Below are 51546 nucleotides of genomic sequence, written 5' to 3' on the forward strand. Positions count from 1 at the left end.
TGGCAGAACTGGTTGCACTCTGTCATCTGGAGGCGGGCAAAACCATTCAGGACAGCATCGACGAAGTCCGTGAAGCCGTGGACTTCTGCCGCTACTACGCCGTGCAGGCCCGCAACGGCCTGGGCCAGCCGCTGCTGGGTACCGCCTTTAACGGCAAAGAACGCCAGTACCGCCTTGATGGGCGCGGGGTTTTCGTCTGCATCAGCCCATGGAATTTCCCGCTGGCCATCTTCCTGGGCCAGGTCAGCGCCGCTTTGGTGGCCGGCAACAGCGTTATCGCCAAACCCGCCGAGCAGACCAGTCTGATCGCATGCCGTGCCGTAGAACTGGCCTTGCAGGCCGGCATTCCGGCTGACGCCATCGCGCTGCTGCCGGGCGATGGCGCCAGCGTCGGTGCCCCCCTGACCCGTGATCCGCGCATTGCCGGTGTCGCTTTCACCGGCTCCACCGAAACCGCGCAGCTGATCAACCGGTCCCTGGCGCAGCGCGACGCCGAAATCGTGCCGCTGATCGCCGAAACCGGTGGTCAGAACGCCATGATTATCGATTCCACCTCCCTGCCCGAACAGGTGGTACGCGACGTGGTGCACTCCGCATTCGCTTCCGCCGGACAGCGCTGCTCGGCGCTGCGTGTACTCTATGTGCAGGAAGATGTGGCAGATCGCATTATCGACATGCTGCGCGGCGCCATGGCACAGCAGGTCCTTGGCGACCCCAGCCTGCACAGCACCGATATCGGCCCGGTTATCGATCGCAAGGCGCAGCAGGGCCTGCAGGCCCACATCGAGAAGCTCAAGGCCAGCGCCCAGCTGATTGGCCAGACGCCGCTGCCTGAGAACGCGGCCAAGGGCACCTTTGTCGCCCCGACAGCTTTCGAGATCAGCGATATTGCGGTACTGGAACGTGAACAGTTCGGCCCCATATTGCACGTCGTGCGATACAAGGCCGCTGAACTGGACAAGGTGATCGACGCCATCAACGCCACCGGCTACGGCCTGACACTGGGCGTCCACAGCCGCAACGAAGAAACCACCCGGCACATTGCCCGTCGCGTTCGCGTTGGCAACATCTACATTAACCGCGACCAGATTGGTGCCGTTGTGGGTGTACAGCCCTTTGGCGGCCAGGGCCTGTCAGGTACCGGTCCCAAAGCCGGCGGTCCGCGCTACCTGCCGCGCTTCACGCGCGAAGTTGCGCTCTGAGCCCTCGATTCGCGATAGGAGTAATCCGCATGATCAAACAGACTCAACTCGCCCAGGCCGCCCAATCCGCACTGAGCGCCTGGGAAGGCTGGAACGGGCTCGGCGTTGCCGGACGCGCACAATTGCTGCAGCACTTCATCGCCCAGCTTGACCACGAAACAGCCGCAATGGCCCAGTGGCAGATCAGCCAGGCACTGCAGCGGCTCGATGCCCCGCTCGAAATGCAGGGCCCCACCGGCGAATCCAACCTGCTGTCGACCAGCGGACGCGGACTCTTCATCATTGCCGGCGACCAGCAGGCCAGCAAGATAGCCATGGTCGGCCAGCTGGTTGCCGCGCTGATCAGTGGTAACGTCGTCCTGCTGGCACCCCATGCCAGCCAGACCGGCTTCTGCCGTGACCTGCTGCGCCAGCTGGTTGCCGGCAGCTGCCCGGCCGCCGCGGCACAGCTACTGGAAGGCGCGGACTCGGTGCTGGAATTGAGCCAGTGTCCCTCCCTCGCGGGCATCGCCTGCGTGTGTGATGACGTCACCGCCCGGGAACTGAACCGCCAGCTCTGCAGCCGTGATGGTGTGCTGGTACAGCTGATCGCCGAGACCGATAGCCACCGGTTACCGCTCATTGGCAGTGAACAATACCTGTACCGCTTTATTACCGAGCAGGTCTGCACCACCAACACCACCGCGGTGGGCGGCAACGCTACCCTGCTGGAACTGGGCGGCCTGAACGAATAATCGCAGAGACGCTCTGCACCCTTGACCCATCTTCGACCCAACGAAGGCTACAAGAACAACGCTGCCTGTTTAAGGCGACCTATCACAGAGGCGCAACCTTATGATTGCAAACAATGCCGCGATTATCGGCACTTTTATTGTTTACCTGATAATGATGCTGGCGATCGGGCTGTACGCCTATAAACGCACATCCAACTCGGCTGACTACTTCCTCGGCGGGCGCTCTCTGGGGCCCTGGCCTGCTGCGCTCTCGGCCGGCGCCTCCGACATGAGCGGCTGGCTGCTGCTGGGCCTGCCCGGCTACGCCTTCGCCTCCGGCCTGGAAGCCGTTTGGCTCGGCGGCGGCCTGCTGCTGGGCACGTATCTGAACTGGCTACTGGTGGCAAAGCGCCTGCGTACCTACAGCTTTGAAGCCAACGACGCGCTGACCCTGCCGGAATTCTTCTCCAACCGGTTTGAAGATAACAGCAACATGATCCAGGTGATCTCGGCCTTCTTCATCCTGCTGTTTTTCCTGTTCTACACCAGCTCCGGCCTCGTGGCCGGTGGCAAACTGTTCGAAACCGTGTTCGGGCTGGATTACAGCATCGCGGTTATTGTCGGCACCGTGGCCGTCGTTTCCTATACGCTTTTCGGAGGCTACCTCGCCGTTTGCTGGACCGACCTGGTTCAGGGTCTGCTGATGGCCGCCGCATTGGTGGTCGTCCCGGTTGTCGCCATGCAGGCTGATGGCGGCATCACCGAACTGTTTACCGTACTGGAAACCAAGAACCCCGAACTGCTCACCATCTGGAACGACTCCACTGGCACGCCGCTGACCTGGATTGCCATAGTGTCACTGGCAGCCTGGGGCCTGGGCTACTTCGGCCAGCCGCACATACTGGCCCGCTTTGCAGGTATTCGTGACAATGCCGCAGTCCCGGCGGCACGGCGCATTGCAGTCATCTGGTCAGGTCTGGCCATGGCCGGTGCCTTCCTGGTCGGGCTGGCCGGTATCGTCCATGTCGACAGCAGCATGGGCGGCAGCCTCGGTGATGGCGAAACCATCTTCATGGTACTGGTCAATGCGATGTTCCACCCCATTGTCGCCGGCATTCTGCTGGCAGCTATCCTCGCAGCTATCATGAGTACTGCCGACTCCCAGCTGCTGGTGTCGTCCTCTGCCCTGGCGGAAGATTTTTACCGCAACCTGCTGCGCAAGAATGCCAGCCAGCAGGAAATCGTCATGGTCGGTCGCGTGGCCGTTATTGCCTTGTCGATTGTCGCTCTGATGCTCGCGATGAATCCGGACAGCACGGTGCTGGGGCTGGTGTCCTATGCCTGGGCGGGCTTTGGCGCCGCTTTTGGCCCGACCCTGATTCTGGCACTGTACTGGAAGCGCATGAACCGCGCGGGCGCCCTGGCCGGCATTCTGGTGGGTGGTATTACCGTGGTGATCTGGAAACAGATGTCCGGCGGAATCTACGACCTGTATGAAATCGTCCCGGGCATCATATTTGCCACCCTGGCGATCATCATCGCATCACTGGTTACCAGCGCTCCGTCTGCGTCGGTCCAGACCCGCTTCGACGCTTACAGCAGCAAGCTGTAACTTTGAGGACCGCCGCGCGCTCAGGCGTGCGGCACTCGGCACGACGGGATCGCACAATCCCGGTCAATGCCGGTTAATCTCACTCTTTTTGCAAGCAGCCTTCGGGCTGCTTTTTTTGTCCGCCGGTTTGCGCAAGCCCAGTTCGGCGACACGCATCGACCTGCCATCAATCAAGCATGCGCGATTCCTATGCGGCGACAACGTCGGCGCCAGCCCCGCCTCGCCGGCGATTCCAGAATTTCTCGTGAAAAAAGAACGCCACACTGTTTACCGCCGGCTCTACAAGCGCAAGGGTGCCGCCGATTAACATATCCCCCGTCAGCAACCAGGCCACCACGAAGGCAATGCTGAAATGCATCATCGCAAAACTCAGTGTTTTTAACATGCTCACCTCCATCCGCTCGGGTCATTCGACACAGGGCGAATAATAGGCGCCATCATTCAATTTATTAAATCAATTGATCGAATGAACATGTTAGTCAAATACTATTTAAGCAGAAGGCAACAATGCAGGCACCGGACGGGGCAGTGTCCAGAGCACAAAAAAACCGCCCGAAGGCGGCTTTTCTTTAGCGCGGTATCACATCAGACTTCGAGGTAGTCCAGGATGCCCTCGGCCGCGTCGCGACCTTCAGCGATGGCCGTAACGACCAGGTCGGAGCCACGTACCATATCACCACCGGCAAACACTTTTACATTGCTGGTCTGGAACGGGAAACGACCCTCGATCTTCGGCTTCTGATCGGCCTGTACACGGCCGTCTTCATGCAGCTCGATACCGAAGTCAGCCAGCCAGGGTGCCGGGCTAGGACGGAAACCAAAGGCAACCTGCACCGCATCGGCTTCAAGCACTTCTTCGGAACCCGGTACCACTTCGGCACGACGGCGACCATTCTGGTCCGGCTCACCCATACGGGTTGTCACCAGCTTGACGCCCACAACCCGACCCTCTTCACCGACGATCTCCACCGGCTGACGGTTGAACAGGAACTGCACGCCTTCTTCCTTGGCATTTTCAACTTCGCGACGCGAACCCGGCATGTTGGCTTCGTCACGGCGATAGGCACAGGTGACGCTCCGGGCGCCCTGGCGAATCGAGGTCCGGTTGCAGTCCATGGCCGTGTCACCACCGCCGAGTACCACAACGCGCTTGCCGGCCATGTCGATGTATTCCGACGGATCCTTCTCAAATCCCAGACAGTGATTCACGTTGGAGATCAGGAACGGCAGCGCATCGAATACACCCTCAAGTTCCTCACCCGGGAACCCACCTTTCATATAGGTGTAGGTACCCATGCCAAGGAAGACAGCATCGTATTCCTCGATCAACTGCTGCATCGTGATGTCGGTGCCGACATTGGTATTGAGGCGGAACTCGACACCCATTTCCTTGAACATGCGACGACGACGCTTCATCACGTCTTTCTCGAGCTTGAACTCGGGAATACCGAAGGTCAGCAAACCGCCAATTTCAGGATTGCGGTCGAATACCACCGGCGTTACGCCGTTGCGCACCAGGATATCGGCACAGCCCAGACCCGCTGGGCCGGCCCCGATAATGGCAACTTTCTTGTCGGTGCGAACGACCTTGGACATATCCGGTTTCCAGCCCATCGCGAAAGCCGTATCGGTGATGTACTTCTCGACCGACCCGATCGTCACGGCACCAAAGCCATCGTTAAGGGTACAGGCTCCCTCGCACAGACGGTCCTGCGGGCAAACGCGGCCGCAGACTTCAGGCAGCGAGTTGGTCTGATGACTCAGCTCGGCCGCTTCCAGAATGTTGCCTTCCGAGATTAGCTTGAGCCAGTTCGGAATATGGTTGTGTACCGGGCATTTCCAGGAACAATAAGGATTGCCGCAATCCAGGCAGCGATGTGACTGGTCTGCCACGTCTTCTGCCTTGAACGGTTCATAGATTTCGGCAAATTCGCCCTTGCGGACCTCAGCACTGATTTTACCCGGCCCTTCACGGGACACATCGAGGAACTGGAAATCGTTACTCAGACGGTTAGACATAGTCCCCACCTCTTCTTGGGCACCCGCCAGCGGCAGGTACTCGTTAATCTGTCATCAAAGAATCGCGCAGACTCAGCACAGAAGCGCTGTGCAGGGCCTGCCTGACCCGAGGGATAAATTGGCGCTTATTCCGGACGCTTGCGCATGTTGTCCAGCAAAGCGTTCAGGCTTGCCGCCTTGGGCTTAACGAGCCAGAAACGGGGAATGTAATCGAAGAAGTTATCCACAATCTCCTGACCCCACTGGCTGCCCGTTTCCCGGACAAATTCGATGATTACCGAACGCAGGTGGTTCTTGTACGCTTCCATCTGCTCAGTGTGAATACGGTGAATCTCGACCAGTTCGTGGTTGTACTTGTCCACGAAGTTATTTTCCAGATCCAGTACGTAGGCAAAACCACCGGTCATGCCGGCACCGAAATTGTAACCGGTAGAGCCCAGCACGGTCACCAGACCGCCGGTCATGTATTCACAGCAATGATCGCCGGCACCTTCCACCACAGCATGCACACCGGAGTTGCGCACGGCAAACCGCTCTCCGGCGCTGCCGGCCGCGAACAGCTTGCCAGCCGTGGCGCCATAGAGGCAGGTATTGCCCATAATTGCGGTCTCATTGGACTTGAAGGTGACTTCCTTGAACGGATAGAGCACCAGCTTGCCGCCCGCCATGCCCTTGCCGACATAGTCGTTGGCATCGCCTTCGAGGATCAGGTTCTGACCGCCAGCGTTCCAGACACCAAACGACTGACCTGCATGACCGCGGAACCGGAAGGTCACCGGCTCATCCGCCATGCCATTGTTACCGTACCGCTTGGCAATGGCACCCGAGGTGCGTGCACCGACTGAACGGTCGCAGTTGCAGATCGCCAGCTCCCAGTCACCGCCACGCTTGGCGTCAATCGCCTCTTCGGACAGCTCGAGCATCGCGGTGTTCAGCTCACCCTTGTCAAAGGGCTCATTGCGGCTCTGCTGTACCGTATGCGGGTACTCGCTCGGTACGCCGCCATCGCTGATGATGGGGCTCAGATCCAGCGATTTCTGGCGTGAAGTTTCACCTTCAAGCAGCGTCAGCAGGTCAACCCGGCCAACCAGCTCTTCCAGCGAACGCACACCCAGCTGGGCCATCCACTGACGGGTTTCTTCGGCCACGAAACGGAAGTAGTTCTTGACCATTTCCACGGTGCCGCGGAAATGGTCCTTGCGCAGGCCGTCGTTCTGGGTAGCAACACCGGTTGCACAGTTGTTCAGGTGGCAGATGCGCAGGTACTTGCAGCCCAGCGCTACCATCGGCATGGTGCCGAAACCGAAGCTCTCGGCGCCCAGAATCGCCGCCTTGACAACATCGAGACCCGTTTTCAGGCCGCCGTCTGTCTGCAGGCGAATCTTGCCACGCAGCTGGTTGCCGCGCAGCGACTGATGCGCGTCCGCCAGCCCCAGTTCCCAGGGCGAACCGGCGTAGTGGATGGAAGTCAGCGGAGATGCCGCCGTACCGCCATCGTAGCCGGAAATGGTAATCAGGTCGGCATAGGCCTTGGCCACGCCGCAGGCGATGGTGCCAACACCCGGTCGGGATACCAGCTTGACCGAGACCAGACCTTCAGGATTGACCTGCTTGAGGTCAAAGATCAGCTGTGCCAGATCCTCGATCGAGTAGATATCGTGGTGCGGCGGCGGTGAAATCAGTGTCACGCCCGGCACAGAGAAGCGCAGACGGGCGATCAGCTCATTGACCTTGCCACCCGGCAGCTGGCCGCCTTCACCGGGTTTGGCGCCCTGGGCGACCTTGATCTGCATGACATCGGCGCTCATCAGGTATTCCGGCGTAACACCGAAACGGCCCGATGCGACCTGCTTGATCTTGGAGCGCTTCATGGTGCCATGGCGCAGCGGATCTTCACCGCCTTCACCCGAGTTGGAACGACCGCCCAACTCGTTCATGGCCACGGCCAGAGACTCATGTGCTTCCGGTGACAGGGCGCCAAGAGACATCGCGGCGGAGTCGAAGCGCGGGAAGATGTTCTCCACCGGCTCAACCTGGTCCAGCGCAACCGGCTTGGTATCGCTGCGCAAAGACAGCATGTCGCGCAGCGTCGCGATACCGCGCTTGTTGACCAGATCGGCATAACGCTGATACTTCGCCGGATCACCGCTGGATACCGCTTCATGGATCGCCAGCACAACATCCGGGTTGTAGGCATGGTATTCGCCATCGTGCTTGTACTTCAGCAGGCCACCGGGCTGAATGGGCTTGCGTGCCGTCCAGGCTTCCTTGGCAAGCTGGGTCTGCTCAAATTCGAAGTCGCTGAAACGCGCACCTTCGATCCGGCTAACCACACCCTTGAAGCACAGATCCACAATCTCGGAACTCAGGCCAATCGCTTCAAACAACTGGGCCCCACGGTAAGACGAAATGGTGGAGATACCCATCTTGGACAGGATCTTCAGCAGGCCCTTGTTGATGCCCTTGCGGTAGCTCTCGTGGGCATCCAGCGGCGCCATCTGCAACTCGTTGCTGGCGCAGAGGTCATTGAGTACACGGTAGGACAGGTACGGGAAGACTGCAGTGGCACCAAAACCGAACAATACGGCAAAATGATGCGGATCACGCGCCGTACCGGTTTCGACAATCAGGTTAGCATCACTGCGCAGGCCTTTTTCAACCAGACGGTGGTGCACAGCGCCGGTTGCAAAAGCCGCGTGAATAGGGAGCTTGCCCTGCTCGATATTAGCGTCGGACAGCACCAGCAGCACCTTGCCGTCACGTACAGACTGCTCGGCCTGGTCACACAGTGCCTGAACCGCCTGTTCAAGCCCGACACCCGCCGTCGGATCGTAATTAAGATCCAGGCGTGCCACTTCAAAGCCGGACTCATTGTTATCACGAATACGATAGAACTTGCTCGCCGACAGCACAGGCGTGGTCAGAATCACGCGGCGCGCATGTTCGGGCGTATCTTCAAACACGTTGCGCTCGGCACCGAGGCAGGTTTCGAGCGACATGACGATGGCTTCGCGCAGCGGGTCGATGGGCGGGTTGGTAACCTGCGCAAACTGCTGACGGAAGTAGTCATAGGGTGAACGAATGCGGCTGGACAACACGGCCATCGGCTTGTCATCACCCATCGAACCCACTGCTTCCATCGCGGTTTCGGCGAGCGGACGCAGAATCTGATCACGCTCTTCAAACGTGACCTGGAACATTTTCATGTGGGTTTTAACTTCATCGGCCGACATTTCGCTGAACGAACGCGACTCTTCGGTGAAGTTCATCGTGGTTTCGAGACGCAGAGAGTTCTCTTTCAGCCACTTTTTATAGGGGTGGCGCCGCTTGAGGTCGTTATCCACATCGGCCGTATGCAGCACATCGCCGGTCTGGGTATCGATAGCCAGAATCTGCCCCGGCCCGACGCGCCCCTGAGCCACGATGTCTTGCGGCTTGTAGTCAAATACACCAATCTCGGACGCGGTGCAGATATAGCCATCACGCGTCATAACCCAGCGAGACGGCCGCAGGCCGTTACGATCCAGCATGCAAACCGCATAACGCCCATCGGTCATGACCATGCCGGCCGGGCCATCCCAGGCCTCCATGTGCATAGAGTTGAATTCGTAGAAAGCACGCAACTCGGTGTCCATGGTTTCAACATTCTGCCAGGCCGGCGGCACGATCATGCGCACGGCGCGGTAGATGTCCATGCCACCCACCATCAGGAACTCGAGCATGTTATCCATGCTGGAGGAATCCGAACCACTGGTATTGACGATCGGCTGCAGCTCTTCGAGGTTGGGCAGCAGGTCGGTGGTAAACTTCGGCGCCCGGGCGCGAGCCCAGTTGCGGTTACCTTCAATGGTGTTAATTTCGCCGTTGTGGGCCAGGAACCGGAACGGCTGGGCCAGCTTCCAGCGCGGTGCCGTATTGGTAGAGAAGCGCTGATGATAGGTACAGACCGCGGTTTCAAGCCGCGGGTCTGCCAGGTCCTTGTAAAATACCGGCAAGTCCACCGGCATGGTCAGACCCTTGTAGGACAGCACCTTGTCGGACAGGCTGCAGATGTAAAAATCTTCATCATCGCTCAGGGCAATTTCGGCCTTGCGACGGGCAGTAAACAGGCTGATCGCCAGCTCACGTTCGGTTTTGCCGTCGCTATTGATCAGCACCTGCTCGATTAACGGCAGCGTATCCCGGGCAATGGGCCCCAGGCAGCTCTCATCCGTCGGAACCACACGCCAGCCGGCAACGTCCAGGCCCTGAGCCTGCAGTTCAGTATTAAGAATGTTGCGCGCGGCATCTGCCTGCGCTGACGCCCGGGACAGAAACACCATGCCCACCGCGTATTGTTCATGTAGTTCAATGCCGAGTTCCTGTTGCACGACGGCACGCAGAAAAGAGTCAGGCTTCTGCATAAGCAGACCGCAACCATCGCCAGTCTTGCCATCTGCAGCGATACCACCACGATGGGTCATACACGCCAACGCTTCTATGGCCTTCTCAAGCAGGTCATGACTTGGATTGCCCTGCATGTGAGCCATTAGCCCAAAACCGCAGTTATCCTTGAACTCACCGGGGCGATACAGACCTTTGCTCATAGCCAATCTCACTTAAAAGTTCTTTTGTATCAATACGTTATCACCAACCTAGTCACCGCAGCCGCACAACTCAGGCAAAAAGGGACGATCATTCTACACAGGCGTGAGCTTCGGTACAAATTTTGCTCAGTAACACCACGATCAGCAACCTGTTCCAGATGGGATGAACCACGGATTCACCGCCCACCCGCGGGCTCTGCACTGGCTGGTAAGCGCCAGCAGTATAACGCAACGGCGGTACAGTAACGCAGCCGTCACAATTAACGCGATACACTGTCACGTAGATAATTAGAATTTCAGAATTAAAGGGTGAAGCTCCGCCTACCCTTAGAAATACCGCAATGCAGCATCACTAGCAAGGAAACGGGCCTCGGCAGTGCCCCTAAGTTGGATATGCAGAACACGCGGCGGCCCCGCCAGCAAGCCTGATTTCTGACTGCCAGTCCTACAGGCTGCTAACCCGATACCTTGCGGATATCCGCCTTTACACCCTGTATGCTACGCGCCCAGGGTTTGAGCTTTTGCAGCGATGACGGCAACTTTTGCGCAGCAGCACTGGCCTCCTTGCGACTACCAAAGCGGCCAGTAACAACCACGTGCCACGGCTTACCTTTATAGAGCGTCGAAAAATAATGGAAGGCCCCGGGGTCCTGCTGATCAGCAATAAACCCCTTCGCTGTTTCCAGCTGACGCGCTCCCAGCAGTTGCAGCGTATAGCCTCGATCCGGCCAGCTCAGCAAGCCATCGCCGTCCTGCACGACGGGTGCCACTGGCGCAGGGGGAGCATCATTGCCAGTCACGAGACGTTCATGCTCAGCCGTCGTAACCGGCAGCACGTTCACAGCGGCACTCTGCTCCAATATTGGCATAAGCTCGGGTTCGACGGGCACTTCAACCAGGCGAGCTTCTGGCCGCTGCGCTACGGGACCGGACTCGACGACCACCTCTGCCAAGCCGGCATCAGGCTCAAGCTCAGCATCTACAGGCAACACGTTCGACGCATCAGGCAAGAAATCCTGTGCGCTCAACACGGGTGGTACCGATACCGCTGCCGGGGAAACGACAAGCGCAACCGGCGGCTCGACATCGACAGAATCGGTTTGCGGCCGCGAAGCAAGCGGCTGAGGAGCTTCAACAATATCGATCTGCGGTACGGTCTGCTCCACAGATGCGGCAATGACGGGAACAGCCAGCGGCACGGAAACCCGTTCACTGTTCTCCGACACAGCCGACTCCGGCTGCCAGTAGATCCAGCCGGCCATTGCGACAATCACAACCAGCATCAGGGATGCACCACCGAATACCAGTGTGGATCGGTCCCGCCGAATCACCGGCGCCGGCGACTTCAAACGCAGGGCCTGTGATGCCAGCCGATCCAGCGAGCCAGGCATTCGATCACTGTCGCCTACCAACTGCTGCAGTTTACGACTGTCCAGCACTTCCAAAGCCGGATAGCGTAGCCGAATAAAATCACCGGCTTCGGCAATGTCAAAAGGCTGCAAAAACTCCTGATGCAACCGCCCCTCCAGCTCCTGAGACAACCCCATCGCCATGAGGCGCTGTGAAATACTCCGCCCAGCGAGCACCGTACGTACGGAAGCGAAACCTGCATTCTGAAGATTGACCAACAGCTCCAGCGCATCATCGTCCAGCAGGTCAGCGTCGTCCACCAGAACAAGCCACTGCAGCCCGGCCTCCTGAGCCTGGCGCGCCTCAACATGAATGCACTCCAGCAATTGGGCCTGCGTGGTGCAGTCGGCAATATCCAGACCACAGCCTTCGCCCAACTGGCGCAGCAGCATCGCAGTACCCGCCCCCTGCTGCAGCGACAGGTAACACAAGCGCCCTTCGGCGGACTGGAGTTTCAGCTGCCGCAACAGGCTGGTTTTGCCGCTACCGGACGCCCCCTGAACAACCAGCAGGAAATCCGAGAAACGTACAAGATGGTGCAATTTATCCAGCAGCTGCAGGCGCGAGGGTGGCTCGTAATACTCCACACGACTGTCACCCACATAGGGCGAAGCTGACACAGCCGCCTGCTGGCGCATTCGCCCGCTCACTGCCGGGCCAGAGCCAATCGGGAAGACAGGGTTTCACGCAGCAATTCAGGTGCGAAATCAGATGTCACGACCCCCTTCCCCACAGCCTCAAGCAATATGAGGCGCAACTGACCGTCGAGCACTTTTTTATCGACCGCCATCAACGATAGAAAGTCATCCTCATCCATCGTTGCTGGCGGCAATACCGGCAGACCCGCCGCAACATGAATAGCACTTATACGTGCCACATCCGCATCACTCAACCAGCCAAGACGACGGGACAGATCTGCCGCCATCAGCGTTCCCGCCGCAACCGCTTCACCGTGCAGCCAGTTGCCATACCCCTGGTTTGCCTCGATCGCATGACCAAAGGTATGACCGAGATTCAACAAGGCACGAATGCCGGACTCTTTTTCGTCCTGAGCAACCACCTCTGCCTTTATCTCGCAGGAGCGGTATATGGCTTTAGCCAGGCACTCGGTATCTCCCGCCACCAGTTTCGGCATCGTTGATTCGAGCCAGCTGAAGAACTCACTGTCATAGATAAGGCCGTACTTGATGACCTCTGCAAGCCCGGCTGATAACTCCCGTGCCGGCAGGGTTCCCAGCACCGATGTATCGATCAGCACGCACTGTGGCTGATAGAAAGCACCGATCATGTTCTTGCCTAGCGGATGGTTGACACCGGTCTTGCCGCCAACCGAGGAATCCACCTGGGACAGCAACGTGGTCGGCATCTGGATAAAGTTGACCCCTCGCTGATAACAGGCGGCCGCAAAACCGGTCATGTCACCCACAACCCCGCCACCCAGAGCAATCAGTGTCGTGGTGCGGTTATGTCGTTTCGTCAGCAGATGATCAAAGATCGTATTGAGGTGTTCCAGTGTCTTGTACTGCTCACCATCCGGCAGAATCAGAGAGTCAACCTGATAGCCATCCAGGGCCTGTTCCAGCCTGGAAAGATACAGTGGTGCGACGGTTTCATTGGTCACGATACAGACCTGCCGACCGCGAATATAAGGCCCTATCAGTTTCTGCTGCAGCAGCCCCTCGCCAATGTAAATTGGGTAACTACGCTCACCCAGATCGACGCTCAAATTCTGCACGCGCGAATCACTCCTGTTTGCGAAGAGTCACTTGACCAGGCCAAGTTTGGCCAATTGACGATAAATTTCGGATACGACGGCCTTGGGATGACGCCGGTCGGTATGCAGGGTTATATCACAGGTCTGCCGATAGAGGGGATCACGCTGACGCAGCAGCTGCTTCAACGTCTCGGCGGGGTTCTCGGTCTGCAGCAACGGACGGTTTTTATCCCGCGCCGTGCGCTCGAGTTGCTGCTCCACGGTTGTATGCAGGTAGATGACTACGCCATGGGATTGCAGGGCAGCGCGGTTGGCTTCACGCAGGACCGCCCCGCCACCGGTTGCCAGTACGATGTTGTCGCGCTCACAGAGGTCGCGAATAACTGACTCCTCGCGTTCACGGAAGCCAGACTCCCCCTCCACATCGAAAATCCAGGGAATATTCGCACCCGCACGGGCTTCGATTTCCCTGTCACTGTCGATAAACTCCAGGTTCAGCTCATGAGAAAGAAGACGCCCTATGGTGCTTTTTCCAGCTCCCATAGGGCCTATAAGAAAGATGTTCAAATTGTACCAAACCCCGATTACTGAACTGCCAGAGACTCCCTGATCAGCTTCGGCGTAATAAAGATCAACAGTTCCGTTTTGGTGTTGGACTGTTCACGCTTGCGAAACAGGCTACCTATCACCGGAAGATCTCCCAGCAGCGGCGTCTTGGAGACGTTATTAACCGATTCGTTGCGAAAGACCCCGCCGAGCACCACTGTATCACCGTCTGCCACATTCACCGTAGTGGTCAGCTGGTTTTTATTGATGCTCACTTCGCCGTTGGGCAGAACTGCACCGACCGAATCCTGAGTAATATCCAGATCAAGCGAGATGCGGTCTCCCGGATTCAGCTGCGGTGTCACCTGCAGCTTCAGGGTGGCATCCTTGAACTCGATGCTGACCTCTCCATCTTCCACTGTCTGGAACGGAATCTGCACCCCGGACTCGATCAGCCCCGGCTTGCCGTTGGTGGTGATCACCTTGGGCTGTGAGACGATTTCCGCCTTGCCTTCGGTCTGCAGTGCAGACAGTTCGGCCGACAACAGGAAATTGTCGCGAATATAGCTGAACACAATGGACGATTGCGGCGTTACACCGAGATCGACCATCAGATTCGAGTTGTTATCATCCGGTAAACCGTCAACAAACTGCGGCGTGTTGCTTGGAGAACCGCCATCAATAATAAAAGTGCTGTTCTTGCGATTTTCCACCGCAGCCGCTCCCCAGCGAATCCCCAGATCTTTCTGGAAATCATTGGAGGCTGAAACGATACGTGCCTCGATCAGTACCTGGGCGACTTCGACGTCAAAGCGGCGCAGTGTATCACGAATTTCTTCGATTTGAGCGGCGGTTTCACGCACCATCAGCACATTGGTCTCGTCATCCGACATGATGAAACCACGCTCCGAAATCAGCTTGGCCTGCTCGACGCGGGATTTCATTTCCGACGACTTGCGAAAATCCACCTGAATGAATTCGGTCACCAGCGGAGCCAGTTCCTTAACCTGTTTCTGCGCCTCAAGTTCAGCGCGCTCGCGCTCGGCGATGACTTCGGACGGACCAATCAGCATCACGTTGCCGACCACGCGCTGCGCCAGACCCTTTGTTCTCAACACCAGGTCCAGCGCCTGATCCCAAGGCACGTTTTTGAGCCGCAGGGTAATATTGCCACTCACATTGTCGTCGACCACCAGGTTCATCTCCGCCACTTCAGCGATAATTTGCAGGATTGAGCGGATATCGACATCCTGGAAGTTCAGGTCAATTTTCTCACCGGTGAACGGGAATCGCTCTTGCTTGCGCTTCTCATCTTCGGCAAAGCTGATGGGGCGAAAATCGAGCACCAGCTGATTGCCGGTCTGGTAAGCCATGTAGTCATAGGGGGCCGCGCCCGGCTTGATCAGGATCGTTGTATTGGAGCCGCTGGTCATGGAATCGATAAACATGACCGGTGTCGCAAAGTCTTGTACATCAACGCGCTGTTCAAGCGAGCCGGACAATGAAGCGCCCAGCAAATTGACAACAACATTGCTACCCTCTTCTATGATATCGAGGCCCGCCTTGTCATCGGACATCGAGATCAGTACTCGACCCAGACCTCCATCCATGCGCTCAAAATCGATGCCCTGCACGCGCGTGCCCATCGGGGCGGACTCAGTTCGAGTACCTGCTACTGATTTTGCCGAGCGATCACGCAATGTCCCCGCGGCCAGCGCACCGGCGGAGCCACCAAACACCAAAAACAACGAATTGCCTTGCGTGTAGGTTTGATAATCCACCATTTCATTCAGGTTCGCGACGACCCGCAAACGCCCTTCCGTTTCAGCCATGCTCAGGCTGTCGACCTGCCCGGTCTTGATATCAAGCTGGCGCCGCCCCAGGTCATTGCTCGCCCCGGCCAGATCCAGCACCAGGCGCGGCGGACTGTCGATCACATAAGCCCGGGGCGATGGCGGTGGCATATTGAAATCCAGCCGCACCTCAAGCTTGTGTCCTGGCAAGGCGACGAAGGATGAATCCTTCAACATCACGCTTTCTGCCCGCGCCTGCACCACCATAAGACAACATGCCAGTATCAGCATTAACTGCCACCCAAGACCCCGTGCAACGGAGTTGTCCTTGCATATGCTGTATGTCTTCATAACCCTAGCTGTCCTTTGATCATTCTTTTTCAGGCAAGGCAATCACGCGCGGGCGCTTCATCCAGCCCCCCCGACCATTTTCAATAATTTCCACAAGTTCAACACCCAGCTCAGACACCTCCTGCACCTGGCCGTAATCCAGACCAAGATAATCCCCGTTGCTGACACGGTGAATTTCGCCTTTCGGATCCCTTAACAACGCCCAAAGATTACCGCCGTCAAGACTGGTGATAGTGCCGACCATATTCAGGCCGTCGATCGAAAATGATTCAAGATACGTTTTGACGCGCTCAGTATCCGGCTTCAGGTCTGATACCGGCCCCCGATCCTCTTCTTCAACCACCAGTTCAACCAGCGGCTGAAATGGATCGCGCAAACTGGCGCCCTGATAAATAAAGGCCTCGTAGGACTTGAACTCGGGCAGAGGCTTTATTTTCCCCGGGGGCTTGGCCTGAGTTTGCTGCACATAAGTGCGCAGATCGGCCGTATCTTGCACCCAGATGCAACCGCTGGCAGTCGCTGCGAGCAGAAGCACTATTCCCACGCGGGCTGGGCTGCTGAATATAGCTGTGCGCTTATTTGGTGTCATCATAACGATACGTCTTCGCCTGGATTGTCATCACCAAAGAGTCACTGTCAGGACTAACATTGAAGTCATGCAGTGTCACTATTCGATCGATCGCCGCCACACCACTGACAAACTGTCCCAGTTCATGGTAGCTGCCCACTACATCAATATTGATGGGCAGTTCAATATAAAACTTGCTCTTGCGTTCAGGCTGCAGTGCAATACTGTTGATCACCAGACCCGCACCCCGCCCGATATCGGAAATATCTTCCAGCAGACCCGGCACTTCCTTGTCGGTCGGCAGCTGGGTCAGCAACTCGGAAAAGCGCCCTTCGACATCCGCCATCTGTTTGCGTAGTGCAGGCAGATTAGCCACCTGGAACGCTTTTTTCTGAAACTCGGTCTTGAGCGGTGGCTCCTTGGCGATTTCCCGCTCCACCGCAATATACTGGTCGTTCACATAGAAATAGATCGCCCCGCCCACCAAAGCGCTAAACAGCAAAATGTAGACGACGATCTTGACGCCAATGGGCCAGTTACCGGCTTCATTCACATCAACATTATTAATATCAAAACCTTTGAAAGCATCGCTCAGGGCACCCATTATTGCTGCCCTCCATCGTCTTTGGGTTTGGTCAGGGGAACGTTCAGATTAAACTGACGCACCTCACCTGCGCTTCGGACCTGGGACAGGTTCGGCTCGCCAAACCAGATAGAAGAATTCATGCCCCGCATCAAATTGGAAACATCCTTATTCTGATCTGCAATACCATTGACCGTCACGCTTTCGCCTTTGCGGGAAACGGAAGAGTAATAAAGCTTGTCAGGCAGAACCCGCACCAGCTCATCAAAATAGCGTACCACCAAAGGACGATTGCCTTGTAATTCCTGAATAGCATTGAGCCTTTCCAGCAAACGCTCACGCTGCCGTTCCAGCTCTTTTATTTCTTTTATTTTTTCATCAAGCTTGGCTATTTCAGCCTTAAGATAATTGTTGCGAGCGTGCTGGCGGTCCATCTGGACATCAAAATAATAGCTGATCCCGAAAGAGACTGCCCCAGCCATAATGACAGTGAGCAACAGATTGGTAATGAATTGCTTTTGCCGGGCGGCATTTCGCTCTTCACGCCAAGGTCGTAGGTTAATCCGCGCCATACGTTATCCCTATTGATCAAATGAGCGCATCGCAAGCCCGCAGGCTTTCGTTAGCAGGGGAGCTTCAGCCTCTAATCGCTGCTTGTTCAGCTTAGAGCTGATTTTCATTGCCGCAAACGGATTCGCAACAACAGTAGGTATACCCACTTCAGCCTCCATGAGCGGCTCTATGCCTTCAATGGATATGGCACCACCGGCAATAATCAGCCGGGCCAGCTGCTGCTGTACACCGGACGAATAAAAGAACTGCATGGATCGCGACACCTGCTGAGCAATGGTCTGGCGAAAAGGCATCACCAGCATTTCCCGAATATCGTCGCTCAACTCGTTGTGTCGCAGGGCCTGTTCAACATCCGCCGCCGGCATGCCGTACTGCTGCTGAATAGCGTTGACCAGATCATTGCCTCCAAACGCCTGCTCACGGCTGTAGATAATCACCCCATCCTTGAAAACATTCAATGTCAGGGTAGAGGCTCCCACATCCGCAAGCGCCACCAACTCGCCAGGCTTGACCGAATTGCCAACAAGACACGGATAAACCCGCTCCATGGCATAGGTATCGACGTCAATGATCTCGCATTTAAGACCCGCACCATTGATGGCCTCCTCACGCTGCTCGACATCCCCCCGGCGGCATGCCACCACGAGAATGTGATCCAGGTTAGAGACACCCTCAACCGGGCCGATTACTTCAAAGTCAAGTGAGACTTCGTCCAGGGGGTAAGGAATAAACTGATCTGCCTCGATTTTGACCTGTTCTTCAAGCTCGAACTCGTCAAAAACGTTGCTTATCTGCAGTTTTTTGGTAATGACCGCAGATGAGGGTACCGCTGTCACCGCCGATGTCAGCTTCAAGCCCATCTTTCGCAGCGCTTTTTCAATCGCATCCGATACTGCGGGTATTTGCTGAATGCTTCCATCGACGACCGTCGACGGCGGCAAGCTCACCACTGCGTAAGAATTTAATGAATACTCGGCGCCACTTTTGGACAGCGCCACCAGCTTGACCGACGACGAGCCGATGTCAACACCGACCCATGCTCCAGATTTATTTCCTAGCAAGCTCAACACTGCTTTATTCCTTTGCAGACTGCAGGGTTTCCCATCGCACCCACCAACTCTAGCTATAAACTTCAGAAAATAAAACTATGCAGTGCTAGAGGGTCCGGGCATGCAACCGATATACTACCAGCTACGCACAATTAGTTTGTAAAAAGGTAGCATGGGCGTGTTGATTTCGCTGATAAAATTATTCGCTAAACTGGCTTTGGCCGGAGTCGTTGTCGTATTGCTGGCCGTTGCTGGTGTCTATTACACCCTTGCGCCGCAACTGCCGGACGTCGAAAGCCTGCGTGAAGTCCAATTCCAGACGCCTATGCGGATTTTTTCCAGCGACAACAAGCTGATAGCCGAGTTTGGCGAAAAGCGCCGCACACCGGTCAGCTACAACAACATTCCGACCAACCTTGTGCGCGCCTTTCAGGCCGCTGAAGACAGCCGGTTTTTCGAGCATATTGGCATCGATTTCAAGGGGTTGAGTCGGGCAGCGTTCCAGCTGGCAACCAGCGGTCACATTCAGAGCGGCGGCTCCACCATCACTATGCAGGTCGCAAAGAATTTCTTCCTCAGCCGCGAACGCACGTTCCACCGCAAGTTCAATGAAATACTGTTGGCCCTGCGTATCGAGCGGGAGCTTTCAAAAGAAGAAATATTCGAGCTTTACGTAAACAAGATATATCTGGGACAACGCGCCTACGGCATAGAAGCCGCGGCCGGTGTTTACTATGGCAGCAGCATCCAGGACCTGAGCCTGGCCCAGATGGCCACCATTGCGGGCCTGCCCAAGGCCCCCTCGACCGACAACCCCATCAGCAATCCCCAACGCGCCATCGAGCGACGCAACTGGATTTTGCAGCGCATGCACGGCCTGGGCTACATTTCAGATCAGGATCTCGAAGAGGCCTCCGCCGCACCTAACACAGCCCGCTACCACGGCGCGGATATAGAGCTGAATGCGCCCTATGTGGCTGAAATGGTCCGCAGTGAACTGTTTGAACGCTTTGGCGAGGACCTCTACAGCGATGGTTACCGTGTTTACACTACAATCGATAGCAAACTGCAGACCACGGCGACTCGCGCACTGCAGGACGGACTGCTTGCCTACAGCACACGCCATGGCTATCGAGGACCTGAGTCGCAGCTGGATACAGCACTCACACTCGAGGCCATCCAGAAAAAACTCGACAGCACGACAAGCTATGCCAGTCTTGAGCCTGCCGTTGTAACCCTGGTCAATGACCAGAGCATCCAGGCCAACCTGAAAAATGGCGACACCGTCACCGTGGAGTGGCCTGGCCTCAAATGGGCGCGCAAATATCGAAGCAACAATTCGATGGGGGCACTACCCAAAAAAGCCGCCGACATAGTGGCGGCCGGCGATGTGATCCGCCTTCGCAAGGATGACCAGAGCTGGATACTCAGCCAGCTACCCCAAGTACAGGGAGCCTTCGTCGCATTGAACCCCGAGGACGGTGCCATTCAGGCGCTGAGCGGCGGATTCAACTTCAACCTGAACAAATTCAACCGCGCTACTCAGGCCTACCGCCAGCCAGGTTCCAACTTCAAGCCCTTCATCTATGCCGCCGCACTGGAAAACGGTTTCACACCGGCCAGCCTGATAAACGACGCCCCCGTGGTGCTTGAAGATGCAAGCCTCGACGGAAAATACTGGCGGCCACAAAACTACAGCCAGCAATTTTACGGTCCGACACGCCTGCGTGAAGGACTGTTCAAATCCCGCAACCTGGTTTCCATTCGCCTGCTGCGCGCGATCGGCATTGATACCGCCGTCAACTACATCCAGGAATTTGGTTTCGACCCGCAGCGCCTGCCACGCAACCTATCCCTTTCGCTGGGCAGCGCCGATGTTACGCCACTGGAAATAGTGACGGGCTATGCAGTGCTGGCCAACGGCGGCTTCAAAGTCTCACCCCATTTCATCCAGCGCATCGAAGATCAGTACGGCAACCTGATCTTTGAGGCAAACCCCGCCTGTGCAAACTGCAACAACAGCGTGGCCGCTGACAGCACGGACATTCTGCTGTCACCCAGCGCCCCACGCGTCATGGATCCCCGCGCCGCCTATTTGATGTACAGCATGCTGCAGGATGTTATCCGCCAGGGCACTGCGACGCGCGCACGCAGCCTGGAGCGCAACGACCTGGCGGGCAAGACAGGTACGACGAACGACCAGAAAGATGCCTGGTTCACCGGCTTTAACCGCGACCTGGTCGCCACCGCCTGGGTCGGCTTTGATCAACCAGCTCCTTTGGGCCGCAGTGAGTTTGGTGGCACGGCCGCCTTGCCCATCTGGATCGACTTTATGAAAGAGGCACTGGATCAGGCGCCGGAGAACGGACCCGTGCAGCCAGACGGCATCGTGCGCGTGAAAATTGACCCCGCCACGGGCCTGCTCGCCTACCCGGGGCAGGACAACGCGATTTTCGAAGTGTTTCGCGCCGAGGACGTACCGGCCAATCCCGCTCAAAGCACCGCCGGCGGGGGCCCGATCAACACGGACGATATTTTCTAGCGTTGTCCCACGAGAGCTTCCAACAGCGTCAACACTGCCCTCCCAAGCTCAGATAAAGGCTATATTCCAGACACAAAAAACCCGGCATGTGCCGGGTTTTTAGCATCAGATTGAAGCTCTTACTTCAACAAATCAGCGACAGTCGTCAACGGGTAGTGTGCAGGCAGCGGCAGACGCGCGACACCGGAATCAATCGCAGCCTGGGCAACAGCCATGGATACAGCGCCGAACAGGCGGTTGTCGGTGGGTTTGGGGATGATGTACTGCGGCCCAAACTCAAGTGAATCCAGTTCGTAGGCCGCGAGGACTTCCTGCGGCACTTCAGCCTTGGCCAGATTCGCAAGCGCCTTGACGGCTGCTTCTTTCATGGCCTCGTTGATTTCAGTTGCACGCACATCCAGCGCGCCACGGAAAATGAACGGGAAGCCCAGCACGTTGTTTACCTGGTTCGGGAAATCGGACCGTCCGGTCGCCATAATCACGTCGCTGCGAGTGGCGTGAGCCAGCTCCGGGTGAATTTCCGGATCCGGGTTAGAGCAGGCGAACACGATGGGCGTTGCCGCCATCTTGGCCAGCTGCTCCGGCTTGAACAGGTCCGGACCGGAAAGGCCGACAAACACATCGGCACCTTCGATGGCATCATCCAGGGTACGCAGGTCGGTTTCAGTCGCAAAGACAGCCTTTTCCGGGCTCAGATCGTCACGGCCAGAGTGAATCACACCCTTGCGGTCGATCATGAAGATATTTTCGACCTTGGCGCCCATGTTGATCAGCAGCTTCATGCAGGCAGATGCGGCAGCGCCGGCACCCAGGCAGACAATGCGGACTTCATCCAGCTTTTTGCCGGCGATTTCCAGCGCGTTGATCATGCCGGCGGCGGTTACAATCGCGGTACCGTGCTGATCGTCGTGGAAGACGGGAATATTGCAGCGCTCGATCAGAGTACGTTCAATTTCAAAGCATTCGGGTGCCTTGATGTCTTCCAGATTGATGCCACCAAAGGTCTCGGCAATACGGGCAACGGTATCGATAAACGCCTGCGGACTCTCGGCGTCAACTTCGATATCCACCGAGTCAATTCCGGCAAAACGCTTGAACAGAAGGGCTTTGCCTTCCATAACCGGCTTGGATGCCAGCGGCCCCAAATTACCCAATCCCAGAATCGCGCTACCGTTGGAGATTACAGCCACGAGGTTGCCCTTGGCGGTGTAGCGGTAGGCGTTGTCCGGATCCTTGGCGATTTCGCGTACCGGCTCGGCCACGCCCGGGCTGTATGCCAGCGCCAGATCACGGGCGGATTCGGCAGGGGTCGTCAGCTCAACGCTGATCTTGCCCGGACGGGGAAACTCATGGTAATCGAGTGCGGCTTTTTTAAATTGCTCAGACATGATTGCAGGCTCAATAGGCTGATTTATTAGTTGCTAGGGGTTATGAATGATATAGAAAAGACCTTATACCCACAATAACCTCAAAAATTGTATCCATTCGACACGGATCAGTCCGCCTGGCGGCTGAAAATGATGCTCATATCTCACCCGAAAAACACATAAAAACTGTATATATTTCAATATTCTGATTGGAACTTTAGCGCCAGAAGCCAGTCTCTCAGCTCCACCCGGCGCCCGACCCGAGCCTACGAGTGCGCGCCCGCAATGCCTTCAGCGAGCGCGACATCCAGCGCGACAAACACCTGATTGCCGATCTCCAGCCAGGCCCCAGTCGCCGTTTTGCCACCTGCAGACACTCACCCCCGCCAAGCACACAAGCCGGCACTGGCATTCGCGAGCTGCATGACATCAAGCACAGTCGCCCCGTGCCAAAGACCGCATGAACCCATACGCGTCTCGCGTTCGCGCAAAACAAACAGGTAATTGCTCCACCGTGAGGTCGGTGCGGCACTGGGGGCATACCCGTGTACCCGTGCCCCTGAACATTCAGGGCTTTCGCCAGCAGAACGCCCATACGAAAAAGGCACCCCTCTGGGGTGCCTTTTGCAAAATTCTTGGCAACATCTGCCGAATTACTTCGCCAGCTTGAGACCACCGAAACGCTTGTTGAAGCGATCGATACGACCACCGGTAGTGGCGTCTTTCTGCTTGCCCGTGTAGAACGGGTGGCACTGGCTGCATACGTCTACGTGCATGCTCTGACACATGGTAGAGCGCGTGTGCATTTCATTACCGCAAGAGCAGGTTACGGTAACGTCTTCGTACTTCGGGTGGATTCCAGTTTTCATAACGAGCCTCGATAATCTGTGCCGCCACCCGATCAGCATTTTTGTCGGGCACCGCACTTTCGTTCTATAGATAATGCCACGGATCTTAGACCGCAACCAGGCGCGGGATTATACGCGCAGGCTGTACACGCCGCAAGCAGCTATCCCCCTTCAATCGTATTCGAATTGCGCCTAAACTAAGCTGCTCCCGGAGCCAGCATCGACGCCATGACAATCCTTCGCATTGCCCTGCCCACACCTCTGCGTCGCCTGTTTGACTATTTACCCCCGACCAGCGGGCTGGACGCGACGCCCTGCATTGGCGTACGCGTTCGCGTATCTTTCGGCCGACGCGAACTCACCGGCATCCTGATAGAGGTCGCACAGACATCGGATCTGCCGCCGGCAAAATTAAAGCCCGTACTGGAAATTCTTGACCAGACCCCTCCGCTACCCCTCCACCTGCTGGAGCTGGCCTGCTGGGCAGCGGACTACTACCAGCACCCTATTGGCGATGCCCTGCACCAGGCTTTGCCGGTTCTGTTGCGCAAGGGCGAGAGCGACCAGCCCAGCCCGCAACTGCGCTGGCATGTTGTGGCCGGTACGGTCGCCGAGGACATTGCGCCACGCGCCAGAAAGCAGCGCGCCCTGCTGGAACTGCTGCTGGAGCACCCCGAAGGTCTGGACTCCCAGGCCATCCGCAGCGCCGGCTACAGCAGTGTCCAGCAAAAGCCCCTGACCGACAAGGGGCTGATTGAACAGCGCGAAGCACGTTCGGACGCCAGCCCTCCCGTCACCGACGGCACAACGCTGTTGCGCCAGCCCGTGCTGCCGCTGAACGACGAACAGCAACAGGCGCTGGACACCATATTCCACAACGAGGGCTTCAACCCGGTACTGCTGCAAGGCATCACCGGTTCAGGCAAGACCGAGGTCTACCTGCAAGCCATCGAACGCATACTGCGCAACGGCAGCCAGGCCCTGGTGCTGGTACCGGAAATCGGCCTGACACCCCAGACGGTGAGTCGCTTTCGCTCCCGTTTCGGGGTTGATGTACAGGTACTGCATTCCAACATGACCGACCGACAGCGTCTTGACGCCTGGCTGCAGGCCCGATCGGGACAGGCCCGAGTGGTGATCGGCACTCGCTCGGCATTGTTCACGCCACTACAGTCACCCGGCATCATTATCGTCGACGAAGAGCATGACACCTCGTTCAAGCAACAGGATGGCTTTCGTTACTCGGCGCGCGATCTTGCAGTCATGCGTGCCCGGGCCGAAAATGTCCCGCTGGTACTGGGCACGGCCACGCCGTCCCTCGAAAGCCTGCACAATGCACACTCCGGGCGCTATCGGCATGTGCGTCTTACAACACGCGCCGGCAATGCCCGTCCGCCGCGGTTTGAGCTGTATGACATTCGGCAGCAGCCTCTCAACAGCGGGCTGTCCGCTGAAGTCCTGCGCCGTATCGGCACCGAACTGCATCAGGGCAACCAGGTGCTGCTGTTCCTCAACCGGCGCGGTTTTTCGCCGGCACTGATGTGCCACCAGTGCGGCACCGTGATCGAATGCGACCGTTGCGACGCACGCATGACGCTGCACCGCACGCCGCCTCATCTGCACTGCCATCACTGCGATCATCAGCGGCCTGTACCGAGCCGCTGCCCGTCCTGCCACACCAGCGACTTCAAGCCCCAGGGCGCCGGCACCGAACGCACCGAAGCCGTATTACAGCAGCTGTTTCCAGATACCGATGTTATCCGGGTCGATCGCGACAGCACGCAGCGGCGCAACGCCATGCAGGACATCATGGACCGTGTTCACGATGGCCGTCCCTGCATCCTGGTGGGCACACAGATGCTTGCCAAGGGACATCATTTTCCCGCCGTGACGCTGGTTGTGATTCTGGATGCCGATGCAGGCCTGTTCAGCGCCGACTTTCGCGGCATGGAGCGCACCGCCCAGCTGATTCTGCAGGTGGCAGGCAGAGCCGGACGGGCCGAGCGCCCGGGACAGGTCTTGATGCAGACCCACCATGCAGATCACCCCACCCTGACGCAACTGGTCAGCCAGGGCTATGAGGCCTTCGCCACGGCGGAACTGGCGCTGCGGCGCAGCAGCGGTCTGCCACCTTTTATCTACCATGCGCTGCTGCGAGCCGAGGCCAATCGACGCGGGCGGGCCGAAGCCTTTTTGAGCACGCTGTGCACCGAACTCGCATCCAGCGGACTGAACCTGCCCGGCGTCGAGTGGCTCGGTCCCTTCCCGGCCGCCATGGAAAAACGCGCCGGATTTTTCCGTGCCCAGCTATTGCTGCAAAGCCAGGACCGCCGGGCCCTGCAACAGGTGCTGAGCATTATCACCCCCATGCTCGAACAATCTCCGCTGGCACGGCAGGTGCGCTGGAGCCTGGACGTAGACCCCGTAGACAGTCACTGAACCCCAGCTGGCGCACAGCCCGGGCATTGCAGCCCCGCCCGGCACAGCCCCTTAATCCTGGGCATACCAGAATCCTGCGCCCGGTTTTCAAGGGCGACAGGCACAAGGCAAAGGAACCTGTTTGCTTCTCGGTTTTTGAGCGCGAAAAAAATTGACCGCAGAGTCTGATTCCATGCCCCTTAACAAGAGAGCGCCAACAGGCGATAATGCGCGGTCGATTTTTATCCAATCCGAACCGGTAACTCACGTCTGATGAAACAACATATTGCGGATCTGATCGATTCTGCGCTCGCCACACTGATTGCAAACGGCACCCTGCCCGCCGATATCCAGACCAATGTCATGGTGGAAAACACCCGTGATAAAACTCACGGCGACTTTGCCTCCAACATTGCCCTGACGCTGGCCAAGCCTGCCCGACGAAATCCGCGAGAGCTGGCCCAGGCGATCCTTGATGCACTGCCCGCCTCGGCGCAGCTTGCAAAGACCGAAATAGCCGGCCCCGGGTTCATTAACTTCTACATGAAAGCCGATGTTGCCAACCGCGTCATTGAGGACATCCTCAACGCCGGTCACGACTACGGCCGCCAGCCCGCCAACAGCGCAGGGCGCGTACAGGTCGAGTTCGTCTCAGCCAACCCCACCGGCCCACTGCACGTTGGCCATGGCCGGGGCGCAGCCTATGGCGCAACCGTAGCCGACCTGCTTGAAGCCGCCGGCGTACAGGTGGAGCGTGAATATTACGTCAACGACGCCGGGCGACAGATGAATATCCTCGCCACCAGCGTCTGGCTGCGCTACCTGGAAAACTGCGGCGAGACGATCCCGTTCCCGAGCAACGGTTACAAGGGCGACTACATCCATAACATCGCCGCCGATTTGCGCGCGCGCCTGGGCGATACACTGCATCACAGCAGTGCCATCGTGTTCAGCGACATTCCCACTGACGAACCCGCCGGCGGCGACAAGGAGCTGCACATCGACGCCCTGATCGAACGCTGCCGCGCACTGCTGGGCGACGAGGGCTACGAGCAGGTGTTCAGCGCCGGCCTGGACTCCATTCTGAGCGATATTCGCGATGACCTGGGCGGCTTTGGCGTGCAGTACCAGCAATGGTTCAGCGAGCGCTCCCTGACGCACACCGGCGACGTCGACAGCGCCCTGAACAAGCTGCAGGAAAAAGGCTTCCTGTTTGAAGAAGAGGGAAATCTCTGGTTCCGCTCCACCGCGTTCGGTGACGACAAGGACCGCGTTGTACGTCGCGCCAATGGCCAGACGACCTACTTTGCCTCCGACATCGCCTACCACATGAACAAGTTCGAACGCGGCTTCGACAAGGTGATCAACATCTGGGGTGCCGACCACCACGGCTACATCACCCGCGTCAAGGCGGCACTGGAAGCCATGGGATACGACCCCGAGCGACTGGTGGTACGACTGGTGCAGTTCGCCATTCTGTACCGCGGCCAGGAGCGTGTTCAGATGTCGACCCGTTCCGGCTCGTTCGTCACGCTGCGTGAACTGCGTGAAGAAGTGGGCAACGATGCCTGCCGCTTCTTCTATGTCACGCGCAAGTCAGAACAGCACATGGACTTCGACCTTGAACTGGCCAAGTCCGAATCCAAGGACAACCCCATTTACTACATTCAGTATGCGCATGCCCGCGTCTGTTCGGTACTGCGCAAACTGGATGAAGCCGGCTGGTCCTGGGAGCAGGCAGAAGGGCTCACGCATCTGGGGCTGCTGGATACCGAGCACGAAAAGGACCTGATCACCAAGCTGGGCAAATACCCGGAAATCCTGCAGAGTTCGGCGCTCAACTACGAACCCCATGTGCTGGCCAACTACCTTCGCGAGCTGGCCAACGACTTCCATTCGTATTACAACGCCCACAAGATGCTGATCGACGATGCCAATCTGCGCAATGCCCGCGTGACTTTAAGCACCGCGGTACGCCAGATTCTGGCCAACGGTCTGCAGCTGCTGGGCGTATCGGCACCGGAACAGATGTAACCCCATGGCTTCACGCAAGGACTTTGCCCAGAAGAACAACCGCAGTGGCGGGGCCAGCCGCAGTCGCAGCAGCGCGCCGCCCAGGCCTGCGCCGCGGCAGAAAAAAAGCCCCTGGCCGCTGGCGCTGGTCTCTATAGCAGCCATCGGCGGCCTGGCCTATGGCCTGATACAGCTGAACGGCTTCCAGTCGGCGGCCGTTCCCTTGCAAACCGCGCCCGCCACCAAGGCGCCGGTCGCGGTGAAGCCGGATAAGACACCGGTGCCGGGCACTGCCGTGAAAGACGTTACGGTCAACAGCAGCGAACAGCCACCTGAACCGCAGGCACGTTTCGACTTCTACGAAATGCTGCCCAAGAGTGAGGTGCAGGCGCCCACGGTGGAAGCCTACAAGTCGACACCTCGTACGGCCAAGCTTGAGCAGAGCTACCTGCTGCAGGCCGGTTCCTTCCGCAGTCCCGCCGATGCAGAGCGCATGCGGGCCCAACTGCTGCTGGCCGGTCTTCCCAATGTCCGCACCAGCAAAAGCGAAGGCAGTAACGGTACCTGGTACCGGGTGCGCACCGGGCCTTTTGATAACCGCGCAGCGATCAACAAGGCACAGGCCAAGATGGCCAAGCTGAATATCTACGCCCTGGAAATCAAGCAATAACGCCCAGGGGCTCTGTGCCAAGTGCACAGCTGCCCCCTGGTTTCCCGCTTAGCCCCCGCCGACTCGGCTCCTGGCCCTACTCGAACAGGCAACGCCTCAGCCCTTTTTTGCAATGCCCGCCGCCGCGCTCCGGCCCTGGTGTCTTTCTTGCTGTCATTGGCGAGCAGGTATTATTTGTCCGCTACGCTTGAATTTCACGGCTGCGGCACCATCTTTGCGGGATAGGCTTACTCAGGAGCAACACATGACAACGATCGTATCCGTGCGTCGCGGCGACAAGGTAGTAGTCGGTGGCGACGGCCAGGTATCGCTGGGCAACACCGTAATGAAAGGCACGGCCAGAAAAGTCAGCCTGTTGCCCAAGCATCAGGTCATCACCGGCTTTGCCGGCTCAACCGCCGATGCCATCACCCTGCGCGACCTGTTCGAACAGCAACTGGACAAGCATCAGGGCAATATCGTGACGGCGGTCACTAACCTCGCGCGCGAATGGCGCAGCAACCGCACCCTGCAAAAACTCGAAGCGCTGATGCTGGTAGCCAACAAGGAACGCACCTTCCTGATCTCCGGCAGCGGCGACATCATCGACCCCGAAGACGGCGTTATCGCCATCGGCTCCGGCGGCAACTTTGCCCTCGCCGCTGCCCGCGCCCTGGTCGACAATACCGAACTCCAAGCCCGTGACATCGTTGAGAAAAGCCTGCAGATTGCCGCCGATATCTGTGTCTTTACCAATGGCAACCTGACCATCGAAGAACTGAATTCACAGGCCTGACGGGCGAGCAGAGGAACCAGACATGTCCAACATGACACCGCGTGAAATCGTCCACGAGCTGGACCGCCATATCGTTGGCCAGGATGCCGCCAAGCGCTCCGTCGCCGTGGCGCTGCGCAACCGCTGGCGCCGCATGCAGCTAAATGAAGAGCTGCGGGCCGAAGTATCGCCCAAAAATATTCTGATGATCGGCCCCACCGGGGTCGGCAAGACCGAGATCGCCCGCCGCCTGGCCAAACTGGCCAATGCGCCCTTTATCAAGGTGGAAGCCACCAAGTTCACCGAAGTGGGCTACGTCGGACGCGATGTGGAAACCATCGTGCGCGACCTGGTCGACATGGCCATCAAGATGGTGCGCGAACAGGAAATGGACAAGGTGCGGTTTCGCGCCGAGGAAGCCGCCGAAGAGCGCATTCTCGATGCCCTGCTGCCGCCGGCCCGCTCCAGCGATAACGAACCTCAGCCCAGCAAGACCGACAGCGCCACACGACAGATATTTCGCAAGAAGCTGCGCGAGCATCAGCTGGACGACAAGGAGATCGAACTGGATATCGCCCAGCCCAAGGTCGGCGTCGAAATCATGTCACCACCCGGCATGGAAGAAATGACCAGCCAGCTGCAAAACATGTTTGCCAACTTCGGCGGCGACCGCAAACAGTCTCGCCGACTGCCGGTGAAAGAGGCCTTCAAACTGCTGGTGGATGAAGAAGCCGCCAAGATGGTGAAGGAAGAAGACATCAAACAGACCGCCGTTGAGCTGGTGGAACAGAACGGCATCGTATTCCTGGACGAGATCGACAAGGTCTGCAAACGCTCCGACACCACCGGCGGCGATGTTTCCCGCGAAGGTGTGCAACGCGATTTGCTGCCGCTGATCGAGGGCTGCACCGTGAGCACCAAGCACGGCATGGTCAAGACCGATCACATCCTCTTCATCGCCTCGGGCGCCTTCCACCTGGCCCGTCCGTCCGACCTGATTCCGGAGCTGCAGGGCCGCCTGCCGATCCGCGTCGAGCTTAATGCCCTGACGCCGGATGATTTCCGCCGTATTCTCACCGAGCCCAACGCCAGCATCACCGAGCAGTACCGTGAGCTGATGAAGACCGAAGGTGTAGACATCGAATTCAGCGACGACGCCATTGCCCGCATCGCAGAGCTGGCGTTCAAGGTTAACGAGCAGACTGAAAACATCGGCGCCCGTCGCCTGCACACCATGATGGAGCGGCTCCTCGAGGAGCTGTCGTTCACCGCTTCGGATCTCGGCGGCGAAAAGCTGCTGATCGATGCGGCCTACGTAGACAACTATCTGGCGGAACTGAGCCAGGATCAGGATCTGAGCCACTACATTCTCTGACCCAGCCGCAGCGCCTGCCAGGCGCTGCGGCCACATTTTCAGCGGCGGGCCTTGGCCCGCCTCAACACCATAGGTTGTGCGATGAACGAAGTACCGCTTCCCTCCGATATCCGCTTACATCTCAAGTCGCGCACCCTGGAACTGGTATATCCGGATGGCAGCTTCGAACTGACAGCCGAATACCTGCGTGTTCATTCCCCCTCGGCTGAAGTGCGCGGCCACGGCATTGGCCAGGGCGTGCTGCAAACCGGCAAGAAGCTGGTGGGCATCAAGCAGGTCGTGCCGGCCGGCAACTATGCGCTCAAGATCGTGTTTGACGACGGTCACGACAGCGGCCTCTATACCTGGGAATACCTCTACGACCTGGCCCACGATTACGACCGCTACTGGAATGAGTACCTGCGCCAGCTCGAAGCCGCCGGCGCCTCCCGTGACGGCGGGCTTATCGCCAGGGGTTGATACTCTGGGCGCGCATCTTTGCGCTGCACCGAAGACAGACAAGCCCCCGGGCGGCGCGTTACAATGCCCACAGATTCCGCAAAGGCTTAGTGAACTGTGACCATGAGCGACCACAAGCAAGACAACACCACGGATTTCGGTTACCAGCAGGTGCCGGTCGAAGACAAAGCCAAACGCGTGGCCGATGTATTTCACTCGGTCGCCACCAAGTACGACATCATGAACGACCTGATGTCCGGTGGCGTACACAGGCTGTGGAAGCGCCTGACCATTGAACAGAGCGGCGTGCGCCGTGGTCACCGGGTACTGGACATCGCCGGCGGCACGGGCGATCTCACGCTGCGTTTCTCCCGCCTGGTCGGGCCAGAGGGCAAGGTTGTACTGGCGGATATCAACGACTCGATGCTCAAAGTCGGGCGTGACAAGCTGCTGGATCGCGGTGCGGCCGGCAATATCGAGTTCGTCCAGGCCAACGCAGAATGCCTGCCCTTTCCCGATAACTACTTCGATGTCATAACCATCGCCTTCGGCCTGCGCAATGTCACCGACAAGGATGCCGCGCTGCGCTCCATGGCCCGGGTACTGAAGCCTGGCGGCAAGGTCATGGTGCTGGAGTTTTCCAAGACCGATAACCCGGCGCTGACTAAGCTGTACGACTTCTACTCCTTTAACATCCTGCCCAAGATGGGGCAGGCCATTGCCGGCGATGCCGAAAGCTATCGCTACCTCGCCGAGTCCATTCGCATGCATCCTGATCAGGAAACACTCAAGAGCATGATGCAGGCTGCCGGGCTGGTAAATTGCAAGTACCAGAACATGACCGGCGGTGTCGTTGCGCTGCACACCGGTATCAAGCCCTGAGGCGATACAGCATGCCTGTGAACATGTTCAATGCCACCCTGATGACACTGCTGGAACAGAGCCTCAACCGCCTGCTCAGTCGCGACCCGGTCACGCTGCGGGCGCTGGGCCGGCTCGACGGCCGCGTTATCGCACTGGAGATCAGCTCGCCGGTGCCCATGAAGCTTTTTCTGATACCCAACAACGAAGGCCTGCAACTGCAGCAGCACTATGGCGACGAGCCCGATGCCAGCATCGCCGGCAGTGCCAGCGCCCTGTTGCGTCTGGTGAGCAGCGAGGACAAGGCCGCGGCCCTGTTCGGCAAGGGTGTGACGATCAGCGGCGACAGCGTGCTGGCCAATCGCCTGCAGGCCATACTGGCCGACTCCGATATTGACTGGGAAGGCCTGCTGGCTGATCAGATCGGTGATTTGGCGGCCCACCAGGCTGCCAACTTTGTACGCCAGCAGCGCAGCTACTGGCGACAGACCGGCAGCAGCCTGAGCCATAATCTGGGTGAATACCTGCAGGAAGAGGCACTGCTGTTGCCACCCAGGGCAGAACTGGAAGGCTTTATGGCCGATGTGGATACCCTGCGCCAGCGCAGCGACCGCCTCGAGGCACGACTGCAACGCCTGCTAAACCGGCTCCACCCGGAGGACTGAGCGCCACCCTTTCGTGCGATAACGCCCTGCCACCGAAAACATGTCACCGCACGCGATCGCAATACTCATGGCTCAGAACGGCTTGACCACCACCAGAATCAGGATGGGAATAAAAATCAGCAGCGGCAGCTCGTTGAAAAGCCGGAAATAACGCCCGCTTTGAACCAGGGTCCCGCTGGCCATACGCTTGAGGTAGACCCTGCACCAGGCGTGGTACCCGATCAGCAACGCCACGAACAGCAGCTTGGCATGCAGCCAGCCGCCGCTGAAGCCATACCCCAGCCAAAGCCAGAGCCCCAGAGCCAGGGTAAACACCGCCATCACGGTCATGAAACCGTACAACTTGCGTGCCATGATCTGTAACCGTGTCACATCCTGCCCCGCGGCACGCCCCTCGACAAAATGCACAAAGATGCGCGGCAGATAGAAAATCCCCGCCATCCAGCTGGTCATCGCCAGAATATGAAAGGTTTTGACCCACAACATAGTGCTCTCCCCAATCGAGTGAGCTCCATGATACGAAAAAGCATGCGGAAAAACTGAAGGGTTCGGACAAATATTTCCGCTATTGGCCCTGGCCGTCTCCCTTTAAGATGTCAGCATGAACCCTTAACCGACAGGAGCCCCTCATGACCCTACGCACGCTTGAACGCCGTGCTCGCGCCATGCCCACCTCGGACGGTGCAGGCGTACGCCTGAACCGCGTCATCGGTACGCCGAACCTGCGCAACCTGGATCCGTTCCTGATGCTGGACGAATTCAAGTCCGACAGCGCCGACGACTATATCGCCGGTTTCCCTTCCCACCCGCATCGCGGTTTTGAAACCGTCACCTACATGCTGGCAGGCCGCATGGAGCACCGCGATCACCTGAACAACGTCGGCCTGCTGCAATCCGGCGGCGCCCAGTGGATGACGGCCGGTCGCGGCATTATCCACTCCGAAATGCCACAGCAGGAAGAAGGGCTGATGTGGGGTTTCCAGCTGTGGATAAACCTGCCGGCGGCCGAGAAAATGAATCCAGCGCGCTATCAGGATCTGCTGCCGGAAGATATTGCGGAGGTCACTGATGAACAGGGCATCTTGCGCCGGGTGATTGCCGGTGATTCGCTGGGCGTTGTCGGGCCGGTCAATGGCATCGGCGTCGATCCATTGATGGTGGATATCCGTATGCCCGGCGGCGGCAGCCTGACCCACCCGGTCAAGGCCGGTCACCGGGCCTTTGTCTATGTCTATCGCGGCCAGATTCAGCTGGGCGACAAGACACTGAACGCCGGCGAGCTGGGAGTGCTGAGTGATGGCGACGCGGTGGCACTGCAGGCGCACAAAGACAGCGCCCTGATGCTGCTGGCGGCCCGCCCCATCGGCGAACCCATCGTGCAATACGGACCGTTCGTGATGAACAGCCAGGAAGAAATCGAGCAGGCCCTGCGTGATTATCGCGATAATCGTCTAACAGACTAAACACACTCTCGAGCCTTGGCAGGGACGCCAGTTAGGCTACACTACCATGCTAATAAAACGCTTGTTTTAGCCGTAACGTTAGCCATGGAACCGGGCCGCGAAGCGATGGGCCAGATTCCACAACAGAGGGATCTGTGATGCCTGCCCTGCGAATAGCGCTCGTCTGTTCTACCATTCTGTTCGGCGCCTGTAGCGCCCTGCCCCCCTTTGAGCCTGTTGATCGTGTCGTCTGGCTGGATCAGGGCCCGTCCTGGGACAGCAACAGCCGCGACTGGTACCACCACGCCAGCCAGGGTACATCGACACTGCCGATTCCGTTTGAATGGTTCATGGCACTGGAACAACCCGGCTTCAGCCCCTTTGGCGAAGGCAAGCTCGTGTCCGACCCTGGCTATCTGAGCCGGGTGGGCTTTATTCAAAGTGACGTCAGCCGCTTTAATCAGAGCGGGCTCCCGGTAGGCTTCGCCGTCGATTACGGTGTCACGAGCCCCGTGGACGGACGGCAGTACAACGCCATCGGGTTTACCTGCGCCGCCTGCCATACCGGCCAGATGACTTACCAGGGCACCTCCATCCGCTATGATGGCGGCCCGGCCATGACCGATATCACCCGGCTCACCAATGTGTTGTTCCTGGCCATGTTCGAGAACAACTACAGCACGCTGCGCTTCAACCGGTTTGCCGCCCGCGTGCTCGGGGACAAGAACACCGCCGCCAATCGTACTCAGCTCAAAAAAGACTTCGCCAAAACCCTGATGGGGTTGATTGATCAGCAACTGGCCACCATCGAGTCCCAGCAACAACAGGTGATACTGCGCGACATAAACGCCGGCACCGAAAGCCACACCCTCAAAGACATCGCCAAGACAATTAAAGCCAACCTCAAGAACGTGGAAGGTTTTACTCGACTCGACGCCCTCAACCGTATCGGCAACCAGGTTTTTGCCCTGGACGCCAACCGGCCGCAGAATTTTGTGCCGGTAAACGCGCCGGTCAACTACCCCCATATCTGGACCTCATCCTGGTTTGAATGGGTACAGTACGACGGCTCCATCATGCAACCCATGGTACGCAACGCCGGCGAAGCCCTGGGCGTTGCCGCGTTAGTCAATCTGGAGGAAGGCCCGACGCGTTTCTCATCCACCGTGAGGGTCAAAACACTGCACCGCATCGAGCAGCAGCTGGCCGGCAAGACAGCACCGTTTGAGGCCCAGGCCTTTAGCGGCCTGCGCGCGCCAAAGTGGCCGCAAGACATACTGCCGGCGATCGATATGGATCTTGCAAGCGAAGGCGCCGAGCTCTACGGGCAGCTCTGTCAGGGCTGCCACCTGCCACCGGTGCAGTCAGCCGAATTCTGGAGCGAACGTTACTGGCCGAGAATAAACAGCGCCGGCGAGCGGCTGCTGCGCCTCAAGATAATTCCACTGGAGGAAATCGGCACAGACCCCATGCAATCGAAAGTGCTGGCCGAACGCACCGTGGATACCCAGGGCCTGGGGATCGATACCGAGGTTTACCAGGGTCAGAACTGCACCCCGCTGCAGGTGACTGAAGCGCCGGATGCCTCATTCGCCTTTTCTCTCGGCGCCCTGGTACAGGAAACCACCGACTACTGGTATCGCCAGCACGGTATCGGCGCTGCGGAACAGGAACAGCTCAACGGCAACAGGCCCAACTGCCTGCAGGCTGCGGCCGGCTACAAGGCTCGCCCGCTGAACGGCATCTGGGCGACCGCGCCCTTTCTGCACAATGGTTCGGTGCCCAACCTCTATGCGCTGCTCTCCCCCGTCGCTGAACGCCCAGCCACCTTCTCGCTGGGACAGCGCGAATTCGACCCGGTCAAGGTCGGCTATCTGAGCCAGCCCAATGCCAGCGTTTCCCAGGTCGATACCCGTCAGCCTGGCAACCTCAATACCGGCCATGAGTTTAATGACGGTACCGCCGCCGGCAGAATCGGCCCCTACCTGAACGACGAGCAGCGTTTTGCACTGATCGAGTATCTGAAAACACTTTAAGGGCATTCTTCGAGCAAATAAAAATACACGGCATAAAAAAGGCGCCCGCATCCGCGGGCGCCTTTTCTATAACGTCAACGAGCACGCATGAAGGCGAAATCTACCAAGGTACCTCGCTGCCATCCCAACTCAGGAAGCGGCCACTTGGCCCATTGCGGGCATCGTCCAGCACTTTCAACAACTGGCGTACTGAACGCTCCACCGTAAAGAGCTTTTCTGGTGCGACCCGCTTGCTGAAGGGTTCCGACAGGTCGGTGGAGGTTGTGCCCGGGTGCAGACACAGCAGTTGCATATGCGGAAAGCGCCGGGTCATCTCGATGGACGCGGTTTTCATCAGCATGTTCAGCGCCGCCTTGGACGCCCGGTAGCTGTACCAGCCCCCCAGGTGATTCTCGCTGATACTGCCTACCCGCGCGGAAATAACCGCGAACTGGCTGGCGGTATGCTGTACCAGCAACGGATATACATGCTTTAGCAGCAAGAGCGGGCCCAGCGCATTCACCGTCATGGAGCGCTGCAACCAGTCGCCCGACAGCTGGGCCAGGCTTTTCTCCGGCAGGTTGTCGCCTTCATGCAGCAGGCCGGCACAACAGAGCGCCAGCTCCAGCGGCTCATCAAGATGCTGTTCCAGTATGCCCGCCGCCTCGACAATACTCGACTCCTCTGCCAGATCAAGCTGTAACAGATGCAGCTGGCCGGGAAAGGCGGCGGTCAGCGCATTCAGTGTGCCGGCACCGGCGAAGTCCCGGTAACTGGCGTAGACATTCCAGTCGCGCTGCAACAGCGCCCGGACGAATCCCTGCCCGATTCCTCGAGTAGCCCCAACCACCAACGCTGTCGCCATAGCAAATACCCCAGGGTACGAAATCACGGCGAAGGCTGATATTTTTTGCCGCACCGCTCCTTCAGTCTACACGCAGGAAAGCGACCTCGCCGCCTTGCGACCTAAAGGCATCAAAGTACGGCGCTGGTCACCTGCAACAGGCCCACCAGCTCCACCTCAAGCTGGTCACCGGACTCGATCGGCCCCACACCGGCGGGCGTGCCGGTCAGCACCACATCGCCTGGCTCCAGCGTAAAGTACTGCGAGATATAGCTGAGCAGCGCCAGGACAGGATTAAGCATAAAGCGGCTGTTGCCGTCCTGACGGGTTTCGCCGTTGACGCGCAATCGGATCTGCACATCCTGCAAACTGCTGACACGATCCGGCATCACAAAATCCGACAACGGACAGGCGCCGTCAAACCCCTTGGCCTTCTCCCACGGATGGCCCTGACGCTTGAGTTCATCCTGCACATCACGCAGCGTCAGGTCCAGCGCAAGGCCGATACCGGCAATCGCCTGCGCGGCCTCAGCCTCGCTCGCCTTGCTCAAGCGGCGGCCGATCAGAACCGACATCTCGGTCTCAAAATGCACCCGCCCCTGACCTACCGGAATGGCGAAGGGCTCGGCCATCGGCACCACCGAGGTGGCGGGCTTGATAAACAGCATCGGTACCGTGGGAATCGGGTTATTCAGCTCGGCTGCATGATCGGCATAATTGCGCCCGACACAGACAACCTTGCCCAGCGGCAGCCCTGCTGCCGTGCCATCAATAAATCGGTGCTGGTATTTCATTGCCACTCCCTTGAGTTAACCCCTGAATCGACGCACCGGCCATCACTTCGACCGGCACGCCAAGCATAACGCCGGTCTGCGGGGCTAGCCAGTGCCACACCAGCAACGCCTCAGGCCAGTACCATGCGCCGCTGCTCGGCACGCAGCAACAGAAAACTTATCCACAGCGTGAGACCGAACATCGCCAGGGAGCCTGCAACCACTCCGGACCAGCCGTAAGCATGCCAGAAAGGCGCCAGGTAAAAGCCACCACAGCTGGCGCCCAGGTAGTAGAACAGCAGATACAGCGACGATGCGCTGGCCCGCGCCTGTTCGGCATGGCGGCTCACCCAGCTACTGGCCGTCGAATGGGCGAAGAAAAAGCCAAAGCTGTTGATCAGAAAGCCCACCACGATGGCCAGCAACGACGGTATCAGGGTAACGAGCGAACCAAGCATCAGTAACAGGATGCCGATCATCAGGCACACCGGCTGAGAAAGGCGCTGCGCCACCCGGCCCGACAGTGCCGAGCCGACGGTGCCGCTGAGGTAGGTCAGGAACAGCATGCCAAGAAATTTCGCCGACAGCCCATAGGGCTCATCCGCCAGCATGAAGGTGGCATAACTGTACTGGTTGATGAAGATAAAGAAATTCAGCCCGCCCACAAGGTAAGCCCCCAGCAACAGCGGGTTGCGCAAGTGTCCCAGCAAATCCTGCAGCATAATGCGCGGTCGCAGCGCCCTCGGGCTGAAGCCGCTGGACGCCGGCAACAGCCAGACCACCAGCGCGAGCAGCACCAGGCTGACGCAAGCCATCGCAAGAAAAGCCTCGGGCCAGCCATAGCTGTCACCGACAAAGCCGCCAACCAGGCGCCCGCCGACGCCCCCCAGCGTATTGCCGCTGATGTAGAAACCCACCGCCAGCAGCAATGCCTTGCGGTCGAACTCGTCGCCCATATAGGCAATTGCGATTGCCGGCAGGCCGCCAAGAAACAGCCCCTGCAGGGCCCGCAGCGCCAGTAGCATGGCATAGCTATCGGCCTGGGACAGCGCCAGCGTCGTCACGACGACACCGCCCATGCTCAGCAGGATAATGCCGCGACGTCCCAGCGCATCGGACAACGGACCATAAAACAGCAACGACAGCCCCAGGGTCAGGGTTGTCACGGTAAAGCTCCAGCCGGCCTGCAGTGGCGAAATACCAAAGGAGTCGGCAATCATCGGCAACAGCGGCTGGGTAACGTAGACATTGGCAAAGATCATCACCGATCCCAGACAAAGTGCCAGAGTCGCCCGCCAGAACGCCTTGCTGCCCGCTTCAATCATGCTCATGCCCCCCGTCAGTAACAGGCTGCAGCATAACGCTGCCATTGGCATCATAAAAATATATAGTTGTTATCAGATAAATAAAGAGTGCTTATGCAATGGACATCAAACCGCTGCGCTATTTCGTTGAAGTGGCCCGCCACGCCAGCTTTACCCGGGCAGCCGAAGTATTGCATGTTGCCCAGCCTGCCGTGAGCATGGCCATTCGCAAGCTGGAAGGCGAGCTGCAGCTGACCCTGTTTCATCGCCATGACCGCAAGGTCACATTAACCGATGAGGGCCAGCGACTGCTGGGACATGCTAAACGCATTCTGCAGACCGTGGATGACGCCCAGCTCGAAATGCAGGAGCTGCGCGGCCTGACCCGGGGCGAAGTGCGCGTGGGCATTCCCGGTATGCTGGGGTCCTATTATTTTCCGCCCATCCTGATGGCATTTCGACACCAGCATCCCAATATCAGGCTGTCGGTGGTTGAGGCGGGCACCGGCCGACTTCAGGACATGCTGCAGGAAGGCCTGCTGGATCTGGCGATCATCGTCGCGGATGACGTGCCGGAGACGCTGGAGGCCAGCCTGTTCCTGCGTCAGCAGATGATGGTGATCGTGCCGCAGGATCACGCTCTGGCGCAGCAGCCCCATATCAGCTACGAGGCCTTTTTCGACGAAGAGCTCGTGTTGTTCCAGCAAGGCTATTTCCATCGCAAGGCAGTTGACCTGATCGCCCGGCGCTGCCAGCGCACACCCAACATCGGCTTTGAAACCAACCTGTTGCCGCTGATCAAATCAATCGTCAAGCAGGGCTTCGGTATCTCGACGCTGCTGGCCATGGTCCTGCGCGATGACCCTGAGCTGGTGGCGGTGCCGTTCGAGGAACCGGTCTGGCTCGACCTGTCGATAGCCTGGCGGCGCCAGGGCTACCAGTCACGCGCCAACCGGGAATTTGTGGACTTCGTACTGGCCCATTCAACGGCAGACCATGCAAAGCCTCGAAGCTGAGTCTGCAGCCGCATATAGCCAAGTTGCGCGCCTGGCACTATGATGCTGGCTTTTCAACTTTTCCAATGCCCTTTTCGGCATCCAATACAGAGGATCCAGCATGTTCCACGTTAATGAATACTTTGAAGGCAAGGTAACATCCATCGGTTTCGAAAACGCCGAAGGCCGTGCCACCGTTGGCGTAATGGCCATTGGCGAGTATGAATTCGGCACCAGCGAGAAAGAACGCATGGTCGTGATCAGCGGCGAACTGATCGTCAAACTGCCGGGCAGCGACGAATTTGCCAGCTACCCCGCCGGCACCGAGTTCAACATCGATGCCAAACAGAAATTCCAGCTGAAGGTCGAGCAGGACACCGCCTACCTCTGCTTCTATGGCTGATAACCACCACCGGCCAATCCTGGCCAGTGGATGCGACAGGCGGTGCTGCATGCAAGCAGCGCCTGCCTGAGTGCAGATTTGCTCATCTTAAGTTGAATATATTTCCAGCGTTTAGCGCTCACGCCTCAAACTCATTCATGTAACTTTGTGCTACGATAGCTGCCCTGAAATACCCGCCCGCTAACCATTTAACGAGTCGTACAGTATGAGCAAGAGCACTTCTCTGGAAAAAAGCAAGATCAAGATTTTGCTACTGGAAGGCGTCCACCAGTCGGCGGTCGATACCCTGAATGCACAAGGTTACACCAGCATAGAATACGTCACCGGGTCCCTGCCGGAAGATGACCTGATCGAAAAGATCAAGGACGTACACTTCATCGGTATTCGGTCGCGTACACAGCTGACCGAGAAGATCCTGGACGCAGCAGAGAAACTGATTGCCGTTGGCTGCTTCTGTATCGGCACCAATCAGGTTGACCTCAAGGCTGCCACCGAACGCGGCATCGTGGTCTTCAACGCGCCCTACTCCAACACCCGCTCCGTGGCTGAACTGGTATTGGCCGAAGCCATTATCCTGCTGCGCGGCGTGGCGGAGAAAAACGCCAAGGCACACCGCGGCGTCTGGCAGAAAACAGCCACCAAGTCGTACGAGATCCGCGGCAAAAAGCTCGGCATCGTCGGCTACGGCAGCATCGGTTCGCAGCTTAGCATACTGGCCGAATCCCTCGGGATGATCGTGTATTTTTACGATGTCGTCACCAAGCTGCCGCTGGGCAATGCCACTCAGCTCGCCTCACTGAACGAACTGCTGGCCACCTGTGATGTGATCTCGCTGCACGTCCCCGAAACCCGCTCAACCAAGGACATGATGGGTACGGCGCAGTTTGAGAAGATCAAGCAGGACGCGATCTTTATCAACGCCGCCCGCGGCACCGTGGTCGATATTGACGCCCTGTGCGGCGCGCTGGAAAGCGGCCGCGTGCTGGGCGCCGCCGTGGATGTATTCCCGGTTGAACCGCGCAGCAACAACGACGAATTCATTTCGCCGCTGCGGGCATTCGACAATGTCATCCTGACGCCGCACGTCGGTGGCTCCACCATGGAAGCACAGGAAAACATCGGCTACGAAGTGGCGGAAAAACTGGCGAAATACAGCGACAACGGCTCGACCATCACCTCCGTCAACTTCCCGGAAGTGGCCCTGCCTGCGCACGCCAATGTACACCGCCTGCTGCACGTACACCGCAACATCCCAGGCATCCTCAGCAAGATCAACACCGTGTTCTCCGAGAACAACGTCAACATCTCGGGTCAGTACCTGCAGACCAACGACAAGGTGGGTTATGTCGTGGTGGATGTGGACGCCGACTACTCGGAAATGGCGCTCGAGAAGATTCTCGAAATCGAAGGCACCATCCGCGCACGTCGTCTGTTCTGATACTGCGTTAAACACTGCGGACCCGAACAGGTGGCAGTGAACCCGACCGCTGATCGTCAGATCAGCGGTCGATTTTAGGCCTTTCTGCTTTTTCCTTCAGCGCTCGCCCGAATTCCTTCCAGATAGGCTCCGATGTGGGCAAACAGCTGATGACGCAGCGCCGGCGTTTCATTCACCAGATGATGCCGCGCACCCGGAATCAGCACGGGCTGCAATGACGGATAGAGACGCTGCATCACCGGCAGATTATGGCGCCAGTCCACAGTCCCGTCCTCCTCCCCCTGCAATAACAGCGGCATGCCCGCCAAAGGCCCGCTGGCCTCGATCTGCGCCACCCATTCCAGCATTGCCCTGACCCAGCTGACCGCCACACGGGAGTGCTGCAGCGGATCGTACTCGCGCACAAAGCGTACAAAGTCTGCGTCACCGGAATTGTCCGAATAAATGCGTTTGACCTGCTTGAGAAAACGCCCGAACCAGCGATACTTGCGCACAATCACATGCATCATGACCGGCCGAATCAGCGGTGCAAGATAGACCCGCCCCGCCACCCTGTCGGCAACAGGATCGCCGCCGCGCTGCTGCTCCATCACTATGGCCGCTCCGGTGCTTTGGCCCATCAGCACCCAGGGGTGGGGCAAACTGTCACCGTGACGCTGCAACAGCCGCGACAACTGCCGTGCATAGGTTGAGAAATGATCGATGCCCAGCGCCGGCCCGGCGGAGAGGCCATGGCCCGGCAAGTCATAGATCAGCACGTTCCAGCGTCTTTTCAGAAGATAGTCGATCAGGTGGCCATAAAGGCCGGCATGATCGGTATAGCCGTGCACCAGCACTGCCGTCCCACATATCGGTCCCCGGGGACGAAATTGCTGCACCACCAAGTCCAGCTCATCGACGCGTTCCCGTCCAATACTGTATTCACAGCGAGACATCAAGGCGATCAGGCCATAATGCTCCAGATACGCCTGCAGCCGCGTGGTACAAAGCGTGATATCGTTGGGCTCGAATATATTAAGCCCGTCGCGGATTTGTCGAGAATCAATGACCTTCATGGCATCTCCCGGCCAGGGTACAACCACACTGTAGCGAGAATATGGCTCTGAGTCCTGCCCACCCCATGTTGAAGTCTATCGTGGAATTCGATGTTTTTGCGCGTGCGCCCGCCTGCATTAAAACCGCAGTCAGCGCCATACTGGGCCTTTTCATATTACTCGGTACCAGCGCATGGGCCGGGCCCGATGACGAAATCGCACAGATTACCGAACGCCTCACACAATACGAAGGCAAAACACTCAGCGCAGAGGAACAGAACGAACGGGACCGCTATCAGCAGGCCCTCGATACGCTGCAGGATCTGAAACAGTTCGAAAGCAGCGCTGCGCAGCTGCGCCAGGAACTTGAAACCCTGCCCGCCGATATCAGCCGCCTGAAACAGGCGCCCGCCGAAGCACCCGCAGCGGATCCCGTAGCGCTGGAAGCCCAGTCGCTGGAGCAGCTGCAGCAGCGCCAGACACTGCTCAAGGCCAGCATGCTTGAGCAGCAGCAGGCACGTGACCAGTTGCAGCAGGAGATCGCCCTTAATGACAACAAGCGTCTAAACCTGCGTGACCAGCTCACCCAGCTCAAACAGGCCAGTGACCCCTCACCCGACTCACAAAGTGGCAGTGAAGCCAACCAACTGCTGCAAAGTGCGCGTTTGCGTACGCGCAGTGCCCACATCCAGAGCCTGGAACTGGAACTGCTGGCCCTGCCCGGGCGCGCCGAACTCAATGATCTCAGACTACAAAAGCTGAACCGCGACCTCAGCCGCAGCACTCAGCAACTGCAGCAACTGGAAGAACTGATCCAGTGGCGCCTGCGCAGCCAGACCGAAAAAACCCTCAGCGAGTTGCAACCGAGCGACCTGAGCGAGCTGGATCCGGTTCTGCAGGCCGCCGGCGAGCAGAACCGTAACCTGAGTCTGCAGCTGCGTGACACCCTGGCCAGTATCGAACAGACAAGTACCCTGCGCCGGCAGCAGAACGCCCATCTGGCCCAGGTCGATGATGCCTTGCGCACCATCTCCCAACAACTGGAACTGGAAATTCAGTATGTTGGCACCGAACTGCACCGGCTGCAGGCTGGCCTGACCCGGCCGCTCAATACCGCAGAAACGCGCGCCCGCATCAACCAGCTGCGCCTGCAGAACATCCGTCTCAATCGGGACCAGCTTGGCACCGAGCAGGAACTGGGCGGCTATGAAACCTCCGCCGGCCTGCAATTGCCGCAAGCAGCCCGCAGCCAGTACCGGCAACTGCTCAACGATCGCCTGAGCCTGTACAGCAAGCTGCGCGACGCCCGCCTCAGCCTGGTGGCAGAGCTGTCTTCACTGTTGTCGGTACAGGAAAGCATCAACGAGCGTATCAGCCAGGCACGCACCCTGATCAGCGAGCAGCTACTCTGGTTGCCCAGCGTCACACCTGTGCAGCTCAACTGGTTTGGCGAACTCATGCAGAGCCGGCAAGTGCTGCTGGAACGCTGGCACCGCAACGCGAACACACCGCTGCTGGTCTACTCCTCCAGGCTAGCCCTCCCCCTGCTCGGGTTAGTCATGCTGTGCGGCCTGGCCCTGCTATTGATTCGTTACCAGCGCGCCCGGCTGCAACCCTGGCAGCAGGAAATCGGCAATGTACTGCGGGATCGCTTCGCTCACACAGTTTTACCTCTGGTTATTGCGCCGGTCATCGCCTTGCCATTGCCCGTTTTCATGCTGATCGTCGCGCGCTATGTGCTGAATCCCGCGCACCCGGACGTCGATGCTCTGACCCTCATGCTGCAAATCGCCGCCCTGGCAATCTGGGTGATCCAGTTCCTGCGCCTCTGGCTGCAAGTGCCCAATGGCCTGTTTGTCGGCCATTTCAATGTTGCGCCGAAACTTGCCCAGGTTCTGAGCCAGCGTCTGCTGCTGCTCGGCCTGAGCTGTGGCCCATTGTTGCTTGGTCTCATATACGTCTACGAAACGACATTCTATTCAGACGTGATGAAATCGGGCCTTGAACGGCTGCTGATGTTGTTGCTCACCGGCATTGTCACCCTGCTCTGGGGCAGTCTGCTGACGGTCGCGCCGCAACTGAACCGCCTGACACAAAGCGGGCACTGGTGGCTCAAGGCCGAGGTCTGGCTCAGCACGCTGGTGGGCTTCAACTTCGTTCTGCTGGTAATGATGCTGGTGGGTTATGTCTTTACCAGCCAGGTATTCATGGTACTGCTGCTGTCGGTCCTGCTTGTCTGCCTGTCGGTCTTCGTCGCCTACCAGCTGGGCCTGCGCTGGCTGCTGATCGCCGAACGCCGGCTGGCTTTTGATCGTGCCAAGAAACGCCAGGCAGAAATCGCGGCGGCGCGGGAAAAGAACGAGGACGAGCCGTCGCTGAGCACCAATTACCTCGACATGCAGGACATTACCGAGCAGTCCCGCAAACTGCTGGTCACCACCAGCGTGATTCTGCTGCTGGGCCTGCTGTCGCTGGTGCTGCGTGACTTCCTGCCAGCGCTGGACGTATTTGACAAGCTGGTGCTCTGGTCCAATATCAGCAGTACCAGCGATGGTGACATCCTCTCCAGCGTAACCCTCAAGAATCTGCTGTTTGCCGCCCTGATTCTGGGCCTGAGCATCTTCGCGGCCGCCAACCTGCCAGGCTTGCTGGAGCTGCTGGTACTGCGCCACATGACCCTGGCACCGGGCACCGGTTACGCCATAACCACGCTGATAAAGTACAGCCTGGTGGTGGTGGGAATCGTTGCCTGTGTCGGCGAGCTGGGACTGCAATGGGCCAAACTGCAATGGCTGGTCGCGGCACTGAGCGTCGGTTTGGGCTTTGGCCTGCAGGAGATCGTGGCCAACTTCGTATCCGGTCTCATCATCCTGTTCGAGAAGCCCATGCGTATCGGCGATACCGTCACGATCGGCGGCGTCAGCGGTACCGTGACGCGCATCCATATTCGCGGCACCACCATCGTCGACTGGGACCGCAAGGAGGTCATCATCCCGAACAAGACCTTTATCACCGATCAGCTGATCAACTGGTCACTCACCGACCCGACCACCCGGGTGGTCATTCTGGTTGGCGTGGCCTACGGCTCCGATACCGAACGCGCTCGCGCCCTGATGATCGAAGCGGCACGGGAAACCGACCGCGTACTGGAAGACCCGGCGCCCGAAGCGTTCTTCATCGGTTTTGGCGCCAGCACCCTGGATCTGGAGCTGCGCCTGTTTGTCAGTGCCATGTCCGACCGCATGCTGGTTACCCACAACGTCAATACGGCGATTGATCGCAAGTTCCGGGAAGCGGGGCTGGAAATCGCCTTCCCGCAGCTGGATGTGCACCTCCACTCGAGCGAACCGCCCAGCGAACCCGTAACCGGAGACCCCCGTCATGCCTGAAGCCGGAAAACTGTTGCACAGCTGCAGCCTGCCCCTGCGCTGGGGCGACATGGATGCCTATGGCCACATCAATAACGTGCTCTATATCCGTTTCCTGGAAGAAGCACGCGTCCAGCTGCTGATCAAGCTCGGTGCGGGCCTGGAAGGCGCAGCCCAGGCCCCCGTGATCATCAACGTCGGTTACACCTTTCTGCGTCCGCTGGTCTATCCGGACAGCATTCGTATCGACTGTTTCGTAGCGGAACCCGGGCGCTCAAGTTTCATGATTTACTACCATGTCTATGCCGAATCCAACCCTGACGTGCGGGTTGGCGAGGGCTACTCCAAGGTTGTGTGGATGGATCACGCCAGTGGCCGCTCCGTGGCGCTGCCGGATTCGATCCGGGCGCAGTTATAGCCACCACTGCCCTTGAGCCCAACAACCTGAACAGACAGCAAACAAGGGAATGCACATGACACAGGATTTACACTCAGACACCTCCCGAGATCATCAGCCCCCTTTCACCCGCGGGCAGCAGGATAGCGGTAACGCCAAGGTTATTTATATTCTGTATCTGGTCAGTCTGGTGGTGGGCATTACTGCCCTGGTGGGATTGGTCATGGCCTATGTATACAGGTCCGAAGGGGATGACTGGCTGAAGGCCCACTACCGATGGCAAATCAGGACTTTCTGGATTGGCCTCCTGTATACATTTTCAGGCATTTTTTTGTCTGGAATTGGAATCGGATTTCTGATTTTGCTGTTCGCAGTCGTCTGGTTCATTGTACGTTGCGTCAAGGGCCTGCAACGCCTTGAACGCCATGAACCACCGGCCAACCTGAACAGCTGGCTGTTCTGATTCGTCGCCCTTCTGACAGCACGAACAACGAAGTTACAAGAATTTGTACTACTTTAGGGGCGCAGGGGGCGACAGTTCGCCAATAATCGGGTAGATTACGGCGTCGCACAAAAGACCAAAACTAAACAATTGCTGCCCGGTTTCGGGTGCCTCGCCCCGTTCGGGACTGAAAAGATAAGCAAGAGGCAGTACATAATGAACAACAGGGTACACAGCGGTAACCTTCAGGTTGCCACAAGTCTATATGACTTTATCAATAACGAAGCGCTGCCAGGCACCGGTGTAACGGCCGAGCAATTCTGGACCGCGTTCGATTCGATTGTGCACGATCTTGCACCGCGCAATCGTGAACTCCTGACCAAACGAGACCAGCTGCAGGCACAGATTGACGCCTGGCACCGGGATCACAAGGGACAGGCCTTCAACTTTTCCGACTACAAGACCTTTCTGACCGACATTGGCTACCTGCTGCCCGAAGGCGATACCTTCAGCGTGACCACCAGCAATGTCGATCCGGAAATGGCCACCATGGCAGGCCCGCAGCTCGTGGTTCCCGTCATGAACGCCCGCTACGCACTGAATGCCGCCAATGCCCGCTGGGGAAGTCTGTACGACGCCCTCTACGGCACAGACGCCATTCCAAGCGACGCCGGTGCCGAGGCAGGCAAGACCTACAACCCCGTTCGCGGCGCCAGGGTTATCGCCTTTGCCCGCGACTTCCTCGATCAGGCCGTACCCCTGGCCGCAGGCTCCCACAAGGACACCGTCGGTTACAGCATTCGCGATGGCCAACTGGCCGTCAGTCTGAACGACGGCAGCACAAGTTCGCTGCAACAGCCCGAGAAGCTTCGCGGATTCCGCGGTGATGACGCGGCAGAGCCCACCGCCATCCTGTTGCAGAATAACGGTCTGCATTTCGAAATCCAGATTGATGCCACCAGCCGGGTCGGCAAGGATGACCCCGCCGGCATCAAGGATCTGTTGCTCGAATCGGCTCTCACCACCATCATGGACTGCGAAGACTCCGTGGCAGCCGTGGATGCAGACGACAAGGTACTGGTGTATCGCAACTGGCTCGGCCTGATGAAAGGCGATCTGACCGAATCGGTCAGCAAGGGTGACCAGACCGTGATCCGCAGCCTGAACCCGGATCGCGACTATACCGCCCTGGATGGCGGCAGCCTGAGCCTGAAAGGCCGCAGCCTGATGTTTGTGCGTAACGTTGGCCACCTCATGACCAACAACGCCATCCTCGACAAGGACGGCAACGAAGTGCCCGAGGGCATCCTGGACGGCATGATCACGACCCTGATCTCCATCCACGACCTGAAAGGCAACAGCCCGCTGCGCAACACCACCACCGGCTCCATGTATATCGTCAAGCCGAAGATGCATGGACCGGAAGAAGTGGCGTTCGCCAACGAACTATTTGGCCGTGTTGAACAGGCCCTGGGGCTGGCGCCGTTCACCCTGAAAATGGGCATCATGGATGAGGAACGCCGCACTACGGTGAACCTGAAAGAATGCATCCGTGCCGCCCAGGACCGCGTGGTGTTCATCAACACCGGTTTCCTCGATCGCACGGGAGATGAAATCCATACCTCAATGGAAGCAGGTCCCGTCATCCGCAAGGGCGACATGAAGGGCGCCAAGTGGATCCAGGCCTACGAAGACTCCAACGTCGACATTGGCCTGGCCTGTGGACTGCAGGGCCGCGCCCAGATCGGCAAGGGCATGTGGGCCATTCCCGATCAGATGGCCAATATGCTCAAGGCCAAGATCGGACACCCGCTGGCCGGAGCCAACACCGCCTGGGTACCGTCCCCCACGGCCGCAACCCTGCACGCCATGCACTATCACCACGTGGATGTATTCGCCCGCCAGGATGAACTCAAGAGCCGTCCACGCGCCAGCGTTGACGACATCCTGACCATCCCTGTCGCGCAGAACCCCAACTGGTCCGACGAGGAAATCCAGCAGGAACTTGACAACAACGCCCAGGGCATCCTCGGCTACGTTGTACGCTGGGTTGACCAGGGTGTCGGCTGCTCCAAGGTGCCGGATATCAACAATGTGGGCCTGATGGAAGACCGCGCGACCCTGCGCATCTCCGCCCAGCACATTGCCAACTGGCTGCACCACGGCATCTGCAGCCGCGAGCAGGTGATTGAAACCCTGCAGCGCATGGCCGGCGTAGTGGACGGCCAGAACAGCGAAGATCCGCTGTACCAGCCCATGGCCGGCAACTTCGCCGACAGTGTTGCCTTCCAGGCGGCCTGTGAGCTGGTGCTTGAAGGCCGCGAGCAGCCTAACGGCTACACCGAGCCGGTACTGCACCGTCGTCGCATCGAAGCCAAGGCCAAGGCCGCCCGCTGATCGACAGTCATCGATGGCACAACTGAAAGGGCCAGCTAGAGATTAGCTGGCCTTTTTTTGTGCTCCGCATACGGCGCTCCAACTGCGCCCATTACACAGCCTGTTCAACAGCAACAGATCCGCTGAACTAAAATGAGGGAATTGCGCAGCCAAACGCGACCGCAAAACCGCTTCGAGGCCCCCATGGCAGCACCGGAAAAGGACCTGCTGCTGCAACTTGATCAGCAGTTGCAGCAGGCGATCGAGACCAGCCAGATAGAAGTCTACGGTCAGCTCAGCCATCTCTACCATCGCGGCTTCTACAGCAACCGCACCAGCCTGTGGAGCCATTCTCCCACGCTGCTGGCGCACAGGAGACGCGGCTATCTGATCACCGCGACGCCCAAGGACGCGCTGCGCCTGGCCGTTCTGCCGGTCAAGGCCCTGGCTCCGCTCATCGTGCCGCTGATGGCACTGCGCATCGTTCCACTGGACGCTGTGCGTACTGTGCCGTTTAAAGCCGCCCCCATCGATCTGAGAGCAGCATCAGCACTGACACTGCCGTCAAAAACCAAGACCGCTCACCTGGAGGATATAGGGCCTGGACTCGAACGTCTGTGTGAGGCAATGGAGCATTATTGCCCTTCCTGCGGACTGGACGGCTTTGCCACCCAGGCGCTGGAAGGCGGCAACCATTACCGCCACATACTGCTGTTTCGCCCGCTCGACTCGCTGGCGCTCTATGACATAGAACCGCTTTGAGCAAGCCGCAGCACCACGCTGCGCAGCTAAAAGGCTGGTCCGCGAACAGACTTGCACGTACTCTGGGCGCCACCAGGATCAGACATCGGAGGATCGCTTTTGCCATGCCAGATACGACGCTGCAAGACGGCTCTCTGCAACGCCAGAGCGATGAGCTCAATGCCTTTTTGGAACGCCACCCGTGCCTGTTCGTGCTCTCGGGGGCCGGTATCAGTGCAGACTCGGGCATTCCCGACTACCGGGACCATCAGGGCAACTGGAAACGTCCGCCCCCGGTTGATCATCGCGATTTTGTCACCCAGCACAGCTGCCGGCAGCGCTTCTGGGCTCGCAGCCTGGTGGGCTGGCCCCTGATGGCCCGGGCCAAGCCCAATGCCGCCCACCGCGGTCTGGCCGAACTCGAGCAGCGCAAGCAAATCGAACTGCTGGTCACACAAAACGTGGACGGACTGCATCAACGGGCCGGCAGCACTCGAGTACTTGACCTGCATGGCCGCTCCGACAGCGTTCTCTGCCTCGGCTGCCAGCAGCGCTACAGCCGAACCCAGGTGCAACAGCGGCTGGCCGACGACAACCCTGATTTCCGTGATCTGCAGGCGAGCGCTGCACCCGATGGCGATGCCGACCTGGAACGGGACTTCAGTGACTTTCGCCTGCATGATTGCGACCGCTGCGGCGGTATCCTGAAACCCGACGTGGTGTTCTTTGGTGACCAAGTGCCCAAGGAACGGGTCAGCATGGCGATGGACGCCTTGTCCCGCGCCGATGCCATGTTGGTGGTGGGTTCGTCACTGATGGTGTACTCGGGCTTTCGCTTTTGCCGCCAGGCCGCACAGCAGGGCAAACCCGTGGCCGCGATCAACCTGGGCCGGACCCGCGCCGATGATCTGTTAAGCCTGAAGCTGCAGGCGGCCGCTGGCCCGTTACTGGAGCATTGTCTTGGCTGAATCCCGGCCCCGCTGGCCCCTGCAACCCAACCTGGGGCTCTCTTGCCCGCGCCGATGATCTGTTAAGCCTGAAGCTGCAGGCAGCCGCCGGCCCGTTGCTGGAGCATTGTCTTGGCTGAATTCCGACCCCGCTGGCCCCTGCAACCCAGCCTGGGACTCTCTAGCCCGCGCCGATGATCTGCTGAGCCTGAAGCTGCAGGCGGCCGCCGGCCCGTTGCTCCAGGCCTGCCTGCGCTAATCGCTTACGCACCGGATCGCCCGATTCGGCTATTCCATAAAGACCGCTTTCTGACCGGCTGCCGAAGCGACCCGTTAACTACCACGGGTACGGCACGG

41 protein-coding genes (1 of these 41 cut by a window edge) are annotated in these 51546 nt (G+C 58.5%); 23 read left to right on the forward strand and 18 right to left on the reverse strand.

Going from position 1 to position 51546, the window contains the following annotated elements:
* From putA to putP, 3 genes are all read left to right on the forward strand, one after another.
* Positions 1 to 1202 carry the final stretch of a bifunctional proline dehydrogenase/L-glutamate gamma-semialdehyde dehydrogenase PutA gene (putA, locus tag F451_RS0113810; protein WP_020681971.1) on the forward strand. 1909 nt of this gene lie to the left of the window's left edge, so only the last 1202 of its 3111 coding nucleotides appear in the window; its start codon lies off the left edge, out of view; the stop codon is at positions 1200 to 1202.
* A 29-nt stretch (positions 1203 to 1231) separates the two neighbouring features.
* A complete protein-coding gene (locus tag F451_RS0113815; protein ID WP_020681972.1) occupies positions 1232 to 1936 on the forward strand; it encodes a hypothetical protein in 705 nt (234 codons plus the stop codon).
* Positions 1937 to 2036: 100 nt separating this feature from the next.
* Positions 2037 to 3527 carry a sodium/proline symporter PutP gene (putP, locus tag F451_RS0113820; protein WP_020681973.1) on the forward strand — a complete coding sequence of 497 codons (1491 nt, stop codon included), beginning with the start codon at positions 2037 to 2039 and terminating at the stop codon, positions 3525 to 3527.
* A gap of 187 nt (positions 3528 to 3714) precedes the next feature.
* On the opposite strand, the gene F451_RS0113825 is transcribed toward putP, so the two are convergent.
* From F451_RS0113825 to pilM, 11 genes are all read right to left on the reverse strand, one after another.
* Complete coding sequence (locus tag F451_RS0113825) at positions 3715 to 3912, reverse strand: DUF2061 domain-containing protein (RefSeq protein WP_020681974.1); 198 nt, start codon at positions 3910 to 3912, stop codon at positions 3715 to 3717.
* Between the two features lie 200 nt (positions 3913 to 4112).
* Positions 4113 to 5546 carry an FAD-dependent oxidoreductase gene (locus tag F451_RS0113830; protein WP_020681975.1) on the reverse strand — a complete coding sequence of 478 codons (1434 nt, stop codon included), beginning with the start codon at positions 5544 to 5546 and terminating at the stop codon, positions 4113 to 4115.
* Between the two features lie 125 nt (positions 5547 to 5671).
* Positions 5672 to 10132 carry a glutamate synthase large subunit gene (gene gltB, locus F451_RS0113835; protein WP_020681976.1) on the reverse strand — a complete coding sequence of 1487 codons (4461 nt, stop codon included), beginning with the start codon at positions 10130 to 10132 and terminating at the stop codon, positions 5672 to 5674.
* Positions 10133 to 10587: 455 nt separating this feature from the next.
* Positions 10588 to 12180 (reverse strand): SPOR domain-containing protein, encoded by a 1593-nt coding sequence (locus F451_RS0113840; protein ID WP_020681977.1) that lies wholly within the window; start codon positions 12178 to 12180, stop codon positions 10588 to 10590.
* Positions 12181 to 12188: 8 nt separating this feature from the next.
* The gene (gene aroB, locus F451_RS0113845; protein ID WP_020681978.1) at positions 12189 to 13277 is read right to left on the reverse strand and encodes a 3-dehydroquinate synthase; all 1089 of its coding nucleotides are present in this window, start codon (positions 13275 to 13277) and stop codon (positions 12189 to 12191) included.
* Positions 13278 to 13304: 27 nt separating this feature from the next.
* Complete coding sequence (aroK, locus tag F451_RS0113850) at positions 13305 to 13823, reverse strand: shikimate kinase AroK (protein WP_276202602.1); 519 nt, start codon at positions 13821 to 13823, stop codon at positions 13305 to 13307.
* A gap of 17 nt (positions 13824 to 13840) precedes the next feature.
* Entirely contained in the window at positions 13841 to 15946 is a 2106-nt protein-coding gene (locus F451_RS0113855; protein WP_156826485.1) for a type IV pilus secretin PilQ, read from the reverse strand.
* A gap of 19 nt (positions 15947 to 15965) precedes the next feature.
* Positions 15966 to 16538, reverse strand: coding sequence for a pilus assembly protein PilP (locus F451_RS0113860; protein ID WP_240476480.1), 573 nt, complete (start codon positions 16536 to 16538; stop codon positions 15966 to 15968).
* On the reverse strand, positions 16522 to 17118 hold the full coding sequence (locus F451_RS0113865) for a type IV pilus inner membrane component PilO (RefSeq protein ID WP_020681982.1): 597 nt from the start codon (positions 17116 to 17118) through the stop codon (positions 16522 to 16524). Before F451_RS0113865 ends, F451_RS0113860 begins: the two co-directional genes overlap by 17 nt.
* Positions 17118 to 17669 (reverse strand): PilN domain-containing protein, encoded by a 552-nt coding sequence (locus F451_RS0113870; RefSeq protein WP_020681983.1) that lies wholly within the window; start codon positions 17667 to 17669, stop codon positions 17118 to 17120. Before F451_RS0113870 ends, F451_RS0113865 begins: the two co-directional genes overlap by 1 nt.
* A gap of 9 nt (positions 17670 to 17678) precedes the next feature.
* A complete protein-coding gene (pilM, locus tag F451_RS0113875; RefSeq protein ID WP_020681984.1) occupies positions 17679 to 18740 on the reverse strand; it encodes a type IV pilus assembly protein PilM in 1062 nt (353 codons plus the stop codon).
* Positions 18741 to 18891: 151 nt separating this feature from the next.
* Here pilM and F451_RS0113880 point away from each other — a divergent pair, with 151 nt between their 5' ends.
* A complete protein-coding gene (locus tag F451_RS0113880; RefSeq protein ID WP_020681985.1) occupies positions 18892 to 21261 on the forward strand; it encodes a penicillin-binding protein 1A in 2370 nt (789 codons plus the stop codon).
* A 119-nt stretch (positions 21262 to 21380) separates the two neighbouring features.
* Here the strand turns inward: F451_RS0113880 and F451_RS0113885 are convergent, their stop codons facing one another.
* Together F451_RS0113885 and rpmE are read right to left on the reverse strand one after the other, a co-directional pair.
* Positions 21381 to 22649 carry a malic enzyme-like NAD(P)-binding protein gene (locus F451_RS0113885; RefSeq protein ID WP_020681986.1) on the reverse strand — a complete coding sequence of 423 codons (1269 nt, stop codon included), beginning with the start codon at positions 22647 to 22649 and terminating at the stop codon, positions 21381 to 21383.
* Between the two features lie 632 nt (positions 22650 to 23281).
* Positions 23282 to 23497, reverse strand: coding sequence for a 50S ribosomal protein L31 (gene rpmE, locus F451_RS0113895; RefSeq protein ID WP_026291765.1), 216 nt, complete (start codon positions 23495 to 23497; stop codon positions 23282 to 23284).
* A gap of 207 nt (positions 23498 to 23704) precedes the next feature.
* Here rpmE and F451_RS0113900 point away from each other — a divergent pair, with 207 nt between their 5' ends.
* The 8 genes from F451_RS0113900 (at position 23705) to F451_RS0113935 (ending at position 32670) form a co-directional block, all read left to right on the forward strand.
* Positions 23705 to 25915, forward strand: coding sequence for a primosomal protein N' (locus F451_RS0113900; RefSeq protein ID WP_020681989.1), 2211 nt, complete (start codon positions 23705 to 23707; stop codon positions 25913 to 25915).
* Between the two features lie 252 nt (positions 25916 to 26167).
* The gene (gene argS / locus F451_RS0113905; RefSeq protein ID WP_020681990.1) at positions 26168 to 27928 is read left to right on the forward strand and encodes an arginine--tRNA ligase; all 1761 of its coding nucleotides are present in this window, start codon (positions 26168 to 26170) and stop codon (positions 27926 to 27928) included.
* Positions 27929 to 27932: 4 nt separating this feature from the next.
* Complete coding sequence (locus F451_RS26755) at positions 27933 to 28577, forward strand: SPOR domain-containing protein (protein WP_020681991.1); 645 nt, start codon at positions 27933 to 27935, stop codon at positions 28575 to 28577.
* A gap of 244 nt (positions 28578 to 28821) precedes the next feature.
* On the forward strand, positions 28822 to 29352 hold the full coding sequence (hslV, locus tag F451_RS0113915; protein ID WP_020681992.1) for an ATP-dependent protease subunit HslV: 531 nt from the start codon (positions 28822 to 28824) through the stop codon (positions 29350 to 29352).
* Between the two features lie 22 nt (positions 29353 to 29374).
* Positions 29375 to 30706 (forward strand): ATP-dependent protease ATPase subunit HslU, encoded by a 1332-nt coding sequence (hslU, locus tag F451_RS0113920; protein ID WP_020681993.1) that lies wholly within the window; start codon positions 29375 to 29377, stop codon positions 30704 to 30706.
* Positions 30707 to 30787: 81 nt separating this feature from the next.
* Complete coding sequence (locus F451_RS0113925; RefSeq protein WP_020681994.1) at positions 30788 to 31165, forward strand: gamma-butyrobetaine hydroxylase family protein; 378 nt, start codon at positions 30788 to 30790, stop codon at positions 31163 to 31165.
* Between the two features lie 102 nt (positions 31166 to 31267).
* Positions 31268 to 32026 (forward strand): bifunctional demethylmenaquinone methyltransferase/2-methoxy-6-polyprenyl-1,4-benzoquinol methylase UbiE, encoded by a 759-nt coding sequence (gene ubiE / locus F451_RS0113930; RefSeq protein WP_020681995.1) that lies wholly within the window; start codon positions 31268 to 31270, stop codon positions 32024 to 32026.
* Between the two features lie 11 nt (positions 32027 to 32037).
* Entirely contained in the window at positions 32038 to 32670 is a 633-nt protein-coding gene (locus F451_RS0113935) for a ubiquinone biosynthesis accessory factor UbiJ (protein ID WP_020681996.1), read from the forward strand.
* A gap of 72 nt (positions 32671 to 32742) precedes the next feature.
* Here F451_RS0113935 and F451_RS0113940 read toward each other — a convergent pair whose 3' ends face one another.
* Positions 32743 to 33156 carry a CopD family protein gene (locus tag F451_RS0113940; RefSeq protein ID WP_020681997.1) on the reverse strand — a complete coding sequence of 138 codons (414 nt, stop codon included), beginning with the start codon at positions 33154 to 33156 and terminating at the stop codon, positions 32743 to 32745.
* 143 nt (positions 33157 to 33299) lie between these two features.
* Between F451_RS0113940 and F451_RS0113945 the strand changes: the two genes are divergently transcribed.
* Together F451_RS0113945 and F451_RS25585 are read left to right on the forward strand one after the other, a co-directional pair.
* Positions 33300 to 34133 (forward strand): pirin family protein, encoded by an 834-nt coding sequence (locus tag F451_RS0113945; RefSeq protein ID WP_020681998.1) that lies wholly within the window; start codon positions 33300 to 33302, stop codon positions 34131 to 34133.
* 137 nt (positions 34134 to 34270) lie between these two features.
* Positions 34271 to 36148: a di-heme-cytochrome C peroxidase gene (locus F451_RS25585; RefSeq protein ID WP_020681999.1), complete on the forward strand. Its 1878-nt coding sequence runs from the start codon at positions 34271 to 34273 to the stop codon at positions 36146 to 36148.
* Positions 36149 to 36248: 100 nt separating this feature from the next.
* On the opposite strand, the gene F451_RS0113955 is transcribed toward F451_RS25585, so the two are convergent.
* From F451_RS0113955 to F451_RS0113965, 3 genes are all read right to left on the reverse strand, one after another.
* Complete coding sequence (locus F451_RS0113955) at positions 36249 to 36992, reverse strand: SDR family NAD(P)-dependent oxidoreductase (RefSeq protein ID WP_026291767.1); 744 nt, start codon at positions 36990 to 36992, stop codon at positions 36249 to 36251.
* Positions 36993 to 37102: 110 nt separating this feature from the next.
* Entirely contained in the window at positions 37103 to 37765 is a 663-nt protein-coding gene (locus tag F451_RS0113960) for a fumarylacetoacetate hydrolase family protein (protein WP_020682001.1), read from the reverse strand.
* A gap of 110 nt (positions 37766 to 37875) precedes the next feature.
* Positions 37876 to 39069, reverse strand: coding sequence for an MFS transporter (locus F451_RS0113965; protein WP_020682002.1), 1194 nt, complete (start codon positions 39067 to 39069; stop codon positions 37876 to 37878).
* A gap of 98 nt (positions 39070 to 39167) precedes the next feature.
* Here F451_RS0113965 and F451_RS0113970 point away from each other — a divergent pair, with 98 nt between their 5' ends.
* From F451_RS0113970 to serA, 3 genes are all read left to right on the forward strand, one after another.
* Positions 39168 to 40064: a LysR family transcriptional regulator gene (locus tag F451_RS0113970; protein WP_020682003.1), complete on the forward strand. Its 897-nt coding sequence runs from the start codon at positions 39168 to 39170 to the stop codon at positions 40062 to 40064.
* 100 nt (positions 40065 to 40164) lie between these two features.
* Positions 40165 to 40446, forward strand: coding sequence for a pyrimidine/purine nucleoside phosphorylase (gene ppnP / locus F451_RS0113975; RefSeq protein ID WP_020682004.1), 282 nt, complete (start codon positions 40165 to 40167; stop codon positions 40444 to 40446).
* Between the two features lie 205 nt (positions 40447 to 40651).
* Entirely contained in the window at positions 40652 to 41884 is a 1233-nt protein-coding gene (gene serA, locus F451_RS0113980; protein WP_020682005.1) for a phosphoglycerate dehydrogenase, read from the forward strand.
* Positions 41885 to 41958: 74 nt separating this feature from the next.
* Here serA and F451_RS25590 read toward each other — a convergent pair whose 3' ends face one another.
* Positions 41959 to 42939, reverse strand: coding sequence for an alpha/beta hydrolase (locus tag F451_RS25590; RefSeq protein ID WP_020682006.1), 981 nt, complete (start codon positions 42937 to 42939; stop codon positions 41959 to 41961).
* A 65-nt stretch (positions 42940 to 43004) separates the two neighbouring features.
* Between F451_RS25590 and F451_RS0113990 the strand changes: the two genes are divergently transcribed.
* The 6 genes from F451_RS0113990 (at position 43005) to F451_RS0114015 (ending at position 51210) form a co-directional block, all read left to right on the forward strand.
* A complete protein-coding gene (locus F451_RS0113990; RefSeq protein ID WP_020682007.1) occupies positions 43005 to 46307 on the forward strand; it encodes a mechanosensitive ion channel domain-containing protein in 3303 nt (1100 codons plus the stop codon).
* Positions 46300 to 46704: an acyl-CoA thioesterase gene (locus F451_RS0113995; protein WP_020682008.1), complete on the forward strand. Its 405-nt coding sequence runs from the start codon at positions 46300 to 46302 to the stop codon at positions 46702 to 46704. Before F451_RS0113990 ends, F451_RS0113995 begins: the two co-directional genes overlap by 8 nt.
* 55 nt (positions 46705 to 46759) lie before the next feature.
* A complete protein-coding gene (locus tag F451_RS0114000) occupies positions 46760 to 47146 on the forward strand; it encodes a DUF4870 family protein (RefSeq protein ID WP_020682009.1) in 387 nt (128 codons plus the stop codon).
* Between the two features lie 195 nt (positions 47147 to 47341).
* Positions 47342 to 49522: a malate synthase G gene (locus F451_RS0114005; RefSeq protein WP_020682010.1), complete on the forward strand. Its 2181-nt coding sequence runs from the start codon at positions 47342 to 47344 to the stop codon at positions 49520 to 49522.
* A 183-nt stretch (positions 49523 to 49705) separates the two neighbouring features.
* Entirely contained in the window at positions 49706 to 50263 is a 558-nt protein-coding gene (locus tag F451_RS0114010; RefSeq protein ID WP_156826486.1) for a hypothetical protein, read from the forward strand.
* A gap of 104 nt (positions 50264 to 50367) precedes the next feature.
* Entirely contained in the window at positions 50368 to 51210 is an 843-nt protein-coding gene (locus F451_RS0114015; RefSeq protein WP_020682012.1) for an NAD-dependent protein deacetylase, read from the forward strand.
* Positions 51211 to 51546: the final 336 nt, after the last annotated feature.

Origin of the sequence: Marinobacterium rhizophilum DSM 18822 (genome assembly GCF_000378045.1) — a bacterium.
Lineage (GTDB): Bacteria > Pseudomonadota > Gammaproteobacteria > Pseudomonadales > Balneatricaceae > Marinobacterium_A > Marinobacterium_A rhizophilum.

Coding starts and splice junctions, on each gene's coding strand:
- F451_RS0113900 (WP_020681989.1), top strand. CDS start 23,705: ATGACAATCCTTCGCATTGCCCTGCCCACACCTCTGCGTCGCCTGTTT.
- F451_RS0113860 (WP_240476480.1), bottom strand. CDS start 16,538: ATGATGACACCAAATAAGCGCACAGCTATATTCAGCAGCCCAGCCCGC.
- F451_RS0113945 (WP_020681998.1), top strand. CDS start 33,300: ATGACCCTACGCACGCTTGAACGCCGTGCTCGCGCCATGCCCACCTCG.
- serA (WP_020682005.1), top strand. CDS start 40,652: ATGAGCAAGAGCACTTCTCTGGAAAAAAGCAAGATCAAGATTTTGCTA.
- F451_RS0113885 (WP_020681986.1), bottom strand. CDS start 22,649: ATGTCTGAGCAATTTAAAAAAGCCGCACTCGATTACCATGAGTTTCCC.
- F451_RS0113935 (WP_020681996.1), top strand. CDS start 32,038: ATGCCTGTGAACATGTTCAATGCCACCCTGATGACACTGCTGGAACAG.
- hslU (WP_020681993.1), top strand. CDS start 29,375: ATGTCCAACATGACACCGCGTGAAATCGTCCACGAGCTGGACCGCCAT.
- F451_RS0113880 (WP_020681985.1), top strand. CDS start 18,892: ATGGGCGTGTTGATTTCGCTGATAAAATTATTCGCTAAACTGGCTTTG.
- F451_RS0113990 (WP_020682007.1), top strand. CDS start 43,005: ATGTTGAAGTCTATCGTGGAATTCGATGTTTTTGCGCGTGCGCCCGCC.
- F451_RS0113970 (WP_020682003.1), top strand. CDS start 39,168: ATGGACATCAAACCGCTGCGCTATTTCGTTGAAGTGGCCCGCCACGCC.
- F451_RS25590 (WP_020682006.1), bottom strand. CDS start 42,939: ATGAAGGTCATTGATTCTCGACAAATCCGCGACGGGCTTAATATATTC.
- argS (WP_020681990.1), top strand. CDS start 26,168: ATGAAACAACATATTGCGGATCTGATCGATTCTGCGCTCGCCACACTG.
- putP (WP_020681973.1), top strand. CDS start 2,037: ATGATTGCAAACAATGCCGCGATTATCGGCACTTTTATTGTTTACCTG.
- rpmE (WP_026291765.1), bottom strand. CDS start 23,497: ATGAAAACTGGAATCCACCCGAAGTACGAAGACGTTACCGTAACCTGC.
- F451_RS0113925 (WP_020681994.1), top strand. CDS start 30,788: ATGAACGAAGTACCGCTTCCCTCCGATATCCGCTTACATCTCAAGTCG.
- gltB (WP_020681976.1), bottom strand. CDS start 10,132: ATGAGCAAAGGTCTGTATCGCCCCGGTGAGTTCAAGGATAACTGCGGT.
- F451_RS0113865 (WP_020681982.1), bottom strand. CDS start 17,118: ATGGGTGCCCTGAGCGATGCTTTCAAAGGTTTTGATATTAATAATGTT.
- F451_RS26755 (WP_020681991.1), top strand. CDS start 27,933: ATGGCTTCACGCAAGGACTTTGCCCAGAAGAACAACCGCAGTGGCGGG.
- F451_RS0113825 (WP_020681974.1), bottom strand. CDS start 3,912: ATGTTAAAAACACTGAGTTTTGCGATGATGCATTTCAGCATTGCCTTC.
- F451_RS0114010 (WP_156826486.1), top strand. CDS start 49,706: ATGGCAGCACCGGAAAAGGACCTGCTGCTGCAACTTGATCAGCAGTTG.
- F451_RS0113870 (WP_020681983.1), bottom strand. CDS start 17,669: ATGGCGCGGATTAACCTACGACCTTGGCGTGAAGAGCGAAATGCCGCC.
- ppnP (WP_020682004.1), top strand. CDS start 40,165: ATGTTCCACGTTAATGAATACTTTGAAGGCAAGGTAACATCCATCGGT.
- F451_RS0113830 (WP_020681975.1), bottom strand. CDS start 5,546: ATGTCTAACCGTCTGAGTAACGATTTCCAGTTCCTCGATGTGTCCCGT.
- F451_RS0113960 (WP_020682001.1), bottom strand. CDS start 37,765: ATGAAATACCAGCACCGATTTATTGATGGCACGGCAGCAGGGCTGCCG.
- F451_RS0114005 (WP_020682010.1), top strand. CDS start 47,342: ATGAACAACAGGGTACACAGCGGTAACCTTCAGGTTGCCACAAGTCTA.
- hslV (WP_020681992.1), top strand. CDS start 28,822: ATGACAACGATCGTATCCGTGCGTCGCGGCGACAAGGTAGTAGTCGGT.
- F451_RS0113815 (WP_020681972.1), top strand. CDS start 1,232: ATGATCAAACAGACTCAACTCGCCCAGGCCGCCCAATCCGCACTGAGC.
- F451_RS0113995 (WP_020682008.1), top strand. CDS start 46,300: ATGCCTGAAGCCGGAAAACTGTTGCACAGCTGCAGCCTGCCCCTGCGC.
- F451_RS0114000 (WP_020682009.1), top strand. CDS start 46,760: ATGACACAGGATTTACACTCAGACACCTCCCGAGATCATCAGCCCCCT.
- F451_RS0114015 (WP_020682012.1), top strand. CDS start 50,368: ATGCCAGATACGACGCTGCAAGACGGCTCTCTGCAACGCCAGAGCGAT.
- F451_RS25585 (WP_020681999.1), top strand. CDS start 34,271: ATGCCTGCCCTGCGAATAGCGCTCGTCTGTTCTACCATTCTGTTCGGC.
- ubiE (WP_020681995.1), top strand. CDS start 31,268: ATGAGCGACCACAAGCAAGACAACACCACGGATTTCGGTTACCAGCAG.
- F451_RS0113840 (WP_020681977.1), bottom strand. CDS start 12,180: ATGCGCCAGCAGGCGGCTGTGTCAGCTTCGCCCTATGTGGGTGACAGT.
- F451_RS0113965 (WP_020682002.1), bottom strand. CDS start 39,069: ATGATTGAAGCGGGCAGCAAGGCGTTCTGGCGGGCGACTCTGGCACTT.
- F451_RS0113855 (WP_156826485.1), bottom strand. CDS start 15,946: ATGAAGACATACAGCATATGCAAGGACAACTCCGTTGCACGGGGTCTT.
- F451_RS0113955 (WP_026291767.1), bottom strand. CDS start 36,992: ATGGCGACAGCGTTGGTGGTTGGGGCTACTCGAGGAATCGGGCAGGGA.
- F451_RS0113940 (WP_020681997.1), bottom strand. CDS start 33,156: ATGTTGTGGGTCAAAACCTTTCATATTCTGGCGATGACCAGCTGGATG.